The sequence below is a fragment of the Chryseobacterium sp. Leaf394 genome (assembly GCF_001424105.1).
GTDB lineage: Bacteria > Bacteroidota > Bacteroidia > Flavobacteriales > Weeksellaceae > Chryseobacterium.
The window spans coordinates 1,474,877-1,532,547 of record NZ_LMQH01000011.1; the positions used below are offsets into that span (position 1 = coordinate 1,474,877).

A 57,671-nucleotide genomic window follows, 5' to 3' on the forward strand; every position below is an offset into this window, starting at 1 on the left:
TATTTTAAAAATTTTATAAAAAAATTAAACTAAATATTTTCTAAATTTAGAACTTATCTTATCTTTACGATACCAAACCCCACTATAAAATGTATGAACACGGCATTCTGGAAATGCAATACAATAAACTGCAGACCGACTTCAGGGCGGAAGCTGTAGCTGTAAATCTGATGAAGTACCACAGCGCGCTTTCTCTGGTTTTTGTAGAGCGTCTGGGAATCAATGACAGAGCTTATCTCAAAGATATTAAAACCATCACCAAACAGTATCTTGGTTTTGATGATGAGATTTACAATATTAAAACGTATCGCGAAGGTATTTATGATTATCTTCCGGAAGGTATTTTCCATCCGCCATCACTCAATTCAAAACGGAATAACGTAGAAAGCGTTGTAAAGGAAATACGCCGCCAAAAAAAGGTAGAAGATGACGCACGGAAATTTTTCCGGCCTTTCGAGCTTGAAGTATTTTTCACAGAAATTACCGCTTTACTGAAGGAGCAGGAGTTTGATCTTAACAGTCAGACCGATTCTCTCATCAAAACGTTCAGCGAACTCTGGCCACTTATAAAACTTCTTGACAGAAATTCTGCATGTATTTTTGTCTATATTCTACCTTTCCTGCATAAAATAAGAGGTGACAAAAGACTTTTTGAGCAGTGCCTGAGTGCATTTCTCGAAATTCCTGTTGAAGTGACTTTTGAAGCAAGAATTCTTGAAAAAATAGAGGAGGAGAGCAGTTCTGTATTTCTGGGAAATTCACGTTTGGGATTAGATTATATCCCAAGTGGCAGACATTTCGACGGTGAAAGAAACTGGGTCGTGAACATCGGTCCCATCCCATATGACAGAATGAAAGATTTTGTGGAAGGAAGCCGTTTCAAAAAAACCCTTACCGCATTTTATGAATATTGCCTGCCTCTGAATACAGATTTTAAAGAGAATTTTGTTACGGAAAAGCGGCCGTCTTCATTTGTGCTGGATGAGGAAGAAGAAAACCAGACAAGACTGGGATATTCTACATTTCTCTGAATTTATTTACTATATTTACAAGACAAACATTACACAAACTTAATTTGAAAAAGAAATTATGGACGTTTCTTCAGTAAAAGGTATTTTTCTACGGTACATTCTTATGCCGCTTATAGCGGTAATCATGATGTTTATTTTGGGTATAATTACCCGAAACAAACCTGCTGTAAAAATTCGCACTGTTATCATTTACATTCTTCTGTGCAGTCTCTGCCTGGCAATTCCCGGATTTTTAGGCTACTTGGGCAACACATTCAATCCTTACGGGTATCTGATCTCTCAGCTTATTTTTTTACTGCTGGGTATTTTACATGTCAATCTGCTGCATAGGTTTTTCAGAAAACATTTAAAATCAAATGTATTTATTGTATTGTTTGAGAGTATTCTTTCTGTAACCTGTACTTTGGCAGGCGGATATTTATTCGTTTTAATTTTCAGATGGGTAAGTAAAGATACCGGATATCCGGTGATGGCAGCCACCAGTTTAATTACATTCTTTGTACCATTGGTATTTTACTATTGCTATATTCAGCTCATCAGCATTCCTGTGGATATTTACAGAACGTGGCACTATAGTCCCGACCAAAAGCTACCGGACTTTGACGGAGTTGATTTTGACCGTCTAATGGTTTTAAATGTTGAATTGAGTAAAAATCTAGAAGACTCCAACAGATTCAGAATTAAAGCTAAAACACTTCCTACAGGCATACATTTTGGTGATTGGTTTTACAGGGTTGTGGATGATTACAACCACAAAAATCCGGGATCTGTTATTCATCTTACGGACAGTTCGAGAGAGTCGTATTACTGGATATTTTATATTAAAAAATCATTTTTCAGCTTTAGAAAATATATTGATTTTGAAAATGATATCAACACCAACGGTATCAGAGAAAACGATGTCATCATCTGTAAAAGAGTGATACAGCATCAGGAAGAAGGCAAACTGAATAACACAAAATATTAATCATAATGATACAGCCAATTAAACATCCCGGCATCAATTGGGTAGATGGCATGAAGGTTTCGCAGAGACATCTTAATGAGCAGGATAACCATCTTTTAGATCATATCAGGGATTCCAATTCAATAAAAATCAGCAATTACAATTACGGATTGCTTCCGATTTCAAATGAATACACAGATAAGACAGTCTTTGATGTTCACAATACAGCCACCAACGACGTCCAGCTTACCATAAAAAACTGTAGCGCAGTCACTGCAGCTGGTTACCGTATTGAGTTGAGAGACAGGAAGGTGAGTGTGAAATCTCTTGCTAAATTTATTAACTTCGAAGAAAATAATACCGACGGGGAATTTTACATTCTGGTTTCGGTAAATCCCTTCGAAAAAGTACCGTTCGGAGATATTGATGCAGACGAAATTCCGCCAAGACATCCATATTCCCAGCCCAATTACCATATTGAACTGCTACCTTTGCAGTCTGTAAACCAAGGATATGCCGGTGGAAATTATCTGGTAATCGGAAAGGTAAATCTGAAAGGTAATATTGCACAGGTTGACAGTAATTTTATTCCGCCGTGTACTTCAGTTCAGAGTCATCCGTCATTGTTGGAATATTACAACAGTTTTGCAAAATATATCGGAAACCTGCAGCAGTATTCATTTAAAATAATTCAGAAATCTTCACATAAAAATGCTAACACAGCATTGGCAATCAACGTGAAAAATCTCTGCACAACGATGGTAAATACATTTGCAGATGTGTATTTTCAGTTCAGAAATGTGGTTCCTTATGAATCACCTATATTTTTAACTGAAGTATTCTCGAAACTGGCTTTAAAAATTTACAATTCCACACAGATGATTGTTCCTGCAGAACTGGAAGAGATGCTGAATTACAGTCTGGAATGGAGCGAAATAGCGCCGCACACCCTTCTCAATCAGCTTTCAACGGTTGCTGAAATTAATTATGACCATCATAATTCTGGCGATCATCTGTTTCAGATCCAGCTGTTAATGAGAAGTCTTGATACTATTTTTGCTAAACTCAGCGAACTTGAATACATTGGTCAGCGTAAAGAAAATATTATTGTCACTGAGCAGGAAGTGAGTTCAAACAGCAATCCTAAACGCGGTTGGAGTGTTTTAGATTAAAAAATACAATAGGGGCATTTCAAGAAAATGTCCCTATTTTTTTACTAAGATTTTCTCGGTGGCCTGTCTGCTCAGAATTTCTTTAGAATTATTGATCTCGATTGTCATTGATTTGTCGAAATTTTCTATTTTGAGAACCAAAATTTCTGTGTTTAGTAACAGATTTTTATCTGTAAGATACGTCAGAAAGCCGTCATCAGATAGAGTGAGCGATGTGAAAATTACTCTTTCACCAACGGCACAGTTTGACAGTTGCAGCAAATCCTGAGCAATGATATTTCCTTTCTTATCTGGAATCGGTTCACCGTGCGGATCGTATTTTGGAAAATTTAAAATTTCATCCATTTTATCGAAAAAAACCTGCGAATGTACATGTTCCAGCTGCTCCGCAATTTCGTGCACATTTTCCCAGCCAAAATTCATTTTCTGCACCAGGAACATTTCCGTAAGGCGGTGTTTTCGTACAACCAGAGCCGCTTCACGCATTCCGGAAGACGTTACGGTGAGTGGTTTATAGGTTTCGTAAATAACCCAGTTTTTTTCAGCAAACTTTTTCATCATGTTGTTTGTGCTGGGCATTTTCACATTCAAAAACTTGCTCAGTTCGTTGATTGTCACCTTGTTTTCGGAATCAACCAAATGAAAAAGTGCTTTGAGATAATTTTCTTCGGTAAGTGTTGCTTTCAAAATGTTAGAAACTTTTAAATACAAATCTAACAAAATAATGTTTCATGAATAAAAATTTACATTTAAATTTTATCTTTACGGGATGAAAATTTCTTTTAAAAACGATTATTCGGAAGGAGCTCATCCTGCTATTTTAAGGGCTTTAGTGGATCATAACGAAAATCAGCAGGCGGGTTATGGAGAAGATATTTATTCGTTAAAAGCCAAAGAATTAATCAAGAATAAATTAAAGTCTGAGCACTCTGAAATCTATTTTGTTTCCGGCGGAACCCAGGCTAATTTGATTGTAATTTCGTCCATTTTAAAACCTTATCAGGCAGTCATTTCTGCAACTACCGGACATATTCTGAATAATGAAACCGGCGCTATTGAAGCAACAGGACATAAAATTTTAGGGATAGAAACTGCTGACGGCAAACTACGACCTTCAGATATTATTCCGATTCTTGAAAATCATAAAAATGTTCCTCATCAGGTGATGCCGAAACTGGTTTACATTTCAAATTCTACAGAGTTGGGAACGATTTATCAGAGAAAAGAATTAGAAGAACTTTCTCAGTTTTGTAAAGAAAATAATCTTTATCTTTTTATGGACGGAGCAAGGCTTGCGCAGGCTCTGACTTCGGAAATCAATGATGTGAATTTTGAAGATCTGGCTGAATTAACTGACGTTTTTTACATCGGTGGGACAAAAAACGGAGCTTTGCTAGGAGAGGGCATTGTCATTAATAACGCAGAATTGCAGCAGGATTTTGCATTTAATATCAAACAAAAAGGAGCACTTTTGGCTAAAGGAAGGCTATTGGGAATTCAGTTTCTGGAACTTTTTAAAGATGATTTATACTTTCAGCTGGGAAAAAATGCAAATCTTCAGGCGATGAAAATTAAAAATTTTATGATTGATAAAGGAATCAGATTTCTGAGTGACACATCGACGAACCAAATTTTTCCGATCTTGAATAATTCTGTCATTGAACAGCTTTCAGAAAAATTTGAATTTTATGTCTGGCAGAGAACTGATAAAACCCAATCAGCGATTCGGCTCATTACATCGTGGAATACAAAAGATTTGGCAACTGATCAATTTCTGGATGAACTGAACGAACTTCTATAAAAAAAACAGCCAATTGGCTGTTTTCCTATTTTAATAATTTACTTATTTTTTCACAATCAACAGATTCCAGTTTCTGGTCTTCGGGATATGAAATTTTCTTTTCGTTGGCGTAAACCATTTGTCCGCCATTATCTTTCTGATCGCCTAAGCCTTCAAAAAGTGAATTATCTTTCTGTAAGAAGAAAATATCGCGTTTGCTGGTGGTTCCTTCAGAGGCGAATTCATAAGTCAGCTTCAGCGTATCTCCAGATCTGAAACCTGTAACATCACCTTTAGAACTGTCTTTTTCGTGATTTTTGTAAGCAAGTTTACCTATCAAAGTTCCTAAATTATCGTCGATGCTGGCGACAACTGTATCTTTACCGGTTACTTTCATGTAGCAAAAAGTTTTGGTGCCCAAAGTGTCAACCGGTTGCTGAACAGTTTCGGCAGAATCTGTTTTCACAGGATCCTGTTTTGAAGTTTCTTTTTTCTTGCAACTTAGAGCAAGTACGCTCAAAACGCTGGCAAATATTAATTTTTTCATTAGAATTGATTTTCTTAAATTTTGGTTAGGCTAATTTAAGCAAGATATTACAAACTGTCTGAATTTTTTGAGTCTTAACCTCTGTAAAATTGAATTATAAAAAATCCTATAATTTATATTATGTTAACTTTTGTATTTCGCAGAGTTTCCATTTTGTCTGCAAACATGGTTGAATCCACTCTTTTAGAGCTTGAAGATGTAAAATAGAATTTTTGTTCCTAATCTGTAAAAATATAATTTTCAGCACATTTTTTCATTTTACAGGAACTTAAAATGCCGGTATAAATTCATTCAGAACTGAGGAACAAAAAAATACTTTTTATCTGAAACTGCAGACTTGGAACGGATTTACATAAAATTTTAAAATGTCCGCAACTTAATAAAAATTTCCGTAGGAATCTCAACGCACTGAAAATAAGGCAGTTTAGATTCCGACGGAAAGACAAATGACTGCTGATCATGACCTCTGTGTTTTAAAACGCTTTAGGAAATTTTTAAAATTTAAAATCACCATTTAAAATTTTAATGATTGAGTATACAGCAACTTCCAAACTTTCAATATTTAAATTCACTATTTCATCAGAAATCTGAACTTATCTTTATTTTTAAGCGCAATTCCAGTTCCGCGAACGACCGCTCTTAAAGGATCTTCCGCAACAAACACCGGCAATTCCGTTTTTCTGTGAAGTCTTTCAGCTAAACCATTCAACAATGCGCCACCGCCTGCCAGAAAAATTCCTGTTTTGTAAATATCTGTTGCCAGTTCCGGCGGAGTTATTGACAGGGTTTCAAGAATGGCATCTTCAATTCTCATAATCGACTTATCCAAAGCTCTGAAAACTTCTTTATAACTCACCATAATTTCTTTAGGTTTACCCGTAATTAAATCCCGTCCCTGAACTGCAATATCATCTAAATCAAAATCAAGTTCTTCCAGTGCAGAACCGATTTCAATCTTGATTCTTTCGGCTGTTCTCTCACCAATATTCAGGTTATGCTGCGTTCTGATAAAGTATGAAATATCATTAGTGAAAACATCTCCTGCAATTTTTAATGATTTGTCAACAACAATTCCACCTAAAGCTATGACGGCAATTTCAGTAGTTCCGCCGCCAATATCTACAATCATATTTCCCTCAGGACTTTCAACATCAATCCCCGCTCCTATGGCTGCTGCCATTGGTTCGTAGATTAAAATAACTTCTTTAGCATTTACCTTCTGAGCGGAATCCCGCACTGCTCTTTTTTCAACTTCAGTAATTCCCGACGGAATACAGATTACAATTCTAAGTGCCGGCTGTATCAGTTTACCCTTGATCTGTGTGATCTGCTTGATAAATTCTTTTATCATATGTTCAGATGCATGAAAGTCTGCAATAACACCATCTTTCAGCGGTCTGATTACTTTAATATCTTCGTGCGTTTTACCCTGCATCAGTTTTGCCTGAGTTCCTACCGCAATTGCCTTCCCTGTTAAACGATCAATCGCTACAATAGAAGGCTCGTCAATGACAATTTTATTATTGTGAATTATCAGTGTGTTGGCCGTTCCCAAGTCGATCGCAATCTCTTCCGTAAACATATCAAATATCCCCATCAATCATTATTTATAATCGATAAATGTACGGCTAAAACTTGTATTAAAAGTCCAAAACCACTGGATCTGGCTGTTAAACATAAGTTAAAATAAAACTTTCTTTCTTACATTTCTGATTACAAAAACTGCATAAATTTTATTTTCAAATACTATTTCATTATTAAATTGAAAAATTGCTTGAATTTCGGAATGCTGATTGCAGTATTTACGGGAGATTCTCTTCTGTTTTGAATCTTTTTTTCATAAATTAGACAAACTCCAAATTTCTCCACTCATGAAAGCATTAGTTATTGGTGCAACAGGCGCCACAGGCAAAGATCTTGTACAGCAACTTCTCAATGATCCTGATTACACAGCTGTCGATATTTTCGTCAGAAAACCTTTGGGAATATTTAATGATAAACTGACAGTTCATGTGGTAGATTTTAATAAGCCGGATCAGTGGAAAAATCTTGTAAAAGGTGATGTTGCTTTTTCATGCCTTGGAACAACCCTGAAAGATGCCGGAAGTAAAGACGCGCAATGGAAAGTAGACTACGACTATCAGTATCAGTTTGCCAAATCTGCCAGAGAAAATAATGTGGAAGATTTTGTTTTGGTCTCGGCTTACGGCGCGGATGCAAAGTCAAAAATATTCTATTCTAGGATGAAAGGCGAACTTGAAAATGCAGTCAGAGAGCTTCATTTCAACAAGATTACCATTTTTAAGCCCGGAATGCTTGAACGGAAAGATTCTGAGAGAAACGGCGAAGTTTTAGGTGGACGAATAATTAAATTTGCCAATAAAATCGGACTTCTGGAAAGTCATAAACCATTACCTACACAGATTCTGGCCAAAGCGATGATCAATTCAGCAAAAATAAAAAGCAGTGGATATTCCAGCATCAAACTCGGAAATATTTTTGCATTTGCAGATAAAGCATAAACTGGAATTATATTAAAAGAAAATGCCGAAGATAGTCTCCGGCATTTTTAGTTTCACCTAAAATTCAAATTCTCCAATCAGAATTTTGCTGTCGCTTTCAGGTTTGTTGTCTTTCTGATTCTGGAAAACAGCGATTTTTCTTTCCTGTCTGCCGTCAGAATAGTACAGATAAACTTCAGCCATAATCGTGGTTGGCCCCGAGAGAATATTCTGTCTCTCACCAAAGAAATTGGTTTTGATTTTATATTTTCCTTTAATTGCCTTCTTAAGCAAAAACTGTTCAGGACCAAAGCCCTGAGTGAAATCGTTGCTCAGTCTGCCACCAATTTGAGTAGATTTATGAGAATACGAGCAGTCCTCTCCTTTCGGGTCTGTTACCCAAAGATCGATGTCGGTATTGTCTTTATTCCAGTTGATCACAACGCGGATATCTACAGGCAAATCAGCTTTTAGACGGTCATCAATTTTACTTCCGTCCACATTTTTATTCTGCTTGAGGATGTTGTTGATTTCCATAATTAAGATTTCCTCAATACCGTTGTCACGACTGGCAATTTCATCTGTAAATTCCTGATATAATATTGATTTATAAATATTTAAAGCTTCCTGTGGTCTTTTATTATCAACCAAAGCCAATGCATAATCTCTGTGACTTTGAGCATCGAAAGGTCTCCACTCCAGAATTTTTTGGGTGATCCAAAGTTCTTTGTCGTAATGGCCACGCTGTTTCAGCAGATATGATATGATTTTGTACAGTTCTTCGTTTTCAAGATCGAGTTCTGCGAGTGTGCTTAAAACTTTTAAAGCCAATACTTTATCTCCTTTTTTAAACAGTAATTTTGAAATATCGAAGTAGTAAGTTACCTGCTTTTCGTGTTTTGATCTGTTCTCAAGATATTTCTGATAAATTACATCCGCTGACTGCAGATTCTGAAAATCTTTCATGTATTCTGCGGTACTTTCTACATCGACCAGAGTGATTTTTCCTTTTGGCTGGGATTCTCTTTCTTCCATTTTTGCCGCCCTCGATACTTCCATTGCCATATCTGATTTTCGTCTGATACCGAGAGCTCCAGTAACCATCACTTCTCTTATATCTCCAGAACTTACAGAATCTCTTTGAACAGTAGATTGATTTGTAATCTTTGGATATTCTTTTTTCTCGACAGATTTAAAATCTGTATTCCACCATGTTTTTAATTCTCTTGTTTTGTCGAACGCTTTGGATAAAAGATTTCTTCTCTGTTCTAAAATTCTTCCTTTATTTTGAGAAACGATCCTTTGATATTCCGCTTTCAATTCCTGTGGAGGCGTGATTTTATAACGAACATAATCATTAATATCATCCAGAACAATCAGACTGGTATTTTTGCTAACGATACCAAACTGTTCGCTGATGTTTTTTATATCTTCACGGTTTTTGGATGGGTTTATTTCCAGTTCATCAATTTTTCTCTGAGCCCAGAATTGTGCAATCTGCCAGTTTTCCGTTGATGAAGCATTGGAAAAATCTACAGTAAATTCAAATTTTTCACTTCCGTTTGAAAAGACCGCGGTCAGTTTTCCCAGATTTCCTGAAGTGATTCCAAAAATATTGACCGGCTCATTGACCACAGAACCAATGTTCGGAAAAACTTCCTTAATATTCGGATTATCTTTAAAACCTAAAAAACGGACAGGTAATTTTCTAAAATTCTTTAAAGCCGTCTGGGTATCGGTTTCATTTAAATTAATAAAATTACCGCCGGATTGGTTAGCGAGCATTTTCAACAGATTAAAATCTGAGGTTGGCGTACTCGTGATGCTGTTTAAAGGTTTTTTAAATTTAATATTTACATCTCCAAAATTTGAAATACCATCTGAAAATAAGAGATACTCTTCGACCCCATTTATTTCTTTCAGAGCTCCGAAATCAGTGCCACCATCGTATTTTAGGTTTAAAATTTTCGTTTTTAAATCTATCCAATTTCCCTGTGAAACAGTAAATTCCTCTGCTTTGTCTAAAGTATTGCTTAAAGTAACCAGAGAAACTGAAACATTTTTGTTGTCGGTGAAATATGCATTTAAAAAATCCAGTTCCATGTCACGGTTTCTTTTTGATCCGCTGTAGGAATTATCCCAGATAATGGCTATTTTCTGAGATTTTGCTTTCTCTTTTTGGGGAAAATCTACGTTGACGTTAGCCGCAAAATAAGACTGATCGCCCGACGCCTTCTGCAAAAGAACATTGGAAGTCTGATTGGTTTTAGGAATGTTAACTTTTAAACTTTCATTCGGTGTAAAATTCTCTTTTGAAATGGCTGCAATCCATTGATTTCCCTGCTTTTGAAAGGAAAAACTTCCATCGGGATTTTCGATGATTTTTGGCGTTGAAGCTCCATCATTGATCCAGACTTTCATTTCAAACTTAGGAATACTCACAGCTTTGGCAAAGCTCATAAAATATTGATATTCGGTTGGTGTATTTTTCAATTCCTGATGATATGTAATCTGAATGGTACGGCTTCCCTTTTGAGGCAACGGATAAATTCTTGTTCTGAAGTTATTTCCCTGAACTTTCTCGATAATTCCTGGATCAACATTTCGTTTTTCAATGCTTTCGAAAACCTCTTTCGCCCGTTCTTTGGGCACAGGTACAGCATTTCTGAGTTTTCCGTTGATGTCCAGCGCATATCCGCTTACACTCACCCCATCCGGAAGTGGAAAAGTGAGCGTTCCTTCCAGAAGTCTGTTACTGGGATTGTAAAATGTGTAGGTTGCCGTTGTAGTGGCAAGATTTCCTAAAATTTTTGTTTCAAATTTTGCATCCTGAAGAGTTACGGGATGCTTTTTTTCACCGGAAACCTCTAAGGTAGGAATCTGTGCAAACGCAGCTGTGAAAGCAAGCGTTGCCATTAAACTGATAACTTTTTTCATATTTGGTCTTTATAATTTAAACTAATTCAAATTTTAGTTTTTATTTAAAATTTGTGAACTGTGAATTGTGATTTTTTTTGATGAAAACTGTAAACTATCTTTTTGTTTTTTTTGGTGATTTCTCAGCAGGTTTTTTGGAGGAATTCTGTACATCTGCGGCGGCTTTTCCCGCTGTTTCCACTGATGCATCTTCTTCCATAACGGCAGCTTCCGGCATCGGCTCATCATAGTCAATTTTTTCTGCTGGCGTGAGCTCGAGAGTATCTTTTTTCAAAACATACGTGTAGCTTCCTGTAAGACTTTTGGGTTCTTTACAATCCCCTGCCATATCTGCTGCACCCGCGGAAAATTCAACTGTATTCGGTTCAAAAACACTGTAACGGCCGTCCATGTGGAAACAGGAATTTCCTGTGTCAAATTTTTCATTGTCGAATTGCAGAAAATGAAATTTGCTCTGTTCAGAAGGCAGATTAATCTTTTTCGCTTTTTTAAGCACTGCTTTTCCATCGGCTGAGATTGACTCAATTTTCCAGGTTGTTTTCTGGAAGACATTGGTTTGGGCACTGAGCTGCAATGTAAGTGCGAAGGCTGCGAGTGTAATGGTTTTTTTAAAATTCATAGTGATTTGGTATTTTAATTTTATTTATTTGGAATTACTGAAGCTGTTCCAACTGCTAAAAAAGGAAATGAAGACCGGATCTGTTTAGACACAATTCCAAAGTTATAACCCTGAATCTGTTCTACTCCACTGAAATTTACCGCAATCAGCTGTCCGCAGTTATTGAAAACCGGAGCGCCACTTGCACCGTGAGTAGAAGTTACACTGTATTGTATTTTCGTTCCGTCAGATTCTTTACTGATCTGGCCGTTGTACAGCTGAACTTTTACGCCTGAATTGGTCATTGCTAAATCCTCGCCTAAAGGATAACCGATCATAACAGCTTTTTCACCAGGTTTCAAGGCTTTATCATCTGTGACAGAATTTTCAAGACTGACGGTATTTACAACTGTATCGGGAGTCTGTTTATTTGAAAGCTGCAGTATGCCGAGGTCTACGCCTTCTTCGTCTGCAATTTTTTCAACTGTGCACGGCAACCATTCATCAGAAGAATCGTGAAGTGCCACGGCGATGTCCACAGTTTTCATATAGACCTGAATTTCATCCTGAGAAACATAGTCTTTTTGAGGAATCGAAGCTGCGATATCTAAAGGTTCGCCAACCGTATCACTTACTGATGCATCAGACGAACTCACAAAATCTTCACCCGAATTCCCTTCTGAACCTTCGTCATAATCTTCGCCATCGCCCTCTTCATAATATTCTGAAGAAGCATTTCCCCAGTTGGAGGCGATGAAGGTTTCGTAACCGTCTTCAGAAATATCTGTCGTTAAAATTGAAGCGATTTTCAGTTTGAAATTGTTGGTGTTGGTAAGAATTCTTTCTTTATTTTCGGCTGTGTTCCATGGTTGTAAAACGTGACTGTTGGAAATCATATTTCCATTTTTGTCAACGAAAAAAGCCGTTCCGTAAAGTGTTTCCTCGGTAGCTTCAGGAACGCTGAGCTGAATTTCTTTGCCCTTGATTCTTGCGAAGTAGCCGTAACGGTGTTTCACCATCACCACAGCATCTTTGTATGCATCGTAAATTTTGGTATCGGTGTCGAGACAGGCGTTTTCCACAATTGGTTCTGCTGTCTGACTTTCTTTGTAAAATTTATATCCGAACCAGGAAATTCCACTAAGAAGAATAATTCCGCCGAGACTGAAAAAAGCAATTTTGTAGGGATTTTTCTTTTTGTTTTCAGGAGTTGCTGTCGGAGGAACTGTTACAGGTTTTTCTGAAACTTCATCATTTTGAATCTCCGTAGTTTCAGTCTGAATTTCATTTTCCGGCGCGGAGGGCTCTGAAAACTCATTCTGTTGCGAATTATTTTCAGGCTGTCTGTTTTCCTTAAAATCCTCACCGGATTCGTGATGGTCGTTATTCATTTGTGATTTTGATTTAAATTTTAATAAAAAAATGTTGACTCTAAAAAATAGAATCAACATTGATAAATTTATAAATATTTTTTGAATTTATTTTAAATTATTTAAAGCTTTTTCAAGTTTAGGCATCATTGAAGAAATTTCTTCGGTTGCCAAACCTCCTACTGAAGCTCTGAACCAAGGCTCAGATTTTGCCTCACCAAAAGCAGAAAACGGCACCAAAGCAACTCCCGCTTCGTTGATTAAGTAGAAAACCAAGTCCGAAGAATTTTCAATTACTGTTCCGTCGGGTTTTGTTTTACCGATGTAATCTAGTTTAATAGTCAGATACAGAGCACCCATCGGCTCGATAGATTCTACTGCAAGACCCTTTCCTTTCAAATCCTGAATACCGGCGTGAAGTACCTTTAAACTTGTCTCCAGTTTACCTTTGAAATCGTCGATAAACGCATTCACATCTGCAGCATCTTCAAAATATTTAGCTGTTGCTTCCTGCTCAGGCTTTGGTGCCCATGCTCCAACGTGGGTAAGAAGCGCTTTCATTTTGTCAATAATGTGAGCCGGACCAAATCCCCAACCTACACGAACTCCCGTTGCAGCAAGACATTTTGAGATTCCTTCAATGTAAATTGTGTATTCTCTCATTTCAGGGAAAAGTGAAACCGGATCTACATGTTCTGCACCAAAAGTCAGGTTTGAATAGATCTGATCATACATTAAGTACAAAGGTTTCTCGTCTTCACTTCTGTTTTTGTTTTCTTCTAAAATCAATTTACAGATTTCTGTCAGCTGGTCTTTTGTAAACATCGTTCCCGTAGGATTTAGAGGAGAACAAAGCGCAACCAGAACTGCACCAGACAAATGAGGTCTTAAGTCATCAGCTGTGGGAAGAAAATTATTTTCCGGAGTTGTTTTTACTTCAATAGCATCTGCAGATGTAAGGTAAGCGTAATGGTTGTTATTCCATGACGGAGTAGGGTAAACTACTTTGTCGCCTTCATCTACAATCGTTTTGTAAACAGCGTAGATCAATGGTCTTGAGCCTGCAGTAATCAGAATATCGTTGGCATCGTAATCAAGATTCCATCGGTTTTTAAGGTCGTTTGAAACCTGTTTTCGTAAAGATAATAGTCCGTTTGCGGGCGGATAGTTGGTTAAATTATTCTGATATGCTTTTTGAATTTCCTCCTTTAATTTTGCAGGAATCGGATAGATATTAGAATTTAAATCACCAATCGTAAGATTTGCAATCTCTGCTCCTTTTGCCTTTAAATCATTTACTTCATTACCGATTTTTACAATCTCAGAACCGATCAGGTTCGCCGCTAATTTTGAAACTTTCACTTTACTTTTTATTTAAATTTATTTTAATATTGTTGACAGAATATTAAGTATTAACATTCCATTTAATCCAATTGCAAATCTGTTTTAATCTGCTGAATTTTTGCTTCAAGAGTCTGAATTTTCTCTTCGAACTCTTCTTTTGATGCCAAAGAATCTTTTACTGAAACATAGAATTTAATCTTCGGTTCCGTTCCCGAAGGTCTTACGCAAACTTTCGTTCCGTCTTCTGTATAATAGATCAAAACGTTTGATTTTGGAATATCGTTCATCGTTTTGGTTACATTTTCAGCAACAACAAAATTCGTCTGCTCTTTGAAATCCTTAACTTCTGCAACCGGCGATCCTGCCAATGATTTTGGTGGATTTTCACGGAAATTCTTCATCATATTCTGAATTTCTTCTGCACCGTCACGTCCTTTTTTTACAATGTTGATTAATCCTTCGTAGTACAATCCAAGTTCCTGATAAATTTCGATAAGATACTCGTACATCGTTCTGCCATTGGCTTTGCACCACGCTGCGATTTCACACGCAAGAACGATACTTCCACAAGAATCTTTATCACGGACGAAATCTCCGGTCATAAACCCGAAACTTTCTTCGCCACCACAGATGAATTTTTCTTTTCCTTCAAAATCACGGATCATTTTCCCGATCCATTTGAATCCGGTGAGTCCAACTTTGCAGTCAACACCGAATCTCTGAGCGATATCAAAGAAAATATCAGACGTTACGATGGTAGAACCGATGAATTCTTTTCCTGTAATTTTTTCCTGCTTTCTCCATTCGTTTAAGATGTAGTAAGTCAGAATAGTATTGCACTGATTTCCGTTAAGAAGCTGCATTTCGCCTTCAAGATTTCTCACCGCAATTCCCAGTCTGTCGCCGTCCGGATCTGTTCCGATCACGATATCTGCATTGGTAATTTTTGCAAGATCCATCGCCATTTCCAAAGCTGCAGGTTCTTCCGGATTCGGAGAATCTACTGTTGGGAAATTCCCACTTGGGATCATTTGCTCGGTTACCAAATCTATTTTTTTGAATCCTGCTTTTTCTAAAGCCTTTGGAACTGTTGTATAGGTTGTTCCGTGAATAGATGTGAAAACGATATTCAGATTTCCTTTTTCAACATTTTGATAAGTGGAATTTTCGATACAGGCGTCGATGTAAACGTCGTCCTGCTCCTCGCCGATCCATTCAATTAAATCATCATTTCCATCAAATTTAATTTCTTCAAATTTAACAGAATAAACTTCGTTGATGATTGCTTCGTCATGAGGCGGAACTATTTGCGCACCGTCGTTCCAATACACTTTATAACCGTTATATTCTGGTGGATTATGGGAAGCCGTAAGAACAATTCCTCCCGTACATTTTCTGTCACGAACGGTGAAAGACAATTCCGGTGTAGGTCTGTGGTCTTTGAAAAGCAAAACTTTTATTCCATTTGCCGTCAATACATCAGCCACCAGTTTTCCGAATTCTTTTGAGTTATGACGTACATCATAAGCGATAGCTACACTAATTTCTTCATTTGGAAATTGCTTTAACATATAGTTCGCAAGTCCCTGTGTTGCCTGACCTAACGTGTATTTATTTAAACGGTTGGTTCCAACACCCATCACGCCTCTCATTCCTCCTGTTCCGAATTCTAATTCACGGTAGAAAGAATCTTCCAAGTCTGGAGAATTGCTGTTGATTAAAGCCTGAACGGCGTCTTTTGTTTCCTGATCGAATGTGTCGCTAAGCCAAAGTTGTGCTTTTTCTAATGTGGATATTTCTGACATATTATATTTTTGTGTCTATTTAATTACTAACTGCTGCTGGTATAAAACTGCCAATTCCGGCTACTGCTAAAATTCCTGCAATTAACCCAACAGTTTTTCCTGTGCTGGGCTTTTTTATCTGTAATATTTTGTTTTTGTTAAGCTTAATTTCTTGATCTTTCTGTTTTCCAGTGATGGAATCTTTTGTCTGACTGACGAACTTAAACTGTCTGATCTTTTTATAATCTCTGGTTTCTATGATATAATTTGTGTTCTGCTGTAAAACTGAATAATCAAAATTATTGTCAGAGCTGACTTTTGTTGACACACAGGATGTTACCAAAACAAATGTCATAGAGAAGCAAATTAAAAATTTCTTCATATTTAAATGGATAAAAACTGATTATTAAATCAATTATTGCAATTTTTTATTCTCCACCTTCGTTGTTTTCTCCACTTTAAAGGCACGGATTGGATCGTTGTAATATACAAATTTTGAAGTATTCTGAATATTTCCTTTCAAAGAATCTTTCACATTGACCTCTGCATAATTTCCGTTTTTGGAATCTATTTTTAAATTTTCAATTCTCCAGTACGGCGCAATCAGGCTTGCAGTATCTGAAATTTTGATGACTGCATCTTTGGTCTGTCCTAAAAAGTTGGCGCGGCTACGGTTCAGCATTTCCACTTCAGCCCTTCTGGTGTTTACGGAACCCATGAAAGTGGCATGATTTTTAAGATTTAATCTGAAATTATCTGTTTTAATTTCACTTGAAATATTCATCTCAACAGAATCTGCAATCGAAACTTTTTCAAGATTGTATTTAGAATAAATGATGACATTGTAGAAGTCTACACCTTTCGTTTTTCTGTTTTCCCTGATTGAAAGTGTCTTATCTTTCACTTCCACATCCAGATTGTCAGCGATGTTGGGATAGGTTTCTATTTCCACATAATTTTTATTACTTCTCGCATAAAACACACGGAACTTCCCTTCCATATCTAGGTTTACAAACTCTTCAACATTTACTTCCTTATTTTCGATGTTGCCTTCGGGGGAAATTTTTCCACACGAGATTACCAACGCTGAAATTAAGATTGAATAAGCAACTTTTTTCATTATTTACTTTTTTTATAAAGCCACGTCAGTGGTTTACCTTCTGTATTGGTCAGAAGAAGATATTTATCTTCCACTAACGAATAATTAAATTTTATTGGTTCGGGCAGATCAGAATACTGCATCATTAAAATCCCGTTTTTTAAAGTGTACGAACCTTTACTGTTATTTTTACTTCCCAAAGATGAAAAAGACAAATCATTTTTAAATTCCAAAGTGCCCGTTCCATTCTCCTTTTTGGTGTTATTCAGCATTTTACTGTCGACTTCATTTTTCTTTCCGTCATTAATACTGATAAATTCCCATTTGGCAGTTATCGGTTCACTGGTTTTTATCTCCGTGCATGAAAATAAAAAAAGACTTAAAATGATCAGGCAATATTTCATACAATTTATATCACTTCATCAATATTATAATTCTTATGCTCACGGTTTGTTCTGATAATCATTTCACCTAAAAATCCTGCAATGAAAAGCAAAGTTCCCATCAGCATCATTGTCAAAGCAATGAAAAACCAAGGATTATTGGTAATTAAATGACCGTAAATTCCACGTGCAACATCAATCAGTTTTGAAACGCCCAGCCAGAAAGCTGAAAGAAAACCTACGATAAACATAATCGTTCCTACCGCACCAAAAAAGTGCATTGGTCTTCCCCCAAAACGGCTTACAAACCAAAGTGTTACCAAATCTAAAAAGCCTCTGATGAATCTTTCAGTTCCGAATTTTGAGGTTCCGTAAGGTCTTGCCTGATGCGGAACTTCTTTTTCGGTAATTCTTCTGAAACCTGCATTGGCAGCCAAAACAGGAATGTAACGGTGCATATCTCCGTACACATCAATTGATTTTACAACCTGTTTCTTATATGCTTTCAAACCGCAGTTGAAATCGTGAAGATAAACTCCCGAAACCTTTCTCGCCGCAGCGTTGAAGAGTTTTGAAGGGATATTTTTGGTCATAACATTGTCAAAACGCTTTCTCTTCCAACCGGAAACGATGTCATAATTTTCTTCCATTACCATTCTGTAGAGTTCAGGAATTTCTTCGGGAAAATCCTGCAGATCGGCATCCATTGTGATAATTACATCACCGTGAGTTCTTGCGAAAGCGGCATGAAGCGCCTGAGATTTTCCGTAGTTTTTAGAAAATTTGATCCCGTGAATCTGGGGATGCTGTACTTTAAGATTTTCAATAATGCTCCACGAAAGATCTGTGCTTCCGTCGTCTACAAACCAAACTTCGTACGATAAATTGCTGGTTTCGCACGTTTTGTCAATTCTTGAAAAAAGTTGTTCCAAAGAATCTTCTTCGTTCAGCAACGGAATAACTATAGATAAATTTATATTATTCAAAGTGAATTTTTATTTGCTTTAAAATTAATTATTTCGGATATAATCTAATGCTTCATCAGGTGCAAAGACCGGAATTTCTGATGTAGAAAAATCTTTGATATTTCTTGTAACAATCCCCGTAATATTTTTTACTTGATGCGCACAGAAAATCTGAATAGCATCTTCGAAATCTTTATGATGAGATTTTAGAGATTTTTTGATGATATCTTCATCAACCGCAATTACATCTACAATCAGAAGCAAATCATCCAAAACTTGCCTAATCTCATTTTCTTTGAAATGTTTTTTGCAAATATAATGTGCTGTTGCAATTGTATGGGAAGATATAAAGATTGAAATTTTTTTAAGCTCACTTAATTCAAATATCTTTTTTGCCTCATAAAAAAAGTTCCCTCTCTCAATAATGAAATCTATTACAATGTTAGTATCAATATAAAATTTCATTTAGAGTAAATGTTTTTTTTCAAGATATTCTCTTCTGTAATTGTCTAAATCTTCATCGCTAACTTCCTTTGGAAATTTTAGACTTCCTGCAAGTTTTCGAACAATTGGAGACATTTCTTCCTCATCTGTTTTTTCCATTACTAAGCTCTCCAGATACTTCTGCACCATCTCAGAAAGGCTTCTCTGCGTACCTTTTGCATATTTTTTAGCCTTTTCGATGACGCTCTTTTCTATTGTTAATGTTAATTTAGTTGTCATTACACGTGTATTTTAAGCAAATATACGTATTGTAAAATATATCTGCAAATTTTTACGCAGCTTCCTCGTCTTCAGGCTTTGATTTTGTTCTGAAAAATGCTCCGAAAAACAATGACAAAATTAGGTAAAATATCAGTATCGCTGCAAAATATCCCGCAAAATGACTTGCTGAAAGCATATCTTTTCCTTTCACTGCTTCGTCGCTTACTCTCTGAAGGGTTTCCTTATACTTTTGTTCCAGTTCATCAATGTCTTTCTGGTGTTTTAACACCTTTTTTGCGGAGGTGTATTCTGCATTTAATTCAGTTCTCTGTCTTTCTACATACTGATAATTCAACAGTTTTTTGGCATCCCTGTCAACAAAATTCAGGAAAAGAAAAATGGTGATTACCGATAAAAATCCACCGATGAACATGGGATAAAATGCTCTGCTGAAGGCTTCCTTAAAAGTTACATAACGGTTATTGTTCCAATGGGTTTTTACAGACCAAAAGGCAGTTCCTGCATATAAAACGGGAAGAAGGAAAGCATTCACTTTCAGTGAGATATCAAAATAATTGATTCCGGAGAAAAAAGCATATACTACAAAAAAGACAGTCATTGTAGCAATAAAAAGGATAATTCCGAAGGTGGTAGGACTTTTAGTCATGTTTAAAAATTTACAAAAAGATGAAAAATTATTAACTTAAATTTCAGCCGATTAGCCTTAATTTAGTAGGTTTTCATCCGATTTTTCTGTTATACAGTTTTGAGGTTTAATATTAATTCCTATATTTGCAACGGCAAGTCCTAAACAACCAGCTCCTGAGAATCCTCCAGGGTGGGAACGCAGCAAAGGTAATTGGTTGAGCGGTGTGATTTAGGTAGCTTGCCATTTTTTATTTTTTAAAATGAGAGATTAAGATGATTTTATTTAAATTACTTAATCTCTCATTTTTTTGTTATATCCCGAATGTTTCTCCTAATTTCGGTAAAATAAATTCCACATTTTTATCTGCGAATTGCTTTTGTGCTTCCTGATGATCAATTTCTATCGGAGCGAAAGTGTCAAAATGACAACCGATAACTTTTGGAGTTTTCAAAAGTTCTGCTGCTGCGAAAGCTGCTTTTTTTGCACACATTGTGTAATGACCGCCAACCGGAAGAATTGACAGGTCTAAATTCCCGTATAGAGCAGGAAATAACTGCATGTCTGCCATTACCCCGGTATCTCCTGCCAAATAAATGTTTTTACCTTCAGGCAGTCTGAATATATATCCAACAGGCACGCCTCCATAACTTCCGTCAGGAAACGAGCTTGTGTGATGAGCAGGAACCATTGAGATTTTTAAGTCATCGATTTTTGCAGAACCTCCAAGGTTGACATCGATGGTGTTTTTTGCATTGTTGAAATATCCGCAGATTTCAGGAACTCCAATAATCGTGGCTTCCGGATAATGTTCCAAAACCTCTTCCACATCAGCAATGTGATCTCCGTGTGCGTGTGTCAGCAAAATATAATCTATTTTCTGAGCTGAGATTTCAAATCCTGATTCAGCCTTTTTGTAATTGTAAAAAGGGTCGCAAAGAATCGTTTTGTCTTTATAAGTGAACAAAAAACAGTTTTGTCCTAAGAATTGTATTTTCATTTTATAATTTTTTATTGCACGAATTTTTTCGAATTTATCAAATGATGCTTCTCTATAATTCTATAAATATCTGATTTAGAGTCCAAAGTAATTCAATCCCAAAACCGTCAAAACAGCCATTACCAGCGTCAAAATCCCCACCTGCTTAAGGAACGGATCAAGTTCTCTCGGTATTTTTACAGACATAATCTGTCTTCTGATTTTCATCATAGGTAAAAGTAAAATCATCACGATAAACACATAATACTGCTGTGTCTGAAGGAATCCCTGGAGGCATAGAAATACAAAAATCAGGATTATCGGAAGTTGCAGAAGTACGATTTCATAAATCATTGCATTTTTAAAACCAATTCTTAAAGCAAAACTGTTTTTACCTGATAATCTGTCGCTTTCGATGTCTCTCATGTTGTTCAGGTTTAGAACAGCCATACTCATCATTCCGATCGCTGCACCTGGAAGCAAGATATCCCAGCTGAAGGTCTTGGTAAACAGAAAATAACTACCACAAACGGAAACCAATCCAAAGAAAATGAAAACGAAAATATCTCCCAATCCTATGTATCCGTAAGGTTTTTTACCGACAGTGTAACCAATTGCGGCTAAAATACAGGCAACACCCAAACCGATGAATATGTAAAATTCATCCATGTGTTCTGGGATAAATGCCAAATATAAAAGTGCAACTGTAGCAAGAAACGACAGCGCTGAGAATACAATTACAGCATTTTTCATCTGTTTTGCTGTAATTCTCCCTGAGGCAACTGCTCTTGCTTCTGCTTCAGTGGCTCTTACGGCATCAGTTCCTTTCACACCGTCACCATAATCGTTGGCGTAGTTTGAAAGAATCTGATAAAGCAAAGTCACTAAAAGTGCCAGTGCAAATATTTTCCAGTCCCAGGTTCCGCCTTCGCTGTAGAGTCGCCATTTTGCGATGAATGATCCCATGATAATTCCGCTCAGGGACAGCGGTAGAGTTCTCAGCCTTGCGGCATGTATCCAATCTTTCATAATGATGAGTAATGGGCAATAAGTAATGAGTAATATGTCATTGCACAGTACCCATTACTCATTACTTATATTAAGAGATCCACTGATCTTTTCCGAAATCCGGTTTTCTTTTTTCGAGGAAAGCGTTTCGGCCTTCTTTTGCTTCTTCGGTCATATAAGCCAGACGGGTTGCTTCACCTGCAAATACCTGCTGACCAACCATTCCGTCGTCTGTTAAATTCATCGCAAATTTCAGCATTCTGATGGAAGTCGGAGATTTGGCCAGAATTTCCTGAGCCCATTCGTAAGCAGTGTCTTCCAACTCGTCGTGAGGAATCACAGCATTCACCATTCCCATATCGAAAGCCTCCTGAGCTGAATAATTTCTACCTAAAAAGAATATTTCACGCGCTTTTTTCTGTCCGACCATTTTTGCTAAATATGCTGATCCATAACCGCCATCAAAACTCGTTACGTCGGCATCAGTCTGCTTGAAAATCGCGTGTTCTTTGCTGGCCAAAGTCAGATCGCAAACTACATGAAGTGAATGACCACCACCTACAGCCCATCCCGGAACAACAGCAATCACAGCTTTAGGCATAAAACGGATTAAACGCTGAACTTCCAGAATATTCAAACGGTGTCTTCCGTCTTCGCCAACGTAACCCTGCTGACCTCTGGCTTTTTGGTCGCCGCCACTGCAGAATGCCCAGACTCCGTCTTTAGAGCTTGGTCCTTCTCCTGAAAGTAATACTACACCAATAGACGGATCTTCTGATGCATCATAAAAAGCATCATACAGTTCTGAGGTTGTTTTTGGTCTGAAAGCATTTCTGATTTCCGGTCTGTTGAAGGCAATTCTGGCTACGCCGTTGCATTTTTTATAGGTAATATCGTCGTATTCCTTCACGGTTTTCCACTCGATCATTTTGTAATAATTTTGCCCAAAGATAAGGATTTAGGGAGAAATTTTGAGTGGAAATTTAATGATAATACAACGGAATTTAGTTTAAATTTTCTCTACTGATTCTATTTAACCTAATTTTTTCGGCTACCATCTCTTCCAGATAAATACCCTGTAACGGAACAGCCTGATGCCCATCGATTCTATAATAGGGTTGCTGAAATTTTTCGAGCACAGACCTTTGAAAATCTGAAATATCAACAGACGCTGTTCTTGGAAAATTCATGGGTTTTGATTTTAAAGAAATATCTGCACATTCAGCAGAATCTATGGGATTTCCTGCACAGGCCCATTTACCTCCTGCAGTCTTTGTTATATTAGGAAATGTACAAGGATGATGACGAAGTTTGCCGTAATGATTTCCTAAAACCACTATTGCTGATTTTTCTTTCGTAAAAACAGGTGCTCCATAATGATCGTAAGCATTAAACTTTATGATGTCGCCTGGAAAATATCCGTAGATTTTTTCTGTAACTTCATAAACACACTCATAACTACCATAATTTAAAGATCGGGTATTACAATAATAGGGATCAACTTTGTATTGAACACTTATTTTTTTGCCTTTAAATATCAGATAATCTAAAGCTGGTTGTAATGTACAAAAATCAAACATCTCGCACGGTTCCGGTACGAGCTGTACAACAATATTGTTTTTAACAATGTCTGATACGCTGTGCTTTTGCGGTACATAATGCATTTTTCTAAAATACAAAGTGTCTGACGGTCTGGCTTCAATCTCGTAATTTCCCAACTTATCGGTGTTCGTACTGTAGGCACTACTGTCAAAGTTCCCTAATTTCTCTTTCACATGAGCAGGTATAGCCTGATATCTCCAGATCGTATCGTTTATGCTGATTGTCATAGAAGATCTTCCTTTAGTGGTATCTTTTGCAATACCTCGTACAAGTATTTTCTGCGCACAGACAGGCAAGGAAATTATAAAAATTAAAAGCAGAACATAACTTTTTTTCATCATTAAAAGAAACTTTAAACATATTGGAACAACTTTTTTAACGACATTCAAAAAATTATATTGCATCGACAGTGATTAAAAAAATACAAAAATTTTTATCACCCTATCGATATTTATATTACATTTGAAGGACACAATCAATATTACGATGAAAAAAAAACAGAATTCCGCTCCCCCACTTTTGGTTTAGGTTTTCCCAATTTGGGATGGTTTAAACTAAAACCAATTCTTCCCGTCCCAATTTGGGACAGCTTCCCCTAAAACAGTTTTGCCCCGTCCCAATTTGGGAAAATTCCATTTTAATATGGTTTGCTTCAATCCTGTAATATTTAGATTTAAAATTTTATAATGCAATAAAAACAAAGCACAGCTATGAGTAAAATTAAATTAAAAAGCCTTTATGCAAAGGCGCTTCACCATTCAGAATTTGGGCAGCTGATCGTGAGACTTTTTGAAGATTTGGGATCTTCTTCCTTAAACCCTGACGATGATCCGAATGCTAAAAAACTTTTTACGGTTTTGCAAAATCAACTTCCTGCTTACAATGCAGGGCTTAATCAAGTGAGAGCCAGCGAGGAGTCTGAGGCTATTGCCAGGCTTGACAAGGAAAGAGATTCAGACATTCAGGCATTACGGGATTCTTTGAAACCGTACCGTAACGCAAAAAATACAGAGGAAGCTGATGCCTACAAAAAAATTCAGCTCTTGCTCTCGGAATACAAAAATGTGGACAACGATTCATACGAAGCCGAAACCAATCAAATTACCCAATTAATCAGCAGATTAGAAAGCAGTGATTTCAGCAATGCTGTTGCTCAGTTGGCCATCGGAAAATTTGTAAACCATCTTTCAGTTTCCAATGCGGCATTCAATAATCTTTTTGCTGAAAGGTCGTTTAAGACTTCACAGAAAAATGTTTCAGACATGAAGTCTTTGAGGAAAACATTAGCAGAAGATTATAAAAAGCTAACCACCTACATACTTGCGATGGCTTCTGTAGAAGAAAACGTAGAATCTTACTACAAAGATCTGCTGGCTATCATCAATAACGGCAGAGGGTATTTTTCTGATGTGGTTGTCTCAAGAAGACTTGGCAAATAAAATAAAAAAACCGATACATTTCTGCATCGGTTTTTTTTTGCGAAATCTGTTTAAGATTATTTTGTCTGCTTAGCTTCCAGTTCAGCTAGTTTCGCCTTCATAGCTGCTGCTTTTTCGGTATTTTTTGTAATCGTGTAAATATCTTTCAGCGTAGAAACGGCGTCGATATTTTCCGGTTGTACTTTGTACCAGCTTTCTGCGTAAGGCAGTGCTTTTGCAAAACGGGCTCTTCTTTCTTCGATTAATTTTGTTCCCGCAACTTTATCAGTTCTGTTGGTTTCGTTAATTTTCTTTACCGCAGCATCTTCGTCGCCAATGATGCCGTAAACAAGATTAAGGTAAGCATTTGAGAAGTCCGGCTTTAGCTCAATTGCTTTTTTGAAAGAAACTTCAGCTTCTGCAGCACTTGCAGGATTTTTTGACTGAATAACACCTAAGTTATACCAGTTTTCAGCATTGTTAGGATCTTTCGCCAACTGTTCCTTGATTACCGTTGCAAATTTGTCATTGTTACCTGATGCATAGTAAGCTGTCCCCTGAAAATCTTTTAATTTGGCATTATTCGGAAATTTAGCCAGACCTTTTTCAATTAAAGCAACTGCTTTATCATTCTGCTTAGAATTAAGATACAGTGTTGCCAATGTTTCATACAATTCAGGTTCTACAGAAGGAGTCTTTTCTTCTTTAAAATCTGTGTAATCCTTAGACTTTCCTTTAAGGGTTGTCCACATTGTTTTATCGAAAGGCTCAGTTTCACCTTTTTTATTTTTTGCAGTATAAGTTACCTGCTCTCCTGTGTAATTAGCAGCGATTAACTGTTCATAAAGCTTTGTAGCTTCAGGAATATTATTGTTTACTGCGTAGCTAATTGCTGCGTTGTATTTATACGTTTCGTCAGCTTTACCATTAGCTTTTAAAATTTCATAGGCTTCCAAAAATTTCGGAGCGGCTACAGCATAATTTTTTGCATTGAAAGCATCCATTGCTGCTTTATTGGCAGCGTCAAACTTTGCGCTGGCATCCTTATCTTTCTGAGCAAATGTAAACGAAGATGCTAAAATTGCAATCCCTAAAATCAGCTTTTTCATATTATTTTTATTTAAAAATTATTCTTCAGAATCAGAATTCTCAGTTTCATCTGCCTCATTTTCGTTTTGTGGCAAATCTTCTGTTTCATTTTCTGGGTTATCAGCTATATTTTCATTTTCTCCCTCCAGTTCTTCATCCTCCGGAATGTCTTTATCCATCGCAACTTTTGCAATTGCAGCGATTTCGTCATTTTTCTTCAGGTTGATCATTCTTACTCCCTGGGTATTTCTACCCATTACTCTCATCTCATCCATTCCCATTCTGATGGCAACACCGGATTTGTTGATGATCATTAGACCGTCGTCGTCTGTAACGTTCTGGATGGCGATCAGGTTTCCTGTTTTATCGGTGATATTTAAAGTAATTACACCTTTTCCACCTCTGTTGGTTTCTCTGTAGTCTAAAACGGCAGTTCTTTTACCATAACCTTTTTCAGAAACTACCAAAACAGTTTCGTTTTCAAGATCATTTGCAACGATCATACCGATTACTTCGTCGTTCTCTTCCAAAGTAATTCCACGTACACCGATAGAACTTCTTCCAACTTCTCTTACTTTTTCTTCAGGGAAACGGATACATTTACCATTTTTGGTAGCGATCATGATCTGAGATGTTCCATTCGTTAAATATGCACCTAACAACTGGTCATTATCTCTGATTTCAATAGCATTTACACCATTTATTCTTGGTCTTGAATATGCTTCCAGTGAAGTCTTTTTGATGGTTCCGTTTTTGGTCACCATCACCACACTCATTTGGTTGACGTATTCTGCATCTTTTAAATTATTGGTTCTGATGTAAGCTTTAATTTTATCATCAGGCTCAATATTAATCAGGTTCTGAACTGCTCTTCCTTTTGATATCTTTGAACCTTCAGGAATTTCAAAAACTCTCAGCCAGTAACATCTTCCCTTTTCGGTGAAGAATAACATGTACTGGTGGTTGGTTGCCGAAACAATGTATTCCAGGAAATCTGAATCTCTTGTTGTTGCCGCTTTGTTACCAACGCCACCCCTGCTCTGAACTTTGTATTCTGAAAGCAACGTTCTCTTCACGTAACCTGCGTGAGAAATGGTAAGAACCACCTCTTCGTTCGGGATGATGTCTTCGATAGACATTTCACCTCCTGAATAGTCGATTTCAGTTCTTCTTTCGTCTCCGTATTTCTCTCTTACTTCAACCAATTCTTCCTTGATGATCTCGAATCTTCTTCCTTCATTAGCTAAGATGTCTTCGAGGTTTGCAATTTCTTTCATAATTGCATCGTACTCATCACGGATTTTGTCGAGCTCCATTCCTGTAAGACGTGCAAGACGTAAGTCAAGAATTGCCTGAGCCTGAATGTCTGAAAGTTCAAATTCCGTCATCAAACCTTCTTTCGCAGCCTGCGGATTGGCAGAGTGACGAATGATGGAAATGGCTTTATCTAAAGCATCCTGAGTTCCGATCACTTTCATGAAACCTTCAAGAATATGAGCTCTCTCCTTCGCTTTTCTAAGCTCGTACTGAGTTCTTCTTACGATTATTTCATGTCTGTGCTCTACAAAATGGTGAATAATATCCTTTACATTCAACTGCTCCGGTCTTCCGTGTACCAATGCGATATTGTTGACACTGAAAGACGTCTGAAGTGACGTATATTTATAAAGCATATTTAAAACCACATTCGGAATCGCATCATTCTTTAATTCATAAACGATACGCATACCTCTTCTGTCAGATTCATCTCTGATTTCGTAGATTCCCGGGATTTTATCATCTTTTACCAACTCAGCAGTTCTGGCAATCATCTCTGCTTTGTTCACCTGATAAGGAATTTCGCTTACAATGATTGCATTTCGGTTGTGAACTTCTTCAAAACCTACTTTAGCTCTTAAAACTACACGTCCTCTTCCTGTATGGAAAGCATCTCTTACACCGTCGTAACCGTAGATGATACCACCTGTCGGAAAATCGGGAGCGATAATGTGCTGCATCAGTTCATCGATGGTGATTTCTCTGTTATCGATATAAGCACAGATTGCATTGATCGACTCAGTTAAGTTATGCGGCGCCATATTGGTGGCCATACCAACAGCAATACCTGAAGTTCCGTTTACCAAAAGGTTAGGAATTTTCGAAGGCATTACGCTTGGTTCAGTTAAACTGTCGTCAAAGTTATTTTGAAAATCTACCGTTTCTTTATCAAGATCAGATAAAATCTCGTCTGAAATTTTCTTAAGTCTTGCCTCGGTGTAACGCATTGCTGCAGGCGGATCTCCATCCATCGAACCAAAGTTACCCTGCCCGTCAACCTGTGGATAACGTAAGCTCCAGTCCTGAGCCATTCTTACCATGGCATCGTAAACTGAAGAGTCACCGTGAGGGTGATATTTACCTAAAACGTCTCCAACGATTCTGGCAGATTTTAAATATTTTCTGTTTGAAAAAACCCCTAATCCATACATACCGTACAATACCCTTCTGTGTACAGGTTTAAGGCCATCTCTCACGTCCGGAAGTGCTCTGGAAACAATTACCGACATAGAATAGTCGATGTAAGATGACTTCATTTCATCAACAATGTTAATAGGAATCAGTCTTTCTCCTTCTTTTTGCATATAAAAGTTTATTATTATGATAATCAGAGCGTTATTCACACATCTGAAAAATATTTATTTCGGCTAAATTATAACGTGCTAATTTAAGAAAAAAATACCGATTTTTGCCTGAGAATTGCATCTAAAATATTAAATAAATCATAAAATATGAGTGTTCTCAGTATTACCTTTCACTGCCCCAAAAACAATCTCGAAGAATGGACAAAATATGTTGACGAAGAGTTGTTTCTCATGACAGAAAATCTTTTTGACGTCAATAAATATATTCTTTCTGAAGTACAGAGCGACTTTATTGAAGAGGGTAAAAACTACAATCTTCTGCTCATCTTTGATGATGCTGAGTTTCGTGACGATTTTCTTAAAAGCGAACTTCAGAATATTGCAGACCGCATCGAAATGAAGTTCGGGCAGGATATCATGATTTTCAATACCTTCCTCGATCCTATCAAAAGTAAAATATAGAAAAAACAAAACCGGCTGCTTCTGAAACAGTCGGTTTTTTTATACTAACGGTTAATCACAATTACTGTCTGTCTTGGCGGTACGTGTCTGTAATATTGTCTTACAGGTCTGTGATGCACTACAGGACGGTAATATCTGTGTCTTACGGGTTTTCTGTAATGGGTGACATATCTGGCAGGTCTTCTGTGGTAATGTCCTGCTCTTTTATGATAATGTTTTGCAGATTTGAAATGATGTTTTTTATGTTTATGATGTCTCTGAGCATCTACAGTATTAAAGCTTGCAGAAAAGACCAGCAGGAGAAATGCTCCTAAAATTTTAACAAAACTCTTCATATTTCCATTGTTTTAAATTTCTGAAAAAAAAGCAACAATGAAAATGCCAATAACAGTTTATGATTGTAAATACAGTAATTTTTAAGAAAATTTATAACGTTTTATGTTAAAATATAATCTCACTGCGTCTTTCAAGCATGACGACATCCTTCCATTTCCCATCGAGTTTTCCCAGTTTTTCTCTAGTACCAAGAATTTTGAATCCGAATTTCTGATGAAAATGTATCGAAATCTCATTTTCAGGAAATATGTTGGCCTGCAAAGTCCAGAAACCATGTTCTTCACTGTCGGCAATTAATTTTCTCAGCAGCATTGTACCGAGTCCTTTTCCCTGATATGCGTTATCAAAATAAATACTAATCTCTGCAACACCTTTGAAACAGTCTCTTTTGCTGACCGACTTCAGTGCACACCATCCAATCACTTCACTTTTTTCGTTTTCAAGAATCCAGCGGCAGTCGTTCAAGAACTCCATATCCCACGCTTCTTCTGTAGGAACCGTTGTTTCGAAAGTAGCAATTCCACCGTCAATTCCCTGCTGAAAGATTTCCAAAACCCGTTTCTCATCTCCCGGACGCATTTCCCGTAATTCGTAATACATTTTTTAGTGATATTTTCTTTTATTTTTTCGTTTTATTCTGGTGTAATGGGTCTGTTCTCCGGTCTTATCCATAGATACAACACTGATGTTGCCATCCACTTCAAGAATGGAGAGTCTAACATTTTTAATTCCGTCAACACCGTGTTCTCTTATAGATTCTTCCAGTTCATCTTCAGTAATTTTCACTCTGTTTAAAGCAGGTTCATCAATCTTTCCGTCTCTGATCAGAATCACAGGATCTTCTTCCAGAAAACTTTTAAATTTAGGATTTTTAAACATGATCCGTTTCAAAATAAAGTTGGCTGCAAAAAGTACAAGAGCTGCGATAATCCCGCCCTGAAGCGAAGTATCAGGACCAACCATAGCGTTCTGAACGGCATTTGAAATAAGAAGCAGCAAAACCACATCACCGGCATTGAGCTGTGACAGCTGGTTCTTACCAAACACACGAATTGCGATCACCATAAAGAGGTAAACGCAAAGTGAGCGGAACACCACATTCAGTATCTCTTCCAAAATCTAAATTTTAAAGATCAAATTTAATCAATTAACTGCAATAAAAAACTGCCCGTTAAGGCAGTTCTGAAAAATATATGATAAGTCATTTATCTGTTGTTAATATCCACTCGTACCGGCATTACGAAACTTGAGGCAAGCATTTTTTCGCTCATTTTTGATGAATCAATTCTGTAGTGAAGGTTGCTGAGGATTTTTTCAATCTCTTTGCTTACCACTTTGCAATCTCCTTTAGATTTTACATTGATGATTTTTCCGTTTTCCGAAACATCAAATTTCACTTCAGAATTTACTATTCCCTGCTGATAATCCTGATTGGTAAAATCAAAATTGGCCATCAGCTGGTTTCTGATTTCATTAAAAGCGTCGGCCTTAGCAAGCTGGACTTCTTTGATGGTATTGTCTGAAGATATCTGAGCTATCGCAGTATTAAAAATGGATGCAAACGCAAATACGAAAAGTGAAGCTGCGAATATTTGAATTTTATTTTTCATATGTCTTTGATTTTTAGAGTTAATTGTTGTTGTTTCTTATTTTCTAATTCAAAGATATATAAATAAATTCATATAAATTTTACATTCAGTTAACGTTGGGTTAACATTGAAAATTAAAATATTGATTTTCAGTTGTTTAAATTTTTAAAATAATTTAAAAGTTAACATTGGAAATGTGATTCCGCATTAATTTCAACAAAAAACTGCAGCTTTTGCTGCAGTTTGGTTCTTATTTATGCTTATTCTGTCCGGGTGCAAAAGGTTTCGCAGATTTTGTTCCGAATACCTTTTTGGCCTGTCCTGGCGGCATTGGTTTTGAGTGCCCACGGCCATTTCCGACTGTTCTGACTTCACATGATGCGAACATCAACGAAAACACAAATACTGCAAGAAAAATTTTAACTGATTTCATAACACAATGTTTCGCTTAAGATCACAAATATGATACCACTTACATCTCCTTTTTCAGATACTTCCCTGTCAGAGATTTTTTAGATTTGATAATTTCTTCAGGCGTTCCTTTTGCAATAATTTCTCCACCGTGCTTTCCTCCTTCAGGACCTACGTCGATAATATGATCGGCCAGTTTAATAACATCCATATTGTGTTCGATGATGATGAATGAATTTCCTAATTCCACCAGTTTATTAATAGCATCCATCAGGATTTTCACGTCTTCAAAATGAAGTCCGGTTGTGGGTTCATCAAGAATATAAAGCGTATTTCCTGTCTGTCTTTTTGCAAGCTCTGTAGCCAGTTTGATACGCTGAGCCTCACCGCCGGAAAGCGTTGTTGACTGCTGCCCCATCGTGATGTAACCGAGACCGACATCCTGCAGAGTTTTTACTCTTGCAAAAATCTTTGGAATCGGCTGGAAGAAATCCACAGCTTCATCAATCGTCATTTCCAGTACATCTGAAATTGATTTTCCTTTGTAACGGACTTCCAGTGTTTCTCTGTTGAAACGTTTTCCGTTGCAGGTTTCACAGTGAACATAAACATCAGGTAAAAAGTTCATTTCAATAACCTTTAAACCGCCTCCCTGGCAGGTTTCGCATCTTCCTCCTTTCACGTTGAAAGAAAATCTTCCGGGCTTGTAACCACGGATTTTAGATTCAGGCAATTCAGAAAATAAATTTCTGATGTCTGTAAACATTCCTGTGTAAGTCGCAGGATTTGAGCGGGGCGTTCGTCCGATTGGTGTCTGGTCAACATCAACAATCTTATCGATATTGTCAAGACCTTCAATTTTTTTGAATGGTAAAGGTTCCTGCACGGCTCTGTAAAAGTGCTTGTTCAGAATCGGATATAAAGTTCCGTTAATCAAAGATGATTTCCCGCTTCCTGAAATTCCGGTTACAACTACGAGTTTTCCCAACGGAATATCAAGCGTCACATTTTTAAGATTATTTCCAGTAGCACCTTTTAAAACTATGCTTTTTCCATTTCCTTCTCTTCTGACTTCCGGAATGGCAATTTTTCTCTTTCCGTTGATGTAATCTGCAGTGATGGTGTCGGCTTTCAGCAAGTCTTTCGGTTTTCCCTGCCAAAGAATTTCGCCTCCGAATTTACCAGCTCTCGGACCTATATCCAAAACTTCGTCAGCTTCCATGATCATATCTTTGTCGTGTTCCACCACCAAAACAGAGTTTCCGATGTCACGGAGATTTTTCAGGGAATTGATCAGCCTCTCGTTGTCTCTCTGGTGTAAACCGATGCTTGGTTCATCCAGAATATAAAGAACGTTTACCAATTGAGAACCAATCTGTGTTGCCAGACGGATTCTCTGGGATTCTCCACCTGAAAGGGTTTTTGAGCTTCTGCTTAAACTTAAATAATCCAAACCTACATCCAGTAAAAACTGAAGTCTGGTTTCGATTTCCTTTAGAATTTCGTGAGCAATAATTCCGTTTTTCTCTGAAAATTTATCTTTTACGTCTCTCAGCCAGTCTTTCAAATCTGATAAACTTAAGCCATTGATTTCAGCAATGTTTTTTCCGTCAATTTTAAAACTTAAACTTGATGCCTGAAGACGCGCACCTTTACATTCCGGACAGGTTTCTTCCGTTGTGAAATGTCTTTCAAGCAAAATAGCTTCGTAAGATTCTCTCTCTTCAATCAGTTCTTCCATGAAAGGAATCAGACCATCAAAACTGACTTTGATTTTCTTGGTAATTCCTGCGTATTTTAAATCTTTATTGAATTCTTTGTGACATCCGTTGTACATATAATCCAAAGCTTCGGCCGGAATATCTTTGAACGGAGTTGACAGACTCATACCAAATATTTCAAGAATATTTTTAATCTGTGAAAGGATGTATTTGTTGGATTTAATATCTTCCAATGGCAACAAACCTCCCTGATTGATTGATAATTTAGGATTTTCTACAAAATAATCTGTGTTGATTTTCTTGATTGTTCCCAATCCTTTACAGCTTGGGCAGCTTCCCTTCGGAGAGTTGAATGAAAATGTATTTGGCTCCGGTAAGGCCAGTGAATGACCGGTTTCGGCATCCATTAAATTTTTGGAGAAATATTCGATGTCTGCAGTTCCCAGTTTTTGAATTCCGATCAAACCTTCGCCCATTTCCATCGCAGTTCGCAGGGATTTTTCCATTCTTGACTCCGAAGCAGATTCACCGATGATCCAACGGTCTACAACGATATCGATGTCGTGGGTTTTGTAACGGTCAAGTTTCAAATCATATTCAATATCCTGAAGTTCACCGTCGATTCTTGCCTGTCCGTATCCTTTTTTTGCCATCTGTACGAAAAGCTCATGGTAATGCCCTTTTCTGGAACGCACAACAGGCGCCATCAACATTATTTTTTCGCCTTTATAATTTTCTTTGATGGCATCTAAAATCTGATCTTCAGTATAGCTTACCAGCTTTTTTCCTGTTGTTTGCGAATAAGCATCTGAAACTCTTGCGAATAGAAGACGCAGATAATCGTACAATTCAGTAACAGTTCCTACGGTTGAACGGGGGTTTTTGTTAGTTGTTTTTTGTTCGATAGCAATTACGGGAGATAGTCCTTCGATTTTATCAACATCAGGACGTTCCAATCCACCTAAAAACTGTCTGGCATAAGCAGAAAATGTTTCGATGTAACGGCGCTGTCCTTCGGCAAAAATCGTATCGAAAGCCAGTGAAGATTTTCCGCTTCCTGAAAGTCCTGTGATTACCACCAGTTCGTTGCGCGGAATTTTAACATCAATGTTTTTAAGATTGTGTTCTCTGGCTCCGTAAACTTCTATATATTCTTTAGATTCGCTCATAATTTGGGGTGACTTTACATGAAAATCACGATGTGCAAAATTACGGAATTTTATGGAATTGTGGTTGTTAAAAATTGTTAGATTAACGGTCTGACTCAAGGTTTAAAATATGCTTTCAGTTTAAAGTTAACACGAATATTCAAATAGAATCTTGTTTCCTCTTTTTACCTAAATTTACAAATAATTTACAGAGAAATGGACAGACTGAGAGAACATATTGAGGAAATCATTAGCATAACAGATGAAGAATTTGAGCGTATCAAAACATTTTTCACTATAAAAAACGTTCGGAAAAATCAGTTTCTCGTTCACGAAGGCGATGAAGTGAAATATGAATTTCTGACTCTGGATGGAATTTATAAAGTTTTTTACGTGGACGAAAGCGGAAAAGAACACATCATTCAGTTTGCAAAAAAGAACTGGTGGATGACCGATTACATAGGGTTTTTCAATCAAAAAGATGCAACAATGTTTGTAGAATGCCTGCAGGACGGTGCTGTAGCCAGTCTTACACTGGAAGGACGAGAAAAACTTGCATCAGAATTTCACAAAATGGAACATTTTTTCAGAATAAAACTGACTAACGGTTATATTGCGTTGCAGCAGAGAATTATACTTCTACTATCCAGCACGCCTCAGCAGCGGTATGAAGAATTTTCGCGGCTGTATCCTGATCTTATTACACAGATTCCAAAAAAATATGTTGCAGAATATCTGGGTGTGAGTCGGGAAACTTTAAGCAGACTGTACTCCAACGGTAAATGATTTTTAAAATTTTAAATGTAAAGTGTGATTCCGGTCACACTTTTTTTGTGACTTGGCTCCTTCTCATCAGGCATTCGGTAGATGTACATTTGCTTTAGAAATTTAAACAGAAATCATTCAATTAAAATTTTAATTATGAAAGCAAAAGTATTAATCATCGTATCCAATGCCAACACCATTGGAAAAAACAACAGAAGAACCGGAACTTTTTTACCCGAGGTAGCACATCCTTACGCAGAATTTCAGAAAGCAGATTTCGATGTAGATTTTGCAAGTCTTACGGGCGAATCACCGTTTTTAGATGCCTTAAATTTAGCAGATGATCCGGATAACTTAAAATTCCTGACCGGAAAAGGCTGGGAAGATATGCACAAAGCTGCAAAACTTTCTGAAGTTGATGTCAAAAATTACGATGCAGTTTTCATTCCCGGTGGTTTGGCTCCGATGGTCGATATGCCGGAAAACGATGAACTGAAAAAGGTAATCGCAAATGTTTACGAAAGAGACGGTATTGTTGCTGCGGTTTGTCACGGTCCTGTTTCTCTTCTCAATGTAAAATTAAGTGACGGAACTTACCTTGTGAACGGAAGAAACATCACCTCTTTTACCACGGAAGAAGAAAACAATTATGCAAAAGACGATGTACCGTTTGATCTGCAAACGGCATTGACCGTGCAGGGCGCGATTTTCCATGCTGCTGAGGCGTGGTCTGCCAACAGTATTTCAGATGGAAATCTGATTACTGGACAAAATCCTGCTTCAGCAAAAGGTGTTGGTGAAAAAATCGTTGCTCTTTTCGAAAGCAAAAAGGCCTAGTTTAACTTTAAAATTAAAAAAATGGAAGAAGAATCAGTATATGTTCATGCAAAATGGCAGGTGAAAGAAGGAAAATCTGAAACCGTCATTCACCTGATGAAAGAAGCAGCAGATAAAAGTTCTCAGGAAGAAGGAAATCTGTTTTATAAAGTTCACCAAAGCCAGACAGACCGCAACACATTGATTTTGTATGAGGGATATGCGAATGAAGCAGCCGTTGAGCTTCACCGCAATTCAGATCATTTTAAAGAAATTGTTTTGGAACAGGTTGTACCTTTGCTGGAAAGCAGGGAAGTGATTTTAATGAATCAGTTATTTTAAAAAAGTTTAAATCAAAAAAAACCACAGTTTCAAAAAACTGTGGTTTTAATTATATTTTGGTAAAATTACTTTTTATCTTTTGAACCTTCCCAATTTCCGCTTCTTGCAGGTGCCGGAAGACTGTTGTCCCAAGATCCGTTACCTTTTTTCTCAGTAGTCAGCGTTCCATTGAAATTTCCTTTAGCAGGTAAAGCCAGTTCTGCAATCAGCTGTCCTGATCTGTCCAGACGACCGATAATCGCAAAGTTTTGGTTACTGTCAATAGAATGCATAGTTCCTGTCACTTTTCCGTCGTCGGCAACTACAAAATTCCAATCACCTTTATCATTTGTTCCGGTGTAGGTTCCGGACCACGTTCCGATGTAATCAACCAAAGTTAAATCGTCATCAGAATTACAGCTGATGAACATTACAGCCATTAACGCAAGTAAAAAAAATTTCTTCATAAGATTACAAGGTTTGATAAAGTTTTTGTGGAGAATACGGGGATCGAACCCGTCACCTTTAGACTGCCAGTCTAACGCTCTAGCCAGATGAGCTAATTCCCCTGTTTTCCCGTGCTTTTTACACGAAGCGGTACAAAAGTAAGTAATTAAACCATATATACAAATAATTTGTTAAAATTTATTGAAAATCTGCTGAAAATAAATGCTAATTGCTTCATATTCATCAAAAAAGAAAACGCACACTCCGAAAAGTATGCGTTTAAAACAAGATTAAATATAAAATCCTTCGGAAGAAAGATTATCTCCATCCGCCACCTAAGGCTTTATAGAGATCTACTGCCGCTTTCATTTTGTTGTATTGGGCATTTGAAATATTCAGTTCTGCATTTAATGCATTAACATTTGCTGTAAGCACTTCAAGATAGTTTGCCATGCCGTAGTTTACCAATTCCTGAGAGAAACTTACTGAGTTTTTATAAGCTGTAAGCTCCTTTGTTTTTAAGTCAATAAACTCATCCTGTACCGTGAAAACCCTGATCGCATCTGAAACTTCTTTGCCCGCACTGAGCACTGTTTTTCTGAAATTCAGATAAGCGATTTCCTTATTAGCCAAACTCACATCATAGTTGGTTCTGATCTGTCTTCTGTTTAAAAGCGGTTGGGCTAAACCTCCCACAACATTTGCAAACAGAGAGTTTACACTGAATAAATGATCAATATCTACCGACTGCACCCCACCCGATCCTGTAATTCTGAATGTTGGGTAAAACTGTGCTTTTGCAGAATTCGTAAGTTCGAAAGTATTGATCAGATTATATTCCGCCTGCATTACATCGGGTCTGTTTGCCAGAAGACTTGCTGAGTAACCTACTGAAATTTCAGCAGGAATTCTCTGAGATTCAAGAGTAGAACGGTTGATGGCCTGTGAAGGTTCCGCCAATAACAAACTCATTGTATTTTCAAGGATCTGAATTTGAGTTTCAATATCAATTAAAGATGCCTGAGCATTGTAAACCAAAGCTTCACTTTGCTGAACAGCAACTTCAGTGAGAATTCCGGCTTCCTTCAGAGCTTTTGTAGTTTCAAGATTGCTCTGTCTGATTGTAATTGTTTCAGAAATAATTCTTTTCTGCTGATCAAAAGTCAGTAACTGGAAATAGGATGATGCCAAAGCTGCAATCAGATCATTTTTTACGGCTTTGTGAGCAGCAAGTGTTCCCCAAACTGCGGCAAGCTGAGCTTTTTCCTGAGCTTTCAGTTTACCCCAGATATCGGCTTCAAAGCCGATGCTTGCTGTGATGTCGTACTGATTAACATATCTTCTTTCTCCGATGATCTGACCAAACTGTGTATTGACAGACTGTGTCTGAAATGTATAGTTCGGACCGATAGAAACTGTTGGTTGGTAGGCTGCTTTACTTTGTTTGAGATAAGCTTCAGCTGCTTCATAATTCTGAATGGCAATTCTTATATCGAGATTATTCTGCAGGGCTTTTTCAATATAGCCCTGTAAAATGGGATCTGTAAAGATTTCGCGCCACGAAAGTTCCGCAATAGACGAAGAATCTTTTGGAAGCCTGTCTGTACGGAAAAGGTTTTCGGGAACAATGTCTTTTGCCCTTTCGTATTCTTTTCTGATGTTGCACGAAGCAACTAACGCCAAAGTAAGCACCGAAAAAGCTGTTCCTTTTATATAGATTGATAAATTTTTCATTTTTAATAACTCTAAATTACTTATTCGGCAAGATTAATATCTTTTTGCTTGATCGGTTTAATTTTTTCCTGCAAAGTCTGGAAAACTACATACAATACAGGAATGACAAATACTCCTAAAATAGTTCCTATCAACAATCCGATTGCTGCTCCCGTTGCAATTGATCTGTTTCCCACAGCACCAATTCCGCTTGCCAAAACCAATGGTAAAAGACCAAAGATAAAAGCTAAAGATGTCATTAAAATCGGTCTTAATCTCGCTTTCGCTGCATTAATTGCAGAATCTACAATCGTTTCGCCGTGATGTCTTCGCTGTACTGCAAATTCGATAATCAAAATCGCGTTTTTGGCCAATAATCCGACCAACATGATGAGCGCAATCTGGAAATAGATGTTGTTTTCAAGCCCCATAATTTTCTGTCCGAAATAAGCACCCATTACCCCAAGAGGAAGTGAAATGACCACTACCAAAGGCAGAATGTAACTTTCGTACTGAGCAGAAAGGATGAAATAAACGAATACCAAACTTAAAGCAAAAATCAGTAAAGTCTGAGATCCTGAACTTAATTCTTCTCTGGTAAGACCTGTAAATTCTACATCATAATTCTGATCCAGCGTTTCTTTGGCAACAGCCTGAACAGCTGTAATCGCATCCCCCGAACTGAAGCCTGCTTTGTTGGCTCCTGTAATTTTCACTGAGGTAAATAAGTTGTAACGACCGACAGATTGCGGACCATACGTTTTAGTTAAAGTCACAAACTGTGAAATCGGCGACATTTCTCCCGAACTTGTTTTTACATAATATTGATTTAAGTTGGCAGCATCTACCCTGTCTTCAGGCAATGCCTGAATCATTACCCTGAACTGCTTTCCGTATTTCGTGAAGTCAGCTCCGTAAATTCCACCAATATAGCCCTGCATGGCAGATAAGATATCATTCACTGAAACGCCTTTCTGTTTGGCTAACGGAACATTAATTTCCATTAAATACTGAGGATATTTTGTATTGAAAGATGTTTGCGCAAATTCAATTTCCGGTCTCTGCATCAGATTTCCGATAAACTCATTTGTCTTGGCATCCAGCTGAGCAAAATCGCCTCCTGATTTATCTAAAAGTACCATCTCAAAACCTGCACTGTTACCGAATCCCGGTACACTCGGAGGCTGGAAGAATACTACTTTCGCATCAGGAACTTTTCCTGCAAGACCAAACAATCTTTTTGAAATTTCTTCGGAAGACAGGCCGTCTCCTTTTCTGTCATCAAACGGTTTCAGTTTAACGAAGGCAAGACCATTGTTGCTACCGTTTCCGGAAAGTAATCCTCTACCTGTGGAAATCGTTACATTCTGAATTCCAGGAATTTTCAATGCTTCTTTCTGCAGTGTTTTCAGAACGGTATAAGTTCTTTCCATTGAAGCTCCCGGCGGAAGCTGAACGTCTGTAAATATGATTCCTCTGTCTTCGGTTGGTACGAAACCTTTTTTCATACTTCCGTTTGCCCAATAGATAATTCCTCCTGTTACAATCAGAATGACTAAAGTCACCCATTTGTGTTTAATCAGGAAATTAAATCCTCTTCCGTAACGGTCTGTCGCGGTTTTAAAACCAATATTAAATTTATAGAAGAACTTTTTAATAAAGTTTAAATCTTTATATTCTTTGTGGTGTTCTTCATGAGGCTTTAAAAATAACGAACATAAAACCGGACTTAAAGTAAGTGCATTGACTGCCGAGATAATGATCGCAATAATTAAAGTTATCCCAAACTGCTGATAAAATACACCGGTAGGCCCTGTAATAAATGTTACCGGAATAAATACCGCTGCCATTACCAAAGTAATTGAGATAATTGCTCCGGTGATCTCATCCATTGCTTCAATGGTTGCTTTTTTCGCATCGGAAATTCCGTTTTCCATTTTGGCGTGAACGGCTTCGACGACTACAATCGCATCATCGACCACAATACCAATGGCCAATACAAGGGCAAAAAGCGTTAAAAGGTTTAATGAATATCCAAACAGATTCAGGAAAAAGAACGTTCCCACAATCGAAACGGGAACCGCAATCGCCGGAATTAAAGTAGATCTGAAATCCTGTAAAAATATATACACTACGATAAATACAAGAATAAATGCCTCGATCAAAGTGTGAATTACCTTTTCAATTGATGCGTCCAGGAATTCGTTTGTATCAAAGTTAAAAGTATACTTTACACCTTCCGGGTAAGAGCCTTCATTTTCTTTCAGCTGTTTTTTAATATTTTCAATAATCTCCTGAGCATTTGATCCCGGAGTCTGGAAAACCCCCATACTGATGGAAGGATAATCACCGTTTTCACCTACTCCTGAGTAAGAAAGCCCGCCCAGTTCTACTTTAGCAACATCTTTCAGCATTAAATTCTGTCCGTCGGGCAAAGATTTGATAATAATGTCATCATACTGCTCTTTCTCACTGAATTTTCCGACATATTTAATGATATATTCAAAAGAACTTCCGCTGTTTTGTCCTAAAGAACCTGCAGCAGCTTCTCTACTCTGATCATTGATGGCATTAGTCACTTCAGCAGGTGTAATTCCGTAAGCTGCCAATTTTGCAGGATCCAGCCAGATTCTCATTGAATAGTTTTTTCCACCAAAAACGTTGGCTTCACCTACTCCATTAATCCTCTGAAGATCCGGAATAACGTTAATATTCAGAAAGTTCTGAAGATAAACATCGTCAATATTTTTATTTTCAGAATAAAAAGACAGGTACATCAAGGCACTCGTTTGCTGTTTCTGTGTTACAACTCCGGCTCTCGTTACCTCACTTGGTAGAAGCGGGGACGCTCTCGCAACACGGTTCTGTACGTTTACGGCAGCAATATCAGCATCAATACCCTGCTTAAAAAACACCTGAATCTGTGCTGAACCGTCGTTTCCTGCAGTTGACGTAATGTAATCCATTCCTTCAACCCCATTGATCTGTTCTTCCAAAGGAACGACCACACTTTTCATTACGGTTTCGGCGTTGGCTCCGGTATAATTTGCTCTAACACTTACAGTTGCAGGTGCAATGTCAGGATATTGTGTCACCGGCAGTGCTGTAAGACCCAAAACCCCTAGAATAACAATAAGGATGGAAATTACAGTGGATAAAACCGGTCTGTTGATAAAGTTCTTGATCATTAGAATTTCGGTTTTATGGATTTCACAATCTGATCAGTAGTCGTAGGCTGCGGTTTCACCGGTGTTCCGTTTTTCAACGTTCCGGTACCGGCTGCCACTACAGGATCTCCCACTTTTACTCCATCTTTAATCAATGCTAAATTGTCGATTCTGTCGATGATATTTACTACAGAATTTCTTGCAGTATCTTTGTCTACTTTGTAAACGTAAACGATGCCCTGCTGTTCGTAAGTAGCACCTTCAGGTACTACAAGAACATTGTTGTAATATTTCGGAAGTCTTATTTTACCACTGTTTCCGTTGCTTAAAAGTTTTTGAGCATTGGTAAATGAAACCCTGAACTGAATAGTTCCGGTTGTAGGATCTATCTGTCCGGTAATGGCTTCCACTCTACCTTTTTCAGGATATAAACTTCCGTTGGCCAATTCAAGCTCAACCATCGGAATATTTTTGATTTTCTGAGGCATCGTCGCACCTTCTGATTTTTCAAGGAAATCAAAATATTCTTTTTCATTCATTGAAAAGTATGCGTAAATTTCTGAAGTGTCGGAAACTGTTGTTAAAGCAGTCTGATCATTTGGTCCTACCAAACTCCCTACTCTTAAAGGTAACTTCCCAACAACTCCGGAAATAGGAGCCCGGATAATAGAATAGTCTACATTGGCTGCAGCTCCTTTATAATTGGCATTTGCCTGTTCTCTTGCCGCTTTTGCCTGCTGCACCTGAGCCTGAGCCTGAGCAAGATTGGCCTGTGCAGTCTGAAGCTGAACACTGCTGATGATTTTTTTATCAACCAGCGGTTTCAGTTTATTAACTTCCACCTGTGCTGCATTTACGGCGGCCTGGGCTGCTGCGATATTGGACTGTGCTGCACCAACACCAGCTTTTGCTGCGGCTGCGGTTTCGTTTAAAGTATTGGTTTCCAGACGGAATAAGGGTTGACCTTTCGTCACATATTGCCCTTCATCAACCAAAACCTGAGTGATGTAACCCTGAATTTTAGCTCTCACATCATTGTTGACTTTACCTTCAATACTTGCCGGAAAAGTCTGGTAGCCTGTGATATTTCTGCTTTCAACTTTCACCACCGGAAAGGGTTTGGCGGCTTCCTGTTTAGGCTCTTCTTTCTTACAAGAAGCCAGCGCCAGTGCAGCGAAAGAAAGGAGTATAAGTTTGTTATTCATTTTATAGTTTATTAAGAGATTCCTGTATGTTTGTGATATTTTTTTTGAGAAGATCTTTGTAGGCAATGATCCTGTCATTATATTCTTCGTAAGTCACATTACTGTTTTTATTAAATGCATCGAGCTCATCCAGAAGTTTCAGTTCATCCTGCATTTTCTGAACGATTTTTTCAAATCTTATCCTTTTGTAATCGTCGTTGATGAAAAAAAATCTTTTTCTTTCATCAATTTTGTTTACATCAACAATGAGTTCTGCATTTAAAAGCAAAACCAGACTTGTGGATACCGAGCTCTTACTGGCACCGAAAACTTCTACAAATTCATCAAACGTGATTCCTTTTTTCTCAAAATCAAAAAGAAGATATGCGTAAATTTTTGAGGCTAAGGGTGGTATATTAAAAACCGTACCGTAAAATCTTACGGCATCCTGAAAAATTTTTTCATCAAAGTGTGTGTGTTTATCCAAACTAAAAATTTTCGACAAAATTAGATATTGGTTCGGAACAAAACGAACAAAGGTGATAGACTTTTTTAATCAATTGTTTAAGAAAGAATCAATGAAAGTTAAATTTAACTTTTGCCTTAAAATATAATCTTCTCAAAAGCTTTTCTCATGCCGCCGGCAAGCATCACCTCTCCGCAATAGGAGTATCCTTTAGATTCAAGTATTCTGAGCATGGCGAGATTATCAAAATTGGTATCCACTTTTATGCTTTTAATCTTTTGAGATCTGGTGAAATCTTCAATTTTATCAAAGAGAAATTTTACCATTCCTTTTCCTGAAAATTTTTCGTCAACAGCTACGCGGTGGATGACGACAAATTCTCCGTCGCTGAGCCAGGCACCTTCTATAGACGAATACGCAGGTTCATCATTTAAAATCAACGCGGTGTAGACTGCAATTTCATCATCAACGGTTAATACGTATCCGAAATGTTTTGCAATGTCTGATTCTATGGTATCTTTGTTCGGGTAACCATTTTGCCATTGGCTACTTCCCTCCTGTCTCCGCCTTTCAATTGCCTGCTGAATTATTTCCCAGATCTGCCCGGCTTCAGATTTCAGGGCTTCTCTCATTTCGATTTTAGGTTCCATGCTTTAATTTTGGTTTTTAAATTGGATCTCTCTGATGTCAATCCATAAAAAACCGAAAACTAATAGAATTAATTTTCGGTTCCGAAGTAGTAAAATTTAAAATTATGAAATTGTTTTTATTTATTCTCACTCTGTTGGAGATAAGCATCAATTACATCAAATGCTTTTTTTTCGTCCTGTAAGTCTACCATTACCTTTAATGATGTAGCCGTAGGCGTTGTCGTAAAGGTCAGATAATTATTTTCTGTTGCATTGGCAATTTCAGCTTCATCAAGCTTTGACTTAATCAACTGAATTTCTGCAGGTTTATCACTTTCAAATACTGATACTCTCGTGTTTCTTTCCATATACTTTTCATTTTGAGTATCTAAAATTATGGAAAAAATTATAAAAAAGCAAATCTGAGTATTTTAAATTTTATTAATATTGTTTTCAATTTTATCCAAAGCGATCTGAATTTCTTCTTTCGTAACGTTCAGATGAGGTCTGAAACGGATTGACTGATCACCACATGAAAGGATGATTAAACCGTCGTTGTACAGCTCACTTCGCATCTTATCTCTTTGCTCACCTGATGGCAGATCTATGGCACACATCAGACCTTTTCCTCTGGCGTTAGATAATTTCTCAGGATATTTCTGAGCCAATTTCTGTAATCCTTCCAAAAGATATTCACCAACAATATTGGCGTTTTCTAAAAGATTTTCTTTTTCAATCACTTCCATCACAAGCTGGAAACGGAGCATATCAATTAAATTTCCACCAAAAGTAGAATTGATTCTTGAGCTTTCTCTAAAAACATTATTCGGGATCTCGTCAAACTTTTCTTTATTGGCTAAAACACCGCATACCTGAGTTTTCTTACCGAAAGAAATAATATCCGGTCTTACACTTAAATGTTCAAATGCCCACATTTTGCCTGTAATTCCGATGCCTGTCTGCACTTCATCAAAAATTAAAAGTACTTCATGCTCATCACAAATCTTTCTTAAACCCACAAAAAACTCATCTCTGAAATGATTGTCACCACCTTCAGCCTGAATAGGTTCAATGATAATGCATGCAACCTTATCAGGATTGGATATTATTGCCTCTGTAATTTGAATTAATGCCAGATTTTCATTCTTAATAGTTTCCTCTAAATTTTCTTCCGTAACCGGGAAAGTTAATTTCGGGTTTAAAATTCTTGGCCAGTCAAACAGCGGGAAATACTGATATTTTCTTGGGTCTGTAGTGTTTGTTAAACTTAAAGTATAACCGCTTCTCCCATGGAAAGCCTGTCTGAAATGAATACAGATTCCTGCTTCGATATCTAAACCTTTTTCGAAATTTTTCCTTGTTTTCCAGTCGAAACACGCTTTCATCGCATTTTCAACGCCTAAAGCACCGCCTTCAATAAAGAAAGCGTACTGCAATTCTTCAGGTAAAACCACTCTTTCGAAAACTTCAAGAAAATGAGCATATTCCTTAGAATAAACGTCAGCCAAAGTGGGTTTGTTGACTGCCATTTTTCCTAACCATTCAGATTTTTCCACTAGATAGGGATGATTGTAACCAATGGAAGCCGAGCCGAACATTGAAAACATATCCAGAAAATTTTTCCCTGAAATCGAATCATGAATCCATGATCCGTGAGAGTTTTCAATATCCATTACAAAGTCGAAACCGTCTGCCAAAACGTGTTTTCCTACAGTTTCTTTTATTTTATTTGTTTGAATTTGAATAGTGTTATCCATATTAATTTAAATTATTAGAGATGAATTGTAGAAAATAATGATTATTTATTTTCGTTTTAAGAAACCATTTTCCGTTTTTTAAATCAAAAAGCACCAAATAAGTTTCATTTTTTCTGTATTGAACTAAAGCTTGATTCTTATCAGTACTAAAACCAATATTGGAAAAACGAAGTAATTCTTCTCCATTATTGTCTGTGATAATGATTTTTTTATCCGTAAAAAAATTATTATTGATTATGCTTTTGATTCCTTTATTTTTAATAAAATTTTTGCAAGTACTTTTTTTGAGAAATAAAAATTTTCTCATGTACATTCTGTATTCTTCATCATCAGAAATCTCATAGCCCACGGAAAAAACTTTGTTACTAATTTTAATTTCCTTTTCCGGAAAACTATTGATAAGTAAAGAATAAATTTCTTCCTGATCCTTATCTTGGGCAAAGGAAGCTGATGAGGATAAGGTGATGGCTATGAATAGTGATTTTAAAAACACTATAAATCAAATTTAATTCCCTGAGCCAATGGAAGACTTGCTGTATAATTAATAGTATTCGTCTGTCTTCTCATGTAATATTTCCAGACATCAGAACCAGATTCTCTGCCGCCACCGGTTTCTTTTTCACCGCCAAAAGCTCCGCCGATTTCCGCACCTGAAGTTCCGATATTCACATTGGCAATACCACAGTCTGAACCGGCGTGGGAAAGGAATAATTCTGCTTCTCTCAAATTCTGAGTCATAATCGCCGAAGACAATCCCTGAGGAACATCATTCTGAATCGCAATCGCCTCTTCCAAAGTTGAATATTTGATTAAATATAAAATTGGTGCAAAAGTTTCGTGCTGAACGATTTCATATGAATTTTCAACTTCAGCGATGCACGGTTTTACATAACATCCCGATTCATACTCTTTTCCTTCCAAAACTTCACCTTCAACCACAAATTTTCCGCCTTCAGCTTTACATTTTTCGATCGCCAGCTCATATTGATTTACTGCTTCAACGTCGATCAGCGGTCCAACGTGCATATTTTCATCTAAAGGATTTCCGATTTTTAACTGTCCGTAAGCTTGTGCAAGACGGTTTTTTACTTCGTCGTAAACGCTTTCGTGAATAATCAGTCTTCTTGTAGAAGTACATCTCTGTCCTGCTGTCCCTACAGCTCCGAAAACGGCTCCGATAATTGACATATCCAGGTCAGCATCTTTGGAAATAATGATGGCATTGTTTCCACCCAATTCAAGGATTGATTTGCCAAATCTTTCAGCTACTTTAGAAGAAACCATTCTTCCCACTCTCGTAGAACCTGTGAATGAAACCAAAGCTACTCGCTTATCATCTACCAGTTTTTGTCCGATCTCGTGATCTGCAACCATTACGCTTGAAATCCCTTCAGGAAGATTATTTTCCTTTAAAACTTCATTCATGATATTTTGACATGCAACTGCACAGAGTGGTGTTTTTTCTGAAGGTTTCCAGATGGTAACGTTACCACAAATCCATGCTAAAGCTGTATTCCATGCCCAAACTGCCACCGGAAAGTTGAATGCTGTGATGATGCTCACAATCCCAAGCGGGTGATATTGCTCGTACATTCTGTGACCCGGTCTTTCTGAATGCATGGTGTACCCGTGAAGCTGTCTTGATAAACCAACTGCAAAGTCGCAGATGTCTATCATTTCCTGTACTTCACCAAGACCTTCCTGCAGAGATTTTCCCATTTCGTAGGAAACCAGTTTGCCTAGGTCGTCTTTATATTCTCTTAATTTTTGCCCGAGCTGGCGTACGATTTCGCCTCTTTTTGGTGCAGGCACTGTGCGGAATTCAAGAAATGCTTTCTGAGCAGATTCCATTACTCTGTCGTAATCTTTTTCGCCCGATAATTTTACTTTTCCAATTAATCTTCCGTCTGCCGGAGAATAACTTTCTATTGTTTTTCCTGATGCAAAAAATTTACCTCCTGTAGAAGTTCCTTTGTTTTCATCTTTGATTCCTAAATTTTTTAATGATTTTTCAATTCCGAAATCTTTGACTTTTTTTGACATAAAAATTTTACTTTTCGTTTTTCTAAAGATAAAAAAATATCCGGTACCGCGAAATTTTATAAAATTTAAAACCAAAATTATTTGGAATGATTATAAACATACTTATCTTTGTGCAGTAATCATTTGAAATTCAGAGATGGAAAACAACAAGGTACTTGATGAGGCAACTGAAGAAAAGAAAAAATCTAAATGGAAGCAGCTTGTGAAGAAATTCGGAGTTGGCGGCATTATTTTCTTCACCGTGAAAGGAATCATTACCTCCACCCTGATTTATTTCCTGGGAAAAAATTTCTGGACGGTGATTAATGATTACTTCGCAAACCTTTTTGGATAAACTATTTCTTTATAAATTTAAATGTTTTTCCATCTAATATAAGCATATAACTTCCGCTGGATAGATTGTGTACCGAAATATTTTTCCTGTTTTTAAACGGATTGTTTTCCGTAAATATCAATTTCCCTGAGTAATCTAGAATCTGAGCTGTTTTCACATTCTCAGTATTTCCGGTAACAGAAATGTATTCTGAAACAGGATTTGGATAGATTTTAAATTCTTCATTCCCTGCAATTACGTCAGAAACTGAAAGTGAACCTGCATTCTGACAGTAATTTACTGCGAAAGAATCCCATTCTGCACTGTTGTAGCTTGTAGTTGGCTGTGTTACTGTATTTTTTCTGTACAGAGAAATATCACCAAGCGAATTACTCACAAACCTGCTTCCGATCGCATCTACCGTTGAAGATTTGTAATTCAGTTCAATATATTGAGTTCCGGAAAAATTCAGGGCATCCCCTGCTGTAAGAAAATCTGCACTGCTATTGGTATAGCATGAAAGCGAAGCTTTAGGATTTAAAATAACAATAGTTTGATTATTTGCAATCTTGCCTTCGAGTTCAAAACTGTTTCCATAATAATATGTAGGAGTTGGGGGATTACTGTTGTAAAACTGAACTCTTATGCTGTAATTATTTAAATCAACTTCATGACCGGTTCTGTTTACAATTTCAATCGCTTTATTATCTCCCGTTCCTTCAATATATTTGGTAATGTAAAGATCTTTTGCATTGGAATCTGTTGCTAAAGTAGAAACTGAAACAGAATTACTGTCCGGAGAAAGCAGATATCCCGCGTCATAAGCCTTAACTGTATAATTATAGGTTGTTGAAGCAGTAAGATGATCAATTATAACCGATGTGGATTTTGTTGTCGTAAGATAAGTTCCGTTTTGAAAAATATTGTAACCAATAACATCTGTACTCGTGCTTGGCGACCATGATAAGTTGGTGAAATTAGCGCCAGTTAATGTAGAATTTAAATTTAATGGAGCTTGAGGCGCAACATTATCGGGCGTCTGCAACCAGATTGCGTTAATCCATTGCGGATTATCAACGAAAGGATTTCTGTTGTTCTGAAGATTGAAAACTGCATTATTTCTGTCAATTTCCCTTTGGGAAACAGGATCCTGCTGATGCCACTGCAACAACATGGTAATGTATCCAGGCTCGAAAGCACGTTCGGCAGTTCCATCAAAAGCAGACCTGTCCATTGCAGGATTTATATTTGTGGATGTATTGAATGAAGGCAGTTTATCCTCATATCTCACTGCGAAATATAGCAGCATTCTGGCGATATCACCTCTGAACTCAGCGATTGGTTCATAGACACGGTTGGTATAGGCATAATTCGGGATGGCACTGTTAGACATTCTCGAAGTATTTGAAAAATTATAATGATTAGTAGAATTTCCTATTCCATAAGGATAATTGTTTCGCAGCTGATTGATTCTCGCATCCGTAGGAATTACAAAATGCAAATCAGAATACATCGGATAATTGCTGTTGAATGTGCTTTGTGGAACTGCATGTTCCCTGTTATAGCCTAAACCTTCAGCACCGGATGTACTAATCAGGTTTGCCGAAGTATATTCGTAGTTATCAGGACCAGACGGAATTTCAGAATATATATCCAGCAAAATTGTAGTATTGCCTGGTCCGTGATCATAATATTTATCTAAATCTGTTTGATTGTAGTAGTTTGGTAGATCACCATAGTGCCAGTTGATATTCTTGGCTGAAATAATATCGTGCAGTTTCGTTTTTAAAGCATAGCCTGTAAGACCTGTCGTTCCGTCGTAATAACCAGCTGGAGCCTGAGCTGATAAAATCGCGGATAAAAACACAGCAGAGAATAAAAATTTCTTCATATCTTAAAATTGGGTTGCTAAGATAAGATTTTATTGCAATCCATTGAATATCTAAAGTATTAAGATTCTATTAATTAAAACATTAAACCCCTGATAACAAATTATTTAAAGCCAAAGTATATTCTGTTCCGAAAATATTTTGCTATTTCGTCAATTTAATTATCTTTGGGCACAAACTTCTTTAAGATATGAATACAGAGACAATGGATAACATTAAAATGATAGCTGAGACGGCGAAAGATTTTGCTGAAAAAAACATCAGACCTAATATTATGGAATGGGACGAAAGCCAGACTTTCCCGAAAGAACTGTTTCACCAACTGGGCGAAATGGGTTTTATGGGAATCGTAATTCCTGAAGAATATGGCGGTTCCGGTCTTGGATATCATGAGTATGTAACGATCCTTGACGAAATTTCTCAGGTTGACCCTTCTATCGGGCTTTCAGTAGCAGCACACAACTCACTTTGCACCAATCATATTTACGAATTTGCCAATGAAGAGCAAAGACAGAGATGGTTGCCACAACTGGCTTCAGGTAAAGTAATCGGAGCTTGGGGATTAACGGAACATAACACTGGTTCAGATTCTGGCGGAATGTCAACAACTGCTGTTAAAGACGGCGATGACTGGGTAATCAACGGAGCAAAAAACTTCATCACACACGCAATTTCAGGAGATATCGCTGTGGTAATGACAAGAACTGGAGAAATAGGAGCTAAAAATAATTCTACCGCTTTCGTTTTAGAAAAAGGAATGGCTGGTTTCACTTCTGGTAAGAAAGAAAACAAGCTTGGTATGAGAGCTTCGGAAACTGCTGAATTGATTTTTGATAACGTTCGTGTTCCTGATGCCAACCGTTTAGGTGAAGTGGGTGAAGGTTTCAAACAGGCCATGAAAATTTTAGATGGTGGCAGAATTTCTATCGCAGCGTTGAGTTTAGGAACTGCAAGAGGCGCTTACAAAGCAGCTTTGAAATACGCTAAAGAAAGAAAACAGTTCGGAAAATCAATTTCAGATTTTCAGGCGATCAACTTTATGTTGGCAGACATGGCAACAGAAATTGACGCTGCAGAACTTTTGATTCAGAGAGCTTCTACATTAAAAAATGCTAAGCAGAAAATGACTAAAGAAGGTGCAATGGCAAAATTGTATGCTTCTGAGGCTTGTGTAAGAATTTCAAACAATGCAGTACAGATCTTCGGTGGTTACGGTTATACAAAAGATTTCCCTGCTGAGAAATTCTACAGAGATTCTAAATTGTGTACGATCGGAGAAGGAACTTCAGAAATCCAGAGATTGGTAATCGGAAGAGATATTACAAAATAGTCAGAATTTAATTTGTTATAAATGAAGACCGTCTTTTTTAAGGCGGTTTTCTTTTTTTAAGAAAAATCATGATTATTAAAGGATTTTCATTATTTCAATTTAATTTTTCTCATACATAAATGATTTAATTTAAATCAAGTGTAATGCATTACATATTATTTTAGATGAATTATCTAAAATTTTCTTAATTAATTTTATTTTTGATAATATAATTTTTATTAGCTTTGATTCTCCACAAACAAAATAGAATTTATATGAAAAAACAACTATTGGTGATTGGAATGCTTACGTCATGCATTTCATTCGCACAGACCGACCGACTTTGGACTTCAACTTCTGCAAAAGCTAATTCTGAAATTGTTGAAAACAAAACTTCACTTCTCAGTCCAAAAATTTTCTCTCTAGATTTTAACGGATTAAAAAATATTCTGGCAAAAGCTCCAAAAAGACTGGCTGTAGGAGAAAAATCTGAAGTCATCATCTCTTTTCCAAACTCAGAAGGCAGAATGGAAAATTTCAAAGTAAGAGAAAATTCAAACTTTGATCCTGCTTTGGCTGCAAAATATCCTGACATCAAATCTTATGTCGGTGAAGGTTTGGAAGATTCCAGCTCAACGGTTTATTTCAGTATTTCGCCTTTAGGTTTGTCTTCGATGGAAATTTACGGCGATAAATCTGCAGTTTTCATTGAACCTTACACAAAAGATCTTTCGACATACGCCGTTTACAGAAAAGCTGATAAAAAATCTGATTTAAATACTTTTGAATGCACCGTTCTAGACGTAGCCCAAAAAGGAATCAGCAGTAATGACAACAGTTTGGCTCTACGGCCAAATGCTGATGATGCAAAATTAAGAACTTTCAGGTTAGCAATGTCAACAACCGGTGAGTATACCACCTATTTTGGAGGAACAAAAGCCAATGCTTTAGCTGCAATCAATAACACAATGACTCGCGTTAATGGTGTTTTCGAGAAAGATTTTTCTGCAAGAATGGTTCTGATTGCCAATAATGATGCTGTAATTTATACCAACGCGTCTACAGATCCTTATTCCGCCGCAGCACAGATGAGCAACTGGAATTCTCAGCTACAATCAACTTTAACTTCTGTAATTGGAGAAGCGAATTATGACGTCGGGCATTTATTCGGAGCTTCCGGTGGCGGTGGAAATGCCGGATGTATAGGCTGTGTCTGCGTCAACGGTTCCAAAGGCAGTGGCTACACTTCCCCATCAGACGGAATTCCCTCAGGTGACAATTTTGATATCGATTATGTAGCTCATGAACTCGGACATCAGTTTGGCGGAAACCACACCTTCTCTCACGGAAACGAAGGAACGGGTGTAAATATGGAACCTGGTTCAGGATCAACGATAATGGGTTATGCAGGAATTACCGCTCAGGATATTCAGCCTCACTCAGATTCGTTTTTTCATGCTGTAAGCATACAGCAGATTACCAATAATATAAAAGCTAAAACCTGCCCTACCAGCACCAGCACAGGGAATGCAATTCCTACAGCAGATGCGGGAGCAGATTACACCATTCCGAAAGGAACCCCGTTTATGTTGACAGGCACCGGAACTGATGCCAACAGCGATGCCCTGACTTACATTTGGGAACAGATGAACAATGCATCTTCTTCTCAGACCGGTGCAAACTCAGCGGCGAGCGCAACGAAAGCAACCGGACCAACTTTCAGATCATGGACTCCTCAAACAACACCAACAAGATATTTCCCGAGAATGGCTTCTGTTTTGACAGGAGCAACAACGACGGCTGGTTCGGAAATCACAGTTGAAGCCTTATCCAATGTTGCGAGATCTTATAATTTCAGATTTACCGTTCGGGATAATAAAGCCGGAGGTTCAGGAAATAATTCTGATGATGCAGTAATCACAGTGAACGGAACCGCAGGACCATTCAGCGTGAGTTCTCAAAACTCAGCAACGTCATACACTGGCGGAACTTCCCAGACAGTTACGTGGAATGTTGCCGGAACTACTTCAAACGGAGTGAACGCAGCCAACGTGGATATTTTATGGTCAACCAATTCCGGAACGACATGGACTACACTTTTGTCGGGAACCCCAAACGACGGTTCCCAGGCGGTAACCATTCCAAATGTTTCAACAACGACGGGAAGAATTATGGTAAAAGGTTCAAATCACATTTTCTTTGATGTCAACAACGCTAATATTACCGTAAATGCAGGATCAGGAATTGTTGACAATATTCCACCGACAGCTCCAACATTGGCAGCGTCAGGAACGACTTCCACAAGCACCAATCTTTCATGGTCAGGCGCAACAGATGTTGTGGGTGTAACGGGTTACGACGTTTATCAGGGAAGTTCTTTGATTGGTTCTACAGCTTCCACAACGTACACTGTGACGAGTTTAACACCTTCTACAACGTACAACTTTACCGTGAGAGCTAAAGATGCGGCCGGAAATATTTCCACAGCAAGCAATTCTGTAAGTGTGACTACTTTAGCAGGAACTTCGGTTTCTTACTGCTCAGCCACAGCAACCAATACTTCAGATGAAAGAATTGGAAATGTAAAATTCGGAACCATCAACAACACTTCAACAGGAACTGCCGGCTACGAAAACTTTACCGCAATTTCCACTAATGTAACAAGAGGTACTGCCTACACGGTTTCTATAACTCCGGTTTGGACTTCTACCAAATACAATGAAGCGTACGCGGTTTACATTGATTACAATAAAGATGGTGATTTCACAGACAGTGGTGAATTGGTCTGGACTAAAACAGGTTCACAGACATCTCCTGTGACAGGTTCAGTTACAATTCCAACGACTGCAGCATTGGGAACTACCAGAATGAGAGTAATGATGCAGTACAATTCTGTGCCTTCATCATCTTGCGGTTCTTACACGTACGGTCAGGTTGAGGATTATACTGTAAATGTTGTTTCGTCCGGAAGAACTGATGATTTAGATACAAAAGATCTGTTAACTGATATTAAATTATATCCAAATCCTGCGAGAGATATTTTGAATATTTCCAACACCACCAACGAAGAGTATAAAATTTTCGATATGGGCGGAAAAATAGTCAATTCAGGAAAACTGGAAAGAGGATCTGTCAATGTAAGCAGTCTAATCAGCGGCGCCTACGTTATTCAGGTTGGCAAAATTTCTGAAAGATTTATTAAAAAATAAAATCAGTTTATTTAACCTTAAAATGGAAAGTTGTCCGGAAACGGGCAGCTTTTTTTATGGGTAATTATTAATAAGCAATGAGTAATGATTAAATACGCTTGATTAAGCTAAAATTTCCTACACCCAACATCCTTCATCCAGCACCGACAGAAATTTCATAAAATTACTATCTTTGCTTTAAATTTAAAAATATTCATGGAGAAGATCGACAGCCTAAATCAAGTGGCAGAATTTCATACAACTTTTAAAGCACCTATTTTAGATACCCCTCAAATCCCCTCAACAGACCGTTGTAACCTTAGAGTTGAACTTTTACAGGAAGAGTTAAACGAGTTAAAACAGGCAATTGCAGACAACAATATTGTTGAAATTGCTGATGCATTATGTGATCTTCAGTACGTTTTGAGCGGTGCTGTTCTGGAATTTGGTTTAGGAGAAAAATTTGTGGAACTTTTCAATGAAGTGCAGCGTTCCAACATGTCTAAAGCTTGTGAAAATGAAGTTCAGGCACAGGAAACCGTTGATTTTTATAAAGAAAAAGAAGTAGAATCATTCTACGAAAAATCCGGAGAAAAATACAATGTTTACAGAAAAGCAGACCACAAAGTTTTAAAAAACAAGTACTACTCTCCTGCTGATCTTACACAAATTTTAGAAAAATAAAATGAAAAAATTAATTACAAAAATGTTTGCTGCATCTGCTCTCTTTTTAGCCGCGGAGCAAATCAGTGCTCAGAAAGTTGTCGTGAACAGAGAAGTAGAAACTACTGAAGACGGGAAAATGCTTTTGGGACATCAGCTGAAAGATCAGTTTCTGAAAGAGCCTTATTCAACATGGTTTGTAAAAGAGCGTGATGAATATGCTTTAGACCAAAATGCTATCAAAGATTTAAAGAAAGCCAAACTTACAAGCTACGACCTTATTGTTTTTATAGGAACATGGTGCGAAGACAGCCACAGGGATTTTCCCCGACTGATGCGGATTTTAGATGAACTGAAATATCCTGAAGGAAAACTTACAATCATCGCAGTTAACAGAAAAAAGGAATCTCCTACCGGTGACGAAAGTCTTCATAACGTACAGAAAGTACCTACAATTATCGTTCAGAAATATGGCAAGGAAATTGGTAGAATCATAGAAATGCCTACCACAGGATACATTGAGAGAGATCTGGTAGAAATTTTAAAGAAAGATGACAGCTCAGTTATCAAAGAAATTTTTAAATAAAAGTCTTGAGAAATTTAAAAGTACCTATCGCATTTTTAGCAGGAATTATCCTGATGGTAATCCTGTTTTTTAGTTTTAAATCTTGCCTCACGCCAAATAACAAAAAGGAAACTTCAGATTATTATCTCATTACCAATCAGATTACCAAGATGAATAAAATGGTAGTGATGGAGCAAAATACATCTGAAATTCAGAAAACCAAGTACAGCTACACTTTTATGGGTGCGGAAATGACGAGCAACAACATCATCACTTACACCAAAACCAATGCGCAGGTTTCTTACGATCTTAATAAAATGAAAATGGAAGTAGATTCCATCAATAAAAAAGTGATTATCAAAGAACTTCCGGATCCCGATATCCGAATTACGCCAAGTGTGGAAATTCAGTCGATGGATGACTCGTTTGTGAACAGAATTACGGAAAAGGACATAAAGAATGTTACACAGAAAGCAAAGGCTTCAGCGATAAAATCTATCGATCAGACTAAACTTCGTAATGAGGGAAAAACCCAGCTTCTGGAAAATTTAAATAATATCTTTGTTTTGGCAAAGGCTTTGAACTATAAAATTGAAGATCAGACCGGCAAACTCGGCGTTCTTGGACTTTAAAAATTCAATATTATGGACTCAAAAGACGATAAAAAAGGTAAAGAATCTGCCAACTCCGCAGAAACTAAAAAACAAAATGAAGATTTCCGCGACATTCCGGCATCTTCAGACAAACAAAATCCACCTGATGTAGATAAAGAAGATGTACAGAAATCTTCAAAAAACAAATCAGGTAAAACAGACAATACTAAGTGAAAGCTTAGTATTTTTTTTGTCTAATATCAGCCAGATAATGATTTTACACTCACTGAAAAATTATATTAAACTGCAGTTTTAACGAATTATAATATCCGTTTGTTTTTATGACATAAAATTTTCGTATTTTTGCATCCTAAAATTTCTTAGTAAACAATGATAAAAATTACACTTCCAGACCAAAGCGTCAGAGAATTTGAAGGAGAAGTGACTCCTTTGGATGTGGCAAAATCTATTAGCGAGGGATTGGCTAGAAATACCATTTCCGCAGTTGTAAACGGCACACAAGTCGAAGTTACCACACCCATCACCACAGATTCTACGGTACAGCTTTTAACATGGAATGACGATCTTGGAAAGAAAGCCTTCTGGCATTCTTCTGCCCACCTTTTGGCGCAGGCTATCCTTGAATTTTATCCTGATGCTAAGCTGACGATCGGTCCTGCCATCGAAAACGGTTTTTATTATGATGTAGATTTCGGTGACAACAGTTTATCGGATAAGGAATTCGAAAAAATCGAGAAAAAAGTTTTAGAAAATGCAAAAAAAGGATCTACATTCTCTCTTTATCCGGTTTCAAAGGACGAAGCTTTAAAGACTTATGCTGACAATCCATACAAAGTTGAATTGATCTCAAATCTTAACGATGGAGAAATCACTTTTGTAACACACGATAACTTCACAGATCTCTGTCGTGGAGGGCACATCCCGAATACATCAATAGTAAAGGCTTTTAAAGTTTTAAATGCTGCAGGTGCTTACTGGAGAGGAAATGAGAAAAATCCTCAGTTAACAAGAGTCTATGGTATTTCTTTCCCAAAACAGAAAGAATTAACTGAATATCTTGAAAGGTTGGAGGAAGCAAAAAGAAGAGATCATAGAAAATTAGGTAAAGAATTAGGAATTTTCGCATTCTCGGAAAAAGTTGGACAAGGTCTGCCTTTGTGGTTGCCTAAAGGTGCTGCTTTAAGAAAAAAACTTGAAAACTTCCTTTCTGTTGCTCAGAAAAAAGCAGGTTACGAATTTGTAATTTCACCGCACATCGGTTCGAAAGAATTGTACGTAACTTCTGGTCACTGGGATAAATACGGAGCAGACAGCTTCCAGCCGATAAAAACTCCGAATGAAGGAGAGGAATTTATGCTGAAACCAATGAACTGTCCGCACCACTGTGAGATCTACAAAACTTCACAATGGAGCTACAGAGATTTGCCAAAAAGATATGCAGAATTCGGTACTGTTTACAGATACGAGCAAAGTGGTGAGCTTCACGGCTTAACAAGAGTCCGTGGATTTACTCAGGATGATGCCCATTTGTTCTGTACTCCTGATCAGCTGATGGATGAGTTTAAGAAAACGATTGATTTGGTTCTTTATGTTTTCGGTTCATTGGGATTTGCAGATTTTACGGCTCAGA

At 37.4% G+C, this 57,671-nt stretch carries 56 protein-coding genes, 1 tRNA gene and 1 other RNA gene (1 of these 58 cut by a window edge); 19 read left to right on the forward strand and 39 right to left on the reverse strand.

All coding sequences use genetic code 11. The features are described from left to right. Positions 1-89 precede the first annotated feature (89 nt). From ASG21_RS11260 to ASG21_RS11270, 3 genes are read left to right on the forward strand one after another with little or no spacing between them, the layout of a single operon-like run. Positions 90-1,031 (forward strand): type VI secretion system baseplate subunit TssG, encoded by a 942-nt coding sequence (locus ASG21_RS11260; RefSeq protein ID WP_056079826.1) that lies wholly within the window; start codon positions 90-92, stop codon positions 1,029-1,031. A 58-nt stretch (positions 1,032-1,089) separates the two neighbouring features. Further along, positions 1,090-1,998, forward strand: coding sequence for a TssN family type VI secretion system protein (locus tag ASG21_RS11265; RefSeq protein WP_056079830.1), 909 nt, complete (start codon positions 1,090-1,092; stop codon positions 1,996-1,998). A 5-nt stretch (positions 1,999-2,003) separates the two neighbouring features. Next, on the forward strand, positions 2,004-3,149 hold the full coding sequence (locus ASG21_RS11270) for a hypothetical protein (protein ID WP_056079833.1): 1,146 nt from the start codon (positions 2,004-2,006) through the stop codon (positions 3,147-3,149). Positions 3,150-3,182: 33 nt separating this feature from the next. Here the strand turns inward: ASG21_RS11270 and ASG21_RS11275 are convergent, their stop codons facing one another. Continuing rightward, the gene (locus tag ASG21_RS11275) at positions 3,183-3,836 is read right to left on the reverse strand and encodes a metal-dependent transcriptional regulator (RefSeq protein WP_056082349.1); all 654 of its coding nucleotides are present in this window, start codon (positions 3,834-3,836) and stop codon (positions 3,183-3,185) included. Between the two features lie 82 nt (positions 3,837-3,918). On the opposite strand from ASG21_RS11275, the gene ASG21_RS11280 reads away from it, so the two are divergent. Further along, a complete protein-coding gene (locus ASG21_RS11280; RefSeq protein WP_056079836.1) occupies positions 3,919-4,950 on the forward strand; it encodes an aminotransferase class V-fold PLP-dependent enzyme in 1,032 nt (343 codons plus the stop codon). Between the two features lie 25 nt (positions 4,951-4,975). Here ASG21_RS11280 and ASG21_RS11285 read toward each other — a convergent pair whose 3' ends face one another. Both ASG21_RS11285 and ASG21_RS11290 read right to left on the reverse strand, forming a co-directional pair. Then, complete coding sequence (locus tag ASG21_RS11285; protein ID WP_056079839.1) at positions 4,976-5,476, reverse strand: hypothetical protein; 501 nt, start codon at positions 5,474-5,476, stop codon at positions 4,976-4,978. Positions 5,477-6,047: 571 nt separating this feature from the next. Next, positions 6,048-7,073, reverse strand: coding sequence for a rod shape-determining protein (locus tag ASG21_RS11290; RefSeq protein ID WP_056079842.1), 1,026 nt, complete (start codon positions 7,071-7,073; stop codon positions 6,048-6,050). 274 nt (positions 7,074-7,347) lie between these two features. Between ASG21_RS11290 and ASG21_RS11295 the strand changes: the two genes are divergently transcribed. Next, on the forward strand, positions 7,348-7,998 hold the full coding sequence (locus tag ASG21_RS11295) for an NAD(P)H-binding protein (protein ID WP_056079845.1): 651 nt from the start codon (positions 7,348-7,350) through the stop codon (positions 7,996-7,998). Between the two features lie 57 nt (positions 7,999-8,055). On the opposite strand, the gene ASG21_RS11300 is transcribed toward ASG21_RS11295, so the two are convergent. The 12 genes from ASG21_RS11300 to ASG21_RS11355 form a co-directional block, all read right to left on the reverse strand. Next, positions 8,056-10,914 (reverse strand): VIT domain-containing protein, encoded by a 2,859-nt coding sequence (locus ASG21_RS11300; protein WP_056079848.1) that lies wholly within the window; start codon positions 10,912-10,914, stop codon positions 8,056-8,058. Positions 10,915-11,008: 94 nt separating this feature from the next. Next, a complete protein-coding gene (locus ASG21_RS11305; protein ID WP_056079852.1) occupies positions 11,009-11,533 on the reverse strand; it encodes a hypothetical protein in 525 nt (174 codons plus the stop codon). Between the two features lie 20 nt (positions 11,534-11,553). Further along, positions 11,554-12,903, reverse strand: a complete 1,350-nt coding sequence (locus ASG21_RS11310) for a serine protease (protein WP_056079855.1) — start codon at positions 12,901-12,903, stop codon at positions 11,554-11,556. 87 nt (positions 12,904-12,990) lie between these two features. Next, a complete protein-coding gene (locus tag ASG21_RS11315; protein WP_056079858.1) occupies positions 12,991-14,244 on the reverse strand; it encodes an aminotransferase class I/II-fold pyridoxal phosphate-dependent enzyme in 1,254 nt (417 codons plus the stop codon). Between the two features lie 62 nt (positions 14,245-14,306). Next, positions 14,307-16,022, reverse strand: coding sequence for a phospho-sugar mutase (locus ASG21_RS11320; RefSeq protein ID WP_056082354.1), 1,716 nt, complete (start codon positions 16,020-16,022; stop codon positions 14,307-14,309). Between the two features lie 28 nt (positions 16,023-16,050). Further along, entirely contained in the window at positions 16,051-16,392 is a 342-nt protein-coding gene (locus tag ASG21_RS11325) for a hypothetical protein (RefSeq protein WP_128414286.1), read from the reverse strand. Positions 16,393-16,425: 33 nt separating this feature from the next. Then, positions 16,426-17,130: a DUF2807 domain-containing protein gene (locus ASG21_RS11330; RefSeq protein WP_056079864.1), complete on the reverse strand. Its 705-nt coding sequence runs from the start codon at positions 17,128-17,130 to the stop codon at positions 16,426-16,428. Beyond that, a complete protein-coding gene (locus ASG21_RS11335) occupies positions 17,130-17,513 on the reverse strand; it encodes a hypothetical protein (protein WP_056079867.1) in 384 nt (127 codons plus the stop codon). The genes ASG21_RS11330 and ASG21_RS11335 overlap by 1 nt, the downstream gene beginning before the upstream one ends. A gap of 5 nt (positions 17,514-17,518) precedes the next feature. Then, entirely contained in the window at positions 17,519-18,469 is a 951-nt protein-coding gene (locus ASG21_RS11340; RefSeq protein ID WP_056082357.1) for a glycosyltransferase family 2 protein, read from the reverse strand. Positions 18,470-18,502: 33 nt separating this feature from the next. Then, positions 18,503-18,922, reverse strand: coding sequence for a PIN domain-containing protein (locus ASG21_RS11345; RefSeq protein WP_056079870.1), 420 nt, complete (start codon positions 18,920-18,922; stop codon positions 18,503-18,505). Then, positions 18,923-19,180 (reverse strand): DUF6364 family protein, encoded by a 258-nt coding sequence (locus ASG21_RS11350; RefSeq protein ID WP_056079874.1) that lies wholly within the window; start codon positions 19,178-19,180, stop codon positions 18,923-18,925. It lies immediately after the preceding gene. A 52-nt stretch (positions 19,181-19,232) separates the two neighbouring features. Further along, entirely contained in the window at positions 19,233-19,829 is a 597-nt protein-coding gene (locus ASG21_RS11355) for a DUF4199 domain-containing protein (RefSeq protein WP_056079877.1), read from the reverse strand. A 131-nt stretch (positions 19,830-19,960) separates the two neighbouring features. Between ASG21_RS11355 and ffs the strand changes: the two genes are divergently transcribed. Beyond that, positions 19,961-20,057, forward strand: an RNA gene (gene ffs, locus ASG21_RS19945) — signal recognition particle sRNA small type. Positions 20,058-20,121: 64 nt separating this feature from the next. Here ffs and ASG21_RS11360 read toward each other — a convergent pair. The 4 genes from ASG21_RS11360 to ASG21_RS11375 all read right to left on the reverse strand — a co-directional run bounded on the left by ASG21_RS11360 (position 20,122) and on the right by ASG21_RS11375 (position 23,738). Further along, the gene (locus ASG21_RS11360) at positions 20,122-20,808 is read right to left on the reverse strand and encodes a metal-dependent hydrolase (RefSeq protein ID WP_056079879.1); all 687 of its coding nucleotides are present in this window, start codon (positions 20,806-20,808) and stop codon (positions 20,122-20,124) included. A gap of 75 nt (positions 20,809-20,883) precedes the next feature. Continuing rightward, a complete protein-coding gene (menA, locus tag ASG21_RS11365) occupies positions 20,884-21,816 on the reverse strand; it encodes a 1,4-dihydroxy-2-naphthoate octaprenyltransferase (protein ID WP_056079882.1) in 933 nt (310 codons plus the stop codon). Positions 21,817-21,886: 70 nt separating this feature from the next. Further along, positions 21,887-22,723, reverse strand: coding sequence for a 1,4-dihydroxy-2-naphthoyl-CoA synthase (locus ASG21_RS11370; protein ID WP_056079885.1), 837 nt, complete (start codon positions 22,721-22,723; stop codon positions 21,887-21,889). Between the two features lie 76 nt (positions 22,724-22,799). Beyond that, positions 22,800-23,738: a hypothetical protein gene (locus ASG21_RS11375; protein ID WP_128414287.1), complete on the reverse strand. Its 939-nt coding sequence runs from the start codon at positions 23,736-23,738 to the stop codon at positions 22,800-22,802. 369 nt (positions 23,739-24,107) lie between these two features. Between ASG21_RS11375 and ASG21_RS11380 the strand changes: the two genes are divergently transcribed. After that, positions 24,108-24,836: a DUF6261 family protein gene (locus ASG21_RS11380; protein ID WP_056079891.1), complete on the forward strand. Its 729-nt coding sequence runs from the start codon at positions 24,108-24,110 to the stop codon at positions 24,834-24,836. Positions 24,837-24,892: 56 nt separating this feature from the next. Here ASG21_RS11380 and ASG21_RS11385 read toward each other — a convergent pair whose 3' ends face one another. Beyond that, on the reverse strand, positions 24,893-25,924 hold the full coding sequence (locus ASG21_RS11385; RefSeq protein WP_056079895.1) for a tetratricopeptide repeat protein: 1,032 nt from the start codon (positions 25,922-25,924) through the stop codon (positions 24,893-24,895). 18 nt (positions 25,925-25,942) lie between these two features. Beyond that, the gene (gene gyrA, locus ASG21_RS11390) at positions 25,943-28,525 is read right to left on the reverse strand and encodes a DNA gyrase subunit A (RefSeq protein WP_056079898.1); all 2,583 of its coding nucleotides are present in this window, start codon (positions 28,523-28,525) and stop codon (positions 25,943-25,945) included. Between the two features lie 147 nt (positions 28,526-28,672). On the opposite strand from gyrA, the gene ASG21_RS11395 reads away from it, so the two are divergent. Beyond that, positions 28,673-28,987, forward strand: coding sequence for a DUF4286 family protein (locus ASG21_RS11395; protein ID WP_056079901.1), 315 nt, complete (start codon positions 28,673-28,675; stop codon positions 28,985-28,987). 44 nt (positions 28,988-29,031) lie between these two features. Here the strand turns inward: ASG21_RS11395 and ASG21_RS11400 are convergent, their stop codons facing one another. The 6 genes from ASG21_RS11400 to uvrA all read right to left on the reverse strand — a co-directional run bounded on the left by ASG21_RS11400 (position 29,032) and on the right by uvrA (position 34,213). Beyond that, a complete protein-coding gene (locus ASG21_RS11400) occupies positions 29,032-29,322 on the reverse strand; it encodes a hypothetical protein (protein ID WP_056079904.1) in 291 nt (96 codons plus the stop codon). A gap of 106 nt (positions 29,323-29,428) precedes the next feature. Next, a complete protein-coding gene (locus ASG21_RS11405; RefSeq protein WP_056079910.1) occupies positions 29,429-29,923 on the reverse strand; it encodes a GNAT family N-acetyltransferase in 495 nt (164 codons plus the stop codon). A 3-nt stretch (positions 29,924-29,926) separates the two neighbouring features. Beyond that, entirely contained in the window at positions 29,927-30,439 is a 513-nt protein-coding gene (locus ASG21_RS11410) for a YetF domain-containing protein (protein ID WP_128414288.1), read from the reverse strand. Positions 30,440-30,528: 89 nt separating this feature from the next. Continuing rightward, positions 30,529-30,933, reverse strand: a complete 405-nt coding sequence (locus tag ASG21_RS11415) for a hypothetical protein (RefSeq protein ID WP_056079916.1) — start codon at positions 30,931-30,933, stop codon at positions 30,529-30,531. Positions 30,934-31,162: 229 nt separating this feature from the next. Further along, on the reverse strand, positions 31,163-31,345 hold the full coding sequence (locus tag ASG21_RS11420; protein WP_056079919.1) for a hypothetical protein: 183 nt from the start codon (positions 31,343-31,345) through the stop codon (positions 31,163-31,165). A 39-nt stretch (positions 31,346-31,384) separates the two neighbouring features. After that, positions 31,385-34,213, reverse strand: a complete 2,829-nt coding sequence (uvrA, locus tag ASG21_RS11425; protein ID WP_056079922.1) for an excinuclease ABC subunit UvrA — start codon at positions 34,211-34,213, stop codon at positions 31,385-31,387. Positions 34,214-34,408: 195 nt separating this feature from the next. On the opposite strand from uvrA, the gene ASG21_RS11430 reads away from it, so the two are divergent. The 3 genes from ASG21_RS11430 (at position 34,409) to ASG21_RS11440 (ending at position 36,115) form a co-directional block, all read left to right on the forward strand. Continuing rightward, positions 34,409-34,978 carry a Crp/Fnr family transcriptional regulator gene (locus ASG21_RS11430; protein ID WP_056079925.1) on the forward strand — a complete coding sequence of 190 codons (570 nt, stop codon included), beginning with the start codon at positions 34,409-34,411 and terminating at the stop codon, positions 34,976-34,978. Between the two features lie 135 nt (positions 34,979-35,113). Beyond that, a complete protein-coding gene (locus ASG21_RS11435) occupies positions 35,114-35,794 on the forward strand; it encodes a type 1 glutamine amidotransferase domain-containing protein (RefSeq protein WP_056082359.1) in 681 nt (226 codons plus the stop codon). Between the two features lie 21 nt (positions 35,795-35,815). Beyond that, positions 35,816-36,115 carry a putative quinol monooxygenase gene (locus ASG21_RS11440; protein WP_056079928.1) on the forward strand — a complete coding sequence of 100 codons (300 nt, stop codon included), beginning with the start codon at positions 35,816-35,818 and terminating at the stop codon, positions 36,113-36,115. A gap of 65 nt (positions 36,116-36,180) precedes the next feature. Here the strand turns inward: ASG21_RS11440 and ASG21_RS11445 are convergent, their stop codons facing one another. The 11 genes from ASG21_RS11445 to ASG21_RS11495 all read right to left on the reverse strand — a co-directional run bounded on the left by ASG21_RS11445 (position 36,181) and on the right by ASG21_RS11495 (position 47,500). After that, the gene (locus tag ASG21_RS11445; RefSeq protein ID WP_056079933.1) at positions 36,181-36,561 is read right to left on the reverse strand and encodes a hypothetical protein; all 381 of its coding nucleotides are present in this window, start codon (positions 36,559-36,561) and stop codon (positions 36,181-36,183) included. A gap of 28 nt (positions 36,562-36,589) precedes the next feature. Then, positions 36,590-36,663: transfer RNA gene (locus ASG21_RS11450), tRNA-Ala, on the reverse strand. A gap of 196 nt (positions 36,664-36,859) precedes the next feature. Continuing rightward, a complete protein-coding gene (locus ASG21_RS11455) occupies positions 36,860-38,275 on the reverse strand; it encodes an efflux transporter outer membrane subunit (RefSeq protein ID WP_056079936.1) in 1,416 nt (471 codons plus the stop codon). A 20-nt stretch (positions 38,276-38,295) separates the two neighbouring features. Then, complete coding sequence (locus ASG21_RS11460) at positions 38,296-41,442, reverse strand: efflux RND transporter permease subunit (RefSeq protein ID WP_056079941.1); 3,147 nt, start codon at positions 41,440-41,442, stop codon at positions 38,296-38,298. Continuing rightward, positions 41,442-42,626, reverse strand: coding sequence for an efflux RND transporter periplasmic adaptor subunit (locus ASG21_RS11465; protein ID WP_056079945.1), 1,185 nt, complete (start codon positions 42,624-42,626; stop codon positions 41,442-41,444). Before ASG21_RS11465 ends, ASG21_RS11460 begins: the two co-directional genes overlap by 1 nt. Position 42,627: 1 nt before the next feature. Continuing rightward, positions 42,628-43,092, reverse strand: coding sequence for a hypothetical protein (locus ASG21_RS11470; protein WP_056079950.1), 465 nt, complete (start codon positions 43,090-43,092; stop codon positions 42,628-42,630). Positions 43,093-43,208: 116 nt separating this feature from the next. Beyond that, on the reverse strand, positions 43,209-43,721 hold the full coding sequence (locus tag ASG21_RS11475) for a GNAT family N-acetyltransferase (RefSeq protein ID WP_056079952.1): 513 nt from the start codon (positions 43,719-43,721) through the stop codon (positions 43,209-43,211). 116 nt (positions 43,722-43,837) lie between these two features. Beyond that, complete coding sequence (locus tag ASG21_RS11480) at positions 43,838-44,068, reverse strand: DUF2007 domain-containing protein (protein ID WP_056079956.1); 231 nt, start codon at positions 44,066-44,068, stop codon at positions 43,838-43,840. Positions 44,069-44,131: 63 nt separating this feature from the next. Beyond that, positions 44,132-45,457, reverse strand: coding sequence for an L-lysine 6-transaminase (gene lat, locus ASG21_RS11485; protein ID WP_056079958.1), 1,326 nt, complete (start codon positions 45,455-45,457; stop codon positions 44,132-44,134). A gap of 1 nt (position 45,458) precedes the next feature. Continuing rightward, positions 45,459-45,950 (reverse strand): hypothetical protein, encoded by a 492-nt coding sequence (locus ASG21_RS11490; RefSeq protein WP_056079961.1) that lies wholly within the window; start codon positions 45,948-45,950, stop codon positions 45,459-45,461. After that, positions 45,950-47,500 carry an aldehyde dehydrogenase family protein gene (locus ASG21_RS11495; protein WP_056082361.1) on the reverse strand — a complete coding sequence of 517 codons (1,551 nt, stop codon included), beginning with the start codon at positions 47,498-47,500 and terminating at the stop codon, positions 45,950-45,952. Before ASG21_RS11495 ends, ASG21_RS11490 begins: the two co-directional genes overlap by 1 nt. 136 nt (positions 47,501-47,636) lie before the next feature. Here ASG21_RS11495 and ASG21_RS11500 point away from each other — a divergent pair, with 136 nt between their 5' ends. Next, entirely contained in the window at positions 47,637-47,834 is a 198-nt protein-coding gene (locus tag ASG21_RS11500) for a hypothetical protein (RefSeq protein WP_056079962.1), read from the forward strand. 1 nt (position 47,835) lies between these two features. Here ASG21_RS11500 and ASG21_RS11505 read toward each other — a convergent pair whose 3' ends face one another. Continuing rightward, complete coding sequence (locus tag ASG21_RS11505) at positions 47,836-49,704, reverse strand: endonuclease (RefSeq protein ID WP_056079965.1); 1,869 nt, start codon at positions 49,702-49,704, stop codon at positions 47,836-47,838. A 188-nt stretch (positions 49,705-49,892) separates the two neighbouring features. Between ASG21_RS11505 and ASG21_RS11510 the strand changes: the two genes are divergently transcribed. From ASG21_RS11510 to thrS, 7 genes are all read left to right on the forward strand, one after another. Then, positions 49,893-51,032: an acyl-CoA dehydrogenase family protein gene (locus ASG21_RS11510; RefSeq protein ID WP_056079968.1), complete on the forward strand. Its 1,140-nt coding sequence runs from the start codon at positions 49,893-49,895 to the stop codon at positions 51,030-51,032. A gap of 254 nt (positions 51,033-51,286) precedes the next feature. Further along, positions 51,287-54,220: a reprolysin-like metallopeptidase gene (locus ASG21_RS11515; RefSeq protein WP_056079972.1), complete on the forward strand. Its 2,934-nt coding sequence runs from the start codon at positions 51,287-51,289 to the stop codon at positions 54,218-54,220. A 195-nt stretch (positions 54,221-54,415) separates the two neighbouring features. After that, the gene (locus ASG21_RS11520) at positions 54,416-54,883 is read left to right on the forward strand and encodes a nucleoside triphosphate pyrophosphohydrolase family protein (RefSeq protein ID WP_056079975.1); all 468 of its coding nucleotides are present in this window, start codon (positions 54,416-54,418) and stop codon (positions 54,881-54,883) included. Between the two features lies 1 nt (position 54,884). Continuing rightward, a complete protein-coding gene (locus ASG21_RS11525; RefSeq protein ID WP_056079978.1) occupies positions 54,885-55,448 on the forward strand; it encodes a thioredoxin family protein in 564 nt (187 codons plus the stop codon). 5 nt (positions 55,449-55,453) lie between these two features. Then, on the forward strand, positions 55,454-56,059 hold the full coding sequence (locus ASG21_RS11530) for a DUF4230 domain-containing protein (RefSeq protein WP_056079980.1): 606 nt from the start codon (positions 55,454-55,456) through the stop codon (positions 56,057-56,059). A gap of 12 nt (positions 56,060-56,071) precedes the next feature. Continuing rightward, positions 56,072-56,254, forward strand: a complete 183-nt coding sequence (locus tag ASG21_RS11535) for a hypothetical protein (protein ID WP_056079983.1) — start codon at positions 56,072-56,074, stop codon at positions 56,252-56,254. 156 nt (positions 56,255-56,410) lie between these two features. Further along, positions 56,411-57,671, forward strand: the 5' portion of a protein-coding gene (thrS, locus tag ASG21_RS11540; RefSeq protein WP_056079986.1) for a threonine--tRNA ligase. 677 nt of this gene lie beyond the right edge of the window; the window shows 1,261 of its 1,938 coding nt (coding positions 1-1,261); it begins with the start codon at positions 56,411-56,413; the stop codon falls past the right edge of the window.

Coding starts and splice junctions, on each gene's coding strand:
- ASG21_RS11260 (WP_056079826.1), top strand. CDS start 90: ATGTATGAACACGGCATTCTGGAAATGCAATACAATAAACTGCAGACC.
- ASG21_RS11265 (WP_056079830.1), top strand. CDS start 1,090: ATGGACGTTTCTTCAGTAAAAGGTATTTTTCTACGGTACATTCTTATG.
- ASG21_RS11270 (WP_056079833.1), top strand. CDS start 2,004: ATGATACAGCCAATTAAACATCCCGGCATCAATTGGGTAGATGGCATG.
- ASG21_RS11280 (WP_056079836.1), top strand. CDS start 3,919: ATGAAAATTTCTTTTAAAAACGATTATTCGGAAGGAGCTCATCCTGCT.
- ASG21_RS11285 (WP_056079839.1), bottom strand. CDS start 5,476: ATGAAAAAATTAATATTTGCCAGCGTTTTGAGCGTACTTGCTCTAAGT.
- ASG21_RS11290 (WP_056079842.1), bottom strand. CDS start 7,073: ATGGGGATATTTGATATGTTTACGGAAGAGATTGCGATCGACTTGGGA.
- ASG21_RS11295 (WP_056079845.1), top strand. CDS start 7,348: ATGAAAGCATTAGTTATTGGTGCAACAGGCGCCACAGGCAAAGATCTT.
- ASG21_RS11300 (WP_056079848.1), bottom strand. CDS start 10,914: ATGAAAAAAGTTATCAGTTTAATGGCAACGCTTGCTTTCACAGCTGCG.
- ASG21_RS11305 (WP_056079852.1), bottom strand. CDS start 11,533: ATGAATTTTAAAAAAACCATTACACTCGCAGCCTTCGCACTTACATTG.
- ASG21_RS11310 (WP_056079855.1), bottom strand. CDS start 12,903: ATGAATAACGACCATCACGAATCCGGTGAGGATTTTAAGGAAAACAGA.
- ASG21_RS11325 (WP_128414286.1), bottom strand. CDS start 16,392: ATGAAGAAATTTTTAATTTGCTTCTCTATGACATTTGTTTTGGTAACA.
- ASG21_RS11330 (WP_056079864.1), bottom strand. CDS start 17,130: ATGAAAAAAGTTGCTTATTCAATCTTAATTTCAGCGTTGGTAATCTCG.
- ASG21_RS11335 (WP_056079867.1), bottom strand. CDS start 17,513: ATGAAATATTGCCTGATCATTTTAAGTCTTTTTTTATTTTCATGCACG.
- ASG21_RS11345 (WP_056079870.1), bottom strand. CDS start 18,922: ATGAAATTTTATATTGATACTAACATTGTAATAGATTTCATTATTGAG.
- ASG21_RS11350 (WP_056079874.1), bottom strand. CDS start 19,180: ATGACAACTAAATTAACATTAACAATAGAAAAGAGCGTCATCGAAAAG.
- ASG21_RS11355 (WP_056079877.1), bottom strand. CDS start 19,829: ATGACTAAAAGTCCTACCACCTTCGGAATTATCCTTTTTATTGCTACA.
- ASG21_RS11360 (WP_056079879.1), bottom strand. CDS start 20,808: ATGAAAATACAATTCTTAGGACAAAACTGTTTTTTGTTCACTTATAAA.
- menA (WP_056079882.1), bottom strand. CDS start 21,816: ATGAAAGATTGGATACATGCCGCAAGGCTGAGAACTCTACCGCTGTCC.
- ASG21_RS11370 (WP_056079885.1), bottom strand. CDS start 22,723: ATGATCGAGTGGAAAACCGTGAAGGAATACGACGATATTACCTATAAA.
- ASG21_RS11375 (WP_128414287.1), bottom strand. CDS start 23,738: ATGATGAAAAAAAGTTATGTTCTGCTTTTAATTTTTATAATTTCCTTG.
- ASG21_RS11380 (WP_056079891.1), top strand. CDS start 24,108: ATGAGTAAAATTAAATTAAAAAGCCTTTATGCAAAGGCGCTTCACCAT.
- ASG21_RS11385 (WP_056079895.1), bottom strand. CDS start 25,924: ATGAAAAAGCTGATTTTAGGGATTGCAATTTTAGCATCTTCGTTTACA.
- gyrA (WP_056079898.1), bottom strand. CDS start 28,525: ATGCAAAAAGAAGGAGAAAGACTGATTCCTATTAACATTGTTGATGAA.
- ASG21_RS11395 (WP_056079901.1), top strand. CDS start 28,673: ATGAGTGTTCTCAGTATTACCTTTCACTGCCCCAAAAACAATCTCGAA.
- ASG21_RS11400 (WP_056079904.1), bottom strand. CDS start 29,322: ATGAAGAGTTTTGTTAAAATTTTAGGAGCATTTCTCCTGCTGGTCTTT.
- ASG21_RS11405 (WP_056079910.1), bottom strand. CDS start 29,923: ATGTATTACGAATTACGGGAAATGCGTCCGGGAGATGAGAAACGGGTT.
- ASG21_RS11415 (WP_056079916.1), bottom strand. CDS start 30,933: ATGAAAAATAAAATTCAAATATTCGCAGCTTCACTTTTCGTATTTGCG.
- ASG21_RS11420 (WP_056079919.1), bottom strand. CDS start 31,345: ATGAAATCAGTTAAAATTTTTCTTGCAGTATTTGTGTTTTCGTTGATG.
- uvrA (WP_056079922.1), bottom strand. CDS start 34,213: ATGAGCGAATCTAAAGAATATATAGAAGTTTACGGAGCCAGAGAACAC.
- ASG21_RS11430 (WP_056079925.1), top strand. CDS start 34,409: ATGGACAGACTGAGAGAACATATTGAGGAAATCATTAGCATAACAGAT.
- ASG21_RS11435 (WP_056082359.1), top strand. CDS start 35,114: ATGAAAGCAAAAGTATTAATCATCGTATCCAATGCCAACACCATTGGA.
- ASG21_RS11440 (WP_056079928.1), top strand. CDS start 35,816: ATGGAAGAAGAATCAGTATATGTTCATGCAAAATGGCAGGTGAAAGAA.
- ASG21_RS11445 (WP_056079933.1), bottom strand. CDS start 36,561: ATGAAGAAATTTTTTTTACTTGCGTTAATGGCTGTAATGTTCATCAGC.
- ASG21_RS11455 (WP_056079936.1), bottom strand. CDS start 38,275: ATGAAAAATTTATCAATCTATATAAAAGGAACAGCTTTTTCGGTGCTT.
- ASG21_RS11460 (WP_056079941.1), bottom strand. CDS start 41,442: ATGATCAAGAACTTTATCAACAGACCGGTTTTATCCACTGTAATTTCC.
- ASG21_RS11465 (WP_056079945.1), bottom strand. CDS start 42,626: ATGAATAACAAACTTATACTCCTTTCTTTCGCTGCACTGGCGCTGGCT.
- ASG21_RS11475 (WP_056079952.1), bottom strand. CDS start 43,721: ATGGAACCTAAAATCGAAATGAGAGAAGCCCTGAAATCTGAAGCCGGG.
- ASG21_RS11480 (WP_056079956.1), bottom strand. CDS start 44,068: ATGGAAAGAAACACGAGAGTATCAGTATTTGAAAGTGATAAACCTGCA.
- lat (WP_056079958.1), bottom strand. CDS start 45,457: ATGGATAACACTATTCAAATTCAAACAAATAAAATAAAAGAAACTGTA.
- ASG21_RS11495 (WP_056082361.1), bottom strand. CDS start 47,500: ATGTCAAAAAAAGTCAAAGATTTCGGAATTGAAAAATCATTAAAAAAT.
- ASG21_RS11500 (WP_056079962.1), top strand. CDS start 47,637: ATGGAAAACAACAAGGTACTTGATGAGGCAACTGAAGAAAAGAAAAAA.
- ASG21_RS11505 (WP_056079965.1), bottom strand. CDS start 49,704: ATGAAGAAATTTTTATTCTCTGCTGTGTTTTTATCCGCGATTTTATCA.
- ASG21_RS11510 (WP_056079968.1), top strand. CDS start 49,893: ATGAATACAGAGACAATGGATAACATTAAAATGATAGCTGAGACGGCG.
- ASG21_RS11515 (WP_056079972.1), top strand. CDS start 51,287: ATGAAAAAACAACTATTGGTGATTGGAATGCTTACGTCATGCATTTCA.
- ASG21_RS11520 (WP_056079975.1), top strand. CDS start 54,416: ATGGAGAAGATCGACAGCCTAAATCAAGTGGCAGAATTTCATACAACT.
- ASG21_RS11525 (WP_056079978.1), top strand. CDS start 54,885: ATGAAAAAATTAATTACAAAAATGTTTGCTGCATCTGCTCTCTTTTTA.
- ASG21_RS11535 (WP_056079983.1), top strand. CDS start 56,072: ATGGACTCAAAAGACGATAAAAAAGGTAAAGAATCTGCCAACTCCGCA.